The following is a 56,325-nucleotide window of genomic DNA, read 5'->3' on the forward strand; positions in this document are numbered from 1 at the left end:
TGCTCGACCCACTGGCACTTGACCTTCATTTCTTCACACAGGGCATTGCCGATGTCGTAGTCGAAACCAACGATGCTGCCATCCGGCGCTTTCGAAGCGAACGGAGGGTACGCCGCTTCGATACCGATCTTCAGAGGTTTTTCATCAGCGAAGGAATTCAGCGACAGCACGGACAGTGCCAGGGCGCCAAGCAGCACAAGTTTCTTCATCTTGGGACTCCATCGGTAAAGGGCAAAAACGGCAGAGTGAGCGACAGCCCAATATGCGAATGGGTGAATCGGGAAAGCGGCGCAGCATCGGTGGGAAATTTCCCATTGAAACCCTCGGAGGTTTCAACGTCAGCCACGATGAGCGAGTGATCGGCATTCTAACGACAGGCCCGAAGCCGATATTTCTTCAATGCGACAACTAATTACAGATGCACAGAGAAACCCGCTTGAGCGCATTGACAGCCTTGCAAATTCATGCAAGAGCGAAAGACAGTGAACCGATCTATGCTGCAAATTGCGGGCCTATTATTCGCAAACCCTTCTAATCCGGCAAGCGCAGCGTTGTGTCTTATTTTTCACCGGGGGGTTTAAGGCTCTAAAACGGGGCATTGCGTTTCCCTTCGCCCCGCGGCGGGGCGGGCGGTTACACATTTGGTTACTCGGACGGGGATGGGTAACAGCGGGAAGGGGCTTACGCAGGAAATCGATAATTATTGGTTGGGTGGGTTTTCATTCCGACAGCGAAGTACACCGGTGTCTGACAGATGGCTATCGCGAGCAGGCTCACTCCTACAGTGATCGCGCTCCAATCAACTGTAGGAGTGAGCCTGCTCGCGATGAGGCCAGCAAAACCACCACAAACCCACCAGACACAAAAAAGCCCCACCCGGCATCACCGGACAGGGCTTTTCAATGCATCAGACAGGCTTAAGCCACATTCATCGTCTTGTGCGTATCGATCAAATGCTGCACCACACCCGGATCCGCCAGGGTCGAGATATCGCCCAACCCATCGTACTCAGCCGTAGCAATCTTGCGCAGAATCCGCCGCATGATCTTGCCCGAACGCGTCTTCGGCAGCCCCGGCGCCCACTGGATCACGTCCGGCGAAGCAATCGGGCCGATCTCTTTGCGCACCCAGTTCTTCAGTTCCAGACGCAGTTGCTCGCTCGGCTCTTCGCCATTCTTCAAGGTGACGTAGACATAAATCCCCTGCCCCTTGATGTCGTGCGGTACACCGACCACCGCCGCTTCGGCGACTTTCGGGTGCGCAACCATGGCGCTTTCGATCTCGGCCGTACCCATACGGTGGCCGGAGACGTTGAGCACGTCGTCGACACGCCCGGTGATCCAGTAGTAACCATCAGCGTCACGCCGCGCACCGTCACCGGTGAAGTACATGCCACGAAAGGTCTTGAAGTAGGTGTCGACGAAGCGGTCGTGATCGCCATACAACGTGCGCGCCTGACCCGGCCACGAATCGAGAATCACCAGATTGCCCTCGGCCTCGCCCTCGATGATGTTGCCGAGGTTGTCGACCAGCGCCGGCACCACACCGAAGAACGGACGTGCCGCCGACCCCGGCTTCAGTGCATGCGCCCCCGGCAGCGGGCTCATCATGTTGCCGCCGGTCTCGGTCTGCCACCAGGTATCAACGATCGGGCAACGCGACTTGCCGACATTCTTGTAGTACCAGTCCCAGGCTTCCGGGTTGATCGGCTCGCCCACCGAACCGAGCAGACGCAGGCTGCTGCCGTCAGCGCCTTCAACGGCGGCGGTGCCGGAGGCCATCATCGCGCGGATCGCGGTCGGCGCGGTGTAGAGGATGTTGACCTTGTGCTTGTCGACGATCTTCGCCACCCGGGTGATGTCCGGGTAGTTCGGCACGCCTTCGAACAGCAGCGTGGTCGCGCCATTGGCCAGCGGGCCGTAGACGATGTAACTGTGACCGGTGACCCAGCCGACGTCGGCGGTGCACCAGTAGATTTCGCCCGGACGGTAGTCGAACACGCGCTCGTGGGTCATCGCCGCGTACAGCAAATAACCGCCGGTGGTGTGCTGCACGCCCTTCGGCTTGCCGGTCGAGCCGGAGGTATAAAGGATGAACAGCGCTTCTTCAGCGCCCATCTCTTTCGGCGCGCAGACGGTGCCCGCCACTTTCATCAGGTCTTCGTACCAGATGTCGCGGTGCTGGTTCCACTTGATGTCGCCACCGGTGCGCTTACACACGATGACTTTCTGGATGCTGCTGGTTTCCGGGTTGGTCAGCGCGTCGTCGACGTTGGCTTTCAGCGAGATCTTCTTGCCGGCACGGATGCCTTCGTCAGCAGTGATCACCACTTTCGAGCGGCAGTCGATGATCCGCCCCGCCAGCGCTTCCGGCGAGAAACCACCGAACACCACCGAATGAATCGCGCCGATCCGGGTACAGGCCAGCATGGCGACCACGGCTTCGGGGATCATCGGCATATAGATAGTCACCACGTCGCCGCGATGCACGTCCTGACCACGCAGGGCGTTGGCCAGTTTGCAGACTTGTTCGTGGAGTTCGCGGTAGGTGATGTTGCGGCTTTCGGAAGGATCGTCGCCTTCCCAGATGATTGCGACTTGATCGCCGCGCTCGGCCAGATGACGGTCGAGGCAGTTGTAGGAAACGTTCAGGGTGCCGTCGGCGAACCATTTGATGTCGACATGGTGATCGTCGAAGGAAGTCTGCTTCACCGTGGTGAAAGGCTTGATCCAGTCGAGGCGCTTGGCTTGCTCGCGCCAGAAACCGTCAGGGTTGACGACCGACTGCTGGTACATGGCTTTGTAGGTCGCCTCGTCAGTCAGCGTATTGGCCAGAACCTCGGGACGAACGGGATACAGAGAAGCCGCACTCATCTTTCTTACCTCGGTGGAATAGTTGTTTTTGTATGACCCCGTTGTAGCCGGGCCGGGCCCATAGAACCATTCGACGATGGTAGTAACAAGCCCCTACAAAACATGGCGATACCCAGACAGCAAGCCCGACGCACTACCCTCAAACACCCCAACCCCCTTGTAGGAGCTTGCCTGCAAGCGATCCAGACAACTCGGTTCCCCAGACAAATTGCATCGCCAGAAAACGCTCTTCCCCCCCCTAACGACCGATTGTTACCAAAACCGCGAAAAGTGTTTATCAAAACCCCACCTGTTTACCCCCACCCCACCTCCCTAAAATCCGCATCGCCGACAAGGCAAACGCGATTAACAACGTTACAGCCCCCACGAAGGCCGTTAATCCAGCTCTCAAGTAATAACTGCAAATGATGAAGTTCCACACGCAACCCTAAAAAGGTTGCGTGACCCCACTCGACCTCAAAAAGGTAAATCTGAAATGAAAGCTTTATTGGTTCTGGCCCTCAGCAGTCTGTGCGCAACCGCCATGGCAGACGAGGTCCCGACTGATGTCGCACAGCAACAACCGGTGATCGAGGAATACACTTACTCCACTCACCTGGACATCGCCAAAGTTGTATCGATGAGCGAAGTGCCGAATGTCTGCGAAGTGGTACCGGCCAAAATGGAGTACGACGACTCCAAGGGTCAGCGCCACATCCTGCGTTACAGCGTCATGGGCAACGGCTGCACCAATTGATGATTGAGACTGCACCGAATCGGACCACTCAGCGCCTCATTTGAGGGTCGATTCCAGCCCGGCTTCGGTCGGGCTCAGTTGTGTCTGGAGTCGCTCAAAAGGCTTGCAAAACACAAGATATAGTGAAAAACCCGGTTTTTTGCTCATTTCTTGAGCAACCGAAGCCTCGCAAAAAAATTAATGAAAAAAAATTCTCGCCGGCCAATCCCAGCGAAAGCCCTGTAAACCCTCGCTCCGATCGAAATCACCCGGCCAATCGAACGCCCTGCGGTGTTTCGCCCTCCCCCACGCCCGCGTTTTTTTCCCTATAATGCCGCCCTAATCGGGTCAGCAATATTCCCTTACAGGGAGCAAAAGCCATTCTGAAGCCCCGCAGCAGCGTCAACGCTGATCTGCGCCCGTCAGAGGCTCTCGGAAACCCGTACAAAATTCTGTTTTATTGCCTGCCTTGGCTGCCGCAAAAAACGATTCCTTAAGATCCAACGCGGTCTGTACGACCGTGTGAAAAACCAACCAATCAGGTTTCACACGGGGCGACAGGCCCTCACGCAGGAGACGACACGTCATGCTGAGCTGGGACGAATTCGACAAAGAAGACAGTGAAGTAGCAACCGTGAAAGGCGCCAACGCCGGCCACGCTACTGAAGCCAACATGGACCGCCTCGACAGCGCCGGCGGTGCCGCAGCGCTGGAAGCCCGCGCCGTGACCGCCGACGACTCGGCCGCCGTGGCCCGCGCCAAGGCCGCACTGGATTCCCTCGACGTCGCCGAAGGCCTCGCCGAACTCGAAGGCGCCTCCGCCCGTGTCGCCGTTGACGAAAAGCGCATGATCAACTGCCGCGCCGACCTCAACCAACTCGTACCCTTCAAGTACGACTGGGCCTGGCAAAAGTACCTGGACGGCTGCGCAAACCACTGGATGCCGCAAGAAGTCAACATGACCGCCGACATCGCCCTCTGGAAAAACCCGGAAGGCCTGACCGACGACGAGCGCCGCATCGTGATGCGCAACCTCGGCTTCTTCTCCACCGCCGACTCCCTGGTTGCCAACAACCTGGTCCTGGCCGTGTACCGCCTGATCACCAACCCGGAATGCCGCCAGTACATCCTGCGCCAAGCGTTCGAAGAGGCGATCCACACCCACGCCTACCAGTACTGCATCGAATCGCTGGCCATGGATGAAGGCGAGATCTTCAACATGTACCACGAGATCCCGTCGGTCGCCAAAAAGGCAGCCTGGGGCCTGAAATACACCCGTTCGATCTCCGATCCGAAGTTCGAAACCGGCACCCCGGACACCGACAAAGAACTACTGCGCAACCTGATCGCCTACTACTGCGTTCTGGAAGGCATCTTCTTCTACTGCGGCTTCACCCAAATCCTCTCCATGGGCCGCCGCAACAAAATGACCGGCGTCGCCGAGCAGTTCCAGTACATCCTGCGCGACGAATCCATGCACCTGAACTTCGGCATCGACGTGATCAACCAGATCAAAATCGAAAACCCACACCTGTGGGACGCCGAGATGAAGGAAGAAGCGACCCAGATGATCCTGCAGGGTACGCAGCTAGAGATCGAATACGCCCGCGACACCATGCCTCGCGGCGTACTGGGCATGAACGCGGCGATGATGGAGGACTACCTGAAGTTCATCGCTAACCGTCGTTTGTCGCAGATCGGTTTGAAAGAAGAGTACCCAGGGACGACTAACCCGTTCCCTTGGATGAGCGAGATTATGGACTTGAAGAAAGAGAAGAATTTCTTTGAAACTCGGGTTATTGAGTATCAGACTGGTGGTGCGTTGAGCTGGGACTAATGGTCTCGCTCGTGATATGCAAAAAGAAGGCCGCTTATGCGGCCTTCTTTGTATGTAGCATCGCACTACAGATGAGAAAAAACAGGCTTAGAAAAAGCCACCAGTGCTGGGCCTATTGCAGGGTCTTATAACACCAAATCAAATCGCGCCGAAGTGTACTCATACACTGAAAAAGCTAAAAAGGCTCTCATGTTTTATTAATACGGCCAAGTTCTCTCGCCAACTCACTACACCTTTTTAGACCATTACATAATACTCGTCTCGCATCCCAAAAAACTCCACAGTGAAAACATTCTCACCACCAGTACTTGATGGTGACGCCAATGCCTCTCTAAGAGTGTTCTTTCCAAGGAAAGACGTAAAGAGCCAAATCGTGGGTACAAAGATCATCTAGGTAAGTATCTAGATAGACCAACTTACCCAAGCCACTAACAAGAGCGGGCTCTTGCTTTTTAACACTAAATTCAACACTTGACGCCTGCTCGAAAATGGCTAGTACGGCAGCAGCATTTTTTGGAGTTTCCTGCCCATCACAAGCCGCACGAAGCTCTCTACAAAACCACTGCTTGAACTCAGAAGTAAAAACTATCTTACGGTCATTCAGTTTATTACCTGCAACACGAACAGCAGAAACAAATGCATCAGAAGGAGCAAGTAATATTTTGAAGTTTTTTCCAAGCTTAAACCTAAACGCAGCACCCAACGGAATAGAAAAAGAGGGATCCACGGGCACACCTACACGCCCAAGAATCCTTAATGCTTCTTCTTTTAATTCGTGGCAGAACAACTCATTCATTCTTGCCCGCTTCCCAAACAAGCCCTTGTTGCGAATGTTCGCGATTGGAACAGTGACTATGTCCTTAGGCGTCCAGTTTATCAGTGCGTAACCGGCATGCCCCCCTGACTGAACACGCATCAAATGTTTGTTCTCTCCAAATACATAGCCCTGATCGAATAAGTCCGCTAGCCGGGGAGTGGAGTGCTCAATGAAACCTCTGACACACGTAACCTGATAGTTGTTAGAGGGGCACCGGATAAGATCACATGCAGGAGAGATCACCAAAAGCACCTGATCGGTGTTAGGTTGTGCTTTAGCAGTAACAAGCTCATTTTTCTCATCGCGACGATGGACATCACTCCAATTGCGAACATCAGTTTTTTTTGTCTTTACCCTATTAGCAATGTCCGACTTCTTTAGATTCCGAATTAATTTTTTCGGATAATAAACATCACCAAAGTGCACCTGCCTCTCCCCTGCATCTTCTTCCAAGTAGGTAAAGGCGATTTCCGAATACAAATTAAATAGTAGCGAACGAGGCTCTAACATACCTGAGAAAGGTGTGAGCCTGATATCGTTAATATCTCTAGCAGATCCAATCAGCGCATTGGAGTTTCTAATTTTAGCTGACAACGCCTCAGAGAACAGCCAGCCCAAATACTCCGCATAGCTCTCCTGTTCTTTATATAGGCGCATGCTATTTAAAATAGACAAATCATGCAATTCTAAAGCGGAAATATCGTTAAGCAGACTTTTAGAAGAAGAAGTGATCGCCTCAGCAAACGCCTCTAAAAAAGTTTCAACTTTCACCACATCCTTGTATCTATCAACTCTAGACGCTAATTCGGCTTGAATCCACTCGGGCTTTAGCAGGTCTTTCTCCACGGGACTGAAGAGTGCTGCCCTCAAATTAGTGATACGCCTGAAGCGCTCCAAAATTGAATTATGCGGAAGCTGAGTAGACATCAAATAAACAAAACGTAAACTGTCATCTCCCTCCACCTTACTAGACAATAATTCTTTGTGTTTCTCGATATTCTGCAACATCTCCTCTGCAGAGCCCGCGGACAAGTAGAAGTCTAAAAAAACCAAGCGACAGCTCTTGATTTCACTCGCAGCCGCCTCAACACTACTAAAACGCTTTACCTGAAGCCCTAAGTTTTTTTCTAAAAAACTAACCAATGGCTTTAGAGGGGCAATTTTAACACCCACTGTAGCTAATAACTGACGAAATACAATATCGAGGCAAGGATGATTATTATTCGAGGAACCGTGATAAAAGCCCCATGCAGCACGAATCGCATCTTCATGGCCAATCAAATCTTCCGGATCTAAATCTGGAAAATCTGGAAACGCATCTCGCTTTAATTGCCCCCATCGATCATCAATTATTACGTATTCATAAAACTCTTGAAAGTCTTCACCATCGATCATGGACAAATCAATGTCTTTGTAACCATCGTCGACAATGACCGCTTTCGTTGTAAAGCCACGCAACAACTCCATGACATCCATCATCCCTTTCCTTGCTTAAACTTCACAACAAAAGAATTATACTTACCGTTTATTTTTTCACCCAAAACCAACTCCGCATCATTATATGATGCTAGCCGACGAGAAATAAACAATCCTAAACCGCGCCCCTCACCCGAAGGCTTAGAGGTGACAAAAGGATCGAATCTATTGTCAGATATGCTTTCAGGTATTCCAGGGCCATTGTCGGTAAAGGTCAAACTTTTGCTTTCATAATCAATCAAGATCGATATTGCTGGGGGCGTATCACGTTTAAATCGATGTTTAAGCCAATAAAATGAATTAACAAACAAGTTATCAAGAACCTGGAGAATCTGACCTCTCTCAGCCTTCACCTTGAGCGGCATAGCATTTTTAACTTCAACTTCAAAAACAATGCCATGCCGCTTTATTTTCCCCTCATGCATCTCGTACAACAGACTGCTTATTTCTTCCAAATCGACCCAAGTCTTAGTCTGGCGACCTGGAATACTCAACATATCCAGAACACGCACACGCTTGTTAAGCGTTTTTAATTGCGCGTGCAAAAACTGTTTTGTCGCTTCATTATTAATATCCCCTTTCTTAGAAAGAATATCGAGGGTATCTCCTGTTACACGAGCAAGCTCATGAGAGATAATCTCCACTTGCAGACCAATACCTGCTAAGTGAACATACTGCTCCATATCAGCATCGTGATTTTTGATCGTGATCTTTGCCCGCTCCCACGCATCCTGTATATCCGCGAGCTGAAATCTGATTTTTTCAATTGCTTCACTTTCTTGAGGCACTCGATTTTGTAGATCACTTAGGCCTTTCAGAGCATTTTTCTGGGAGTCGGTCAATCGCTCTTCAAGCTCCTCAACCGCATCCACATCATCATTCTTCTGCTGCTTATCGACCGTTTCTAAATAACGTCGGCACTCAGTGATGAATACATGACGCAACAGGCGACGAAGGGTTTCCTTCTCGGGGGTGTCACGAAAGCCCTCCCGATTTGTCTGATCATGGAGCTGAGGATTGCTTTCTTTGCCAATCTTCAAATAACCAACAATTTGTGCTCTATTAAGTTTGTATTGCGAGGCTGAGAGAGCATTACGATCCAAATCAAGCCAATCATCAGCTGGCCCACCGTAAGGATAGACTCGAAAACCGTCCCGATAAACCAATAGTCCTCCGCTCCAAGAGCGAACAAACTTCTCTAAGCCACCACTCCACAGATCACTATTCTCTTTTCTGATCCGTCCTCGGTTAAACCACCAAAATTTCGCTTCGAACGGTCCAAGAGTTTTTAGTGCATTCACAACAACATCGTTAGATGCTATAGGACTATTTGCTTTAACCCTTACGAGATTCTCTCTGACACATCCAGCCAAATGTTCCCCCGAAAAAGTGTGAACTCGCTGAGCACCATATCTTTTATATTCAACAAGGACACTCAGCTCCCACGAATCTAGCGGGTTCTCACTAACAACACCTTCCAGCGCTTTAAAACTGGCGGTACAGACAGCATCAGCATGATTCAGCTTCAACTTCTCAAAAAATGCGAGCTTAAGCTTTTGCCCCTGATAATTGAATTTAAAATACTTATTAAAAAAATTAGAATCGAACGGATTGGCTAATTTAGCCATTTCCGAATTTATCAATCCGTTTATCTTTTCCTGACTCCAGTCCGACTGGAGCTCTCTAATAATTAACTTCGTACCGCTGTACTCTGACTCGGGCTTATCTCCCCCCGATTCAGGCTCATAGTCCAAAGCATCAGCATCTAAGTTAGGATCAGCGAATATCTTCCTCCAATCCATCCGAAGAATTTTCCAATCCGACTCATCCTTAACTGCCGTTTTAAGATAGACATAATGCCCTAAACGCATCGCGGATAAACGACCGATACCTTTTTCACCCAAAATTGGTTTCATTTCCGCCGGTGACGATTTACCGTTCTTTCTTGCCTCTCGCTCATTTACACGCATAGGCGTGCCTACAGTGAGATAACATTTTCGCAACGCTTCCATGGTCATACCATGACCGCAATCACTTATGACGATTTTATTAGATTTAAAATACGCTTGCGCAAGCTTGGATTTGGCTTCATCAATATTATTTGGTGTTCCTAGACAGGTATAAAAGGTATCCAGAGCATCCTTAGGGGCATCCTCTTCCACCAAGCGATCGACACTTTCCATGAACAATGTCAACTTTTCTTGATAACCCTTATCGCTATCCAGAATGCTATTGAGCTCATCAAACGCAGAGCGCTGCAGCGCAATCGTAATAGATATATCGACATCTGGTGAGCCCGCATCAATCGCATTCTTTACCAGCTCATATAGAGCAACGGCATCGGAACTGATGAGCTCTGCGCCTAGTTCAAGTAAAACCCTGGCTTTGAATACAATAGCCACTTATATTATTCCTTTAATTATAGCTGGCATACCAAGCAGCCTTGATCATCGTCATCATCCGGCGATTCAGTAGAATCGTGATCCGAGAATACGGCAATCAATGTTGAGTTATCTTTCCTTTGCGCCATTCGCTCCACACGCAACGTGTGATCGCGCTTAATCTGAGCCATACGGTCAGGCATTTCAAGTTCGGCAAGACTTTCCCCTTGACTCCAAGTGAAAAAATTACCCGTTTTTTCAAACGGCACTTCGTACTCTTTAGCCTTCTCGTATAAATCGGGATGCGTTTCTTTCAATTTTACCCATTCTATTTTTTGCTGATAGAAGCAAAAATAACATCCGGAACGAGTTCTTCCCCACTTAGTATAAGGAGGCATCCCTACACCGGATACACGAAGAATTTCCTCAATATCGCGTAGGATCAACCCATCTTCTTGGAACGGATAAACAGCCTCGATATTTGTCTTATGACTGATGTACCCCGTGCGATTTTCATCTGCACGGAGCCCAACATAATTGATTATCGGTTGGTCACCGCAAAAATCCTCAAAAGGCTTAAGCTTGAGCATCTTCGTGCACCAACGACGATGATTGGAGGGAATCATCCCCCCATACATGTCATACCAGTGATCGAAACCTAGGTCAGCATTCAATCGATGCAACGGCTTCCCGAGGTAGTTTTCCAGACGCTGCAAATAATCATAAGTCTCTGGTAGCTCTTTACCAGTATCGCTGAAGATGTATTCCATTTCTGGCACACGATCTCGCATGTAAATCGCTAGCGCTGCGCTGTCCTTGCCCCCTGAGAGGCTAAGGATGTGTCTAACCTGCGGTTCGTTGCTCATCGCTCAGCTCATTCTCATCGTGTTCGGTGGAGCCCTGCTGCAATTGCAGCAACGCTTGAGCAAGGGCTGAAGCGGCCAAGTTCAAATTGCCGCCCACTTGCTTAGTGAGAGTCTTTAGCAGGCCATTGGCCATGATCTTAGTCTCGTGATCAGAGGTCAACAGCATCGCCGCTTCTTCGCCACTAGGGAGAGTTAAAGTTACACCGACGAAGCGTTGAGCTTGACGCTCAAATTCGCCTTTACGCATAGCAACCCTAAGCCAGCGCTTGTAGCGGCCGCATAGCTCAAGTACTGACTCCGCAAATACCGGAGCATCACTGTCTTTCCAGATATCTAAGGGTTTATGAACGACAACACTCGCAATGGAATCCATCCACTTGTCGTCAGTCAGAGTTATGTCAGAACAGCGCATGATGAAGGCTTTAAGATCAACCTCGGCTAGGGACTGTGCAGTATCAGCGCACTCCTCCTGGAGCTGAGATCGAAGGGCCTTCAGAGGGCCTGTGATCTCAAAAGCCTGCGCCATGGAAAAGCTAACCTCATCCTGCAACCGTCGGTATGCCATACCAAGCTCTGTAAGGCTTTTAGCCAGCATATCGGGGAAGCTACTACCGTCCTTCCCTTTCCCAGCCATCACCACGCGTGGCATATCAACGGCAAGCAACGAAACCGGGTCGGTTGCTCTTTTGATAACGTCGCGAAGGGCTTTGGTTTGGTTTGTAAGTCGCAGTGTCTCTTGCGAATATTGCGGGAGACGCCCGTACCAGCGGATTAGCTCCCGCGCAGCATCCAGGTAAGATGCGTTCAACCCCAGCTGCACACCTACCGCTCCAAATGCCTTTGCATAATCTTTGATCAAGTCTTTGCGCTCTGCCGTAATGTCGAAGCGGCGGAAGCTGAAGGTGTGAGGGCTCCTGAACATCCGTTGCTGATGATCGGACGTCAACTCCAGGATCAGACTTCCTCGTTCGAAAATCGCGCACGATTCTTTGTTAACAAGAAGGTAGACCATGAACCACACGCTGGCCGGGCCACTTCGGACTCCTAGGGGCGGTAGTGCCAGACTGGAAATGACCTCAGCAAAGGTGACCTGCCCATCGATCATCAGTTGCTTATCAAGCTCTGCCCAAACTTTACGTATGCCGGCAGGAGAATCGCCGTCCGGTGCCTTTAACAACCAGCGGTCGCCAGCCCCTTTACGATGCAGCCCAGTGGATTGAAGCAGAGAGCTATAGAGCAATCGTTCAGGTGGGAAGTCGATGATACCGAGCAGTTCTGAGTCAACGGCTTTATCCAGCAGATCAAATAGACGCTGACGAGCCGCATTGATAGCAGACGACGGCTTATCTTTGTTGATCAACTCGTTAATGATCACCGGAGCCGCTTTGTAAACCTTATCGAACAACCAAGAGGCTGCTTGGCTAAGGTTCATGGCGCCACTTTCGACAATCACTTTTCCTTTATGCCAATACTCCATACCGGACGACCCTTTGGCTTGCCGGTTCAGCAATGCCAAAACCAGTCGACTAACACACTCACGTGCCGTGCTGAACCTCAACTCGACATAGCGCTCAGTCCAAGGATCCAAATGGCGACGTTTGACCTGGTCATGAACCATCAGCCAGCGGGAGTATTCAATTAGAGCATTACGCTCATCCGGACCGACTTTGACAATTGCAGTGAGCGATAAAACGTCCTTGGTAGAGCGAGCCACCTCTTCAGCAGCATCGACCAAAGCAGAAGACTCGGCGTCTACAAATATCAGCCCCACACTGCCATCATGGCGACCATGAGTGCCGATGGACTGCGCAATTTTATCCGCCGTGCCCGCAGTCACTCTTACCGAGCGGATAGTTCCCGTCTGCTGATAGTGACGACTTGCAATAACGCTTCTTTCAGATAGGGCTTGTGAAACGCCATTGAACATCAGTTCATCAGCCGAGCGCTGCATAGTTTGATCGTACAAAGCCTCGACGTTGATAGCGTGACTAACGGCAAAACCATAATCATCACTCGCATGGCGATGTACAAGGATTGCTTTCGCAGTTAGCTCACTCAAAGCTTCGGAGATATCTTTAAGGTCCCCTCCCATAACAAATCTGAGGAGTTCAACGGTCAACGCGACATGGAGGACTTGAGCAACCAGTTCAATGACGGCAATCGACTTGAGCAAGTCAAGCTGTAATGCCGTCATCTCCACGTCATTTCGCTCTACGACAGAGCGAGCGAAGTCCCAGCGTCGCTCAGCCTCAAGATCACGAAAGCGAAGCCCTACCCCGGTCGTGAGGTAATCAAAAAGCTCGCTCATTCCATACCAAGAAGAATGATCGACAACATTGTGCTCTGCGAAGTCTCTAAGTGCTCCGGACTCATATCCACGCATGAATGCGTGGAATGAACGCTCACTCTGACCAAATCGCTTAGAGATGACCGCTAAGCAAGCCAGCGCTGCTGGGTGCAATGGGTACAAGCGCTCGGCCTGAGAGAACAGCTCACTCTCACCAGTCCCACGGAAAAAATTGAAATCAATTGCTTGCTTGTAGATGCACCGGGCATCTTTTTTCAGGGCAACTGATTCAGTAATGGTTGCATCCGCGCCTAGGGCATGAAGAGCGAAATGGGCATACCGCTCGACCGGCTCATCGAAAGGCACTTCATCGAAGCGTGCAGAGACCTTATGCCACTCATCGGAGAGGGCGCGACCGACACCTTTAGCATAAGCATCAAAATGCTGGTGCAGCATTGATATGACTAGGAGACCATCGTCCGTAGGGTGAGATGCGACCTCAGCGATTTGCTGCAAAGACATCAAATCACCGGCTTCCGGAGTTAGAGCTGCGTGCTCGATGAATTTGCCAAGCTCGTCAATCAGCAATAGGACACCGCAACAGCCAGCACCTTTGGTGATTAAAACAAAGTCATTCAGCAACTTACTAGTCGCTGCGTTAAGGGGCACATCACGATAGGTCTGAGCTTTCGTATCCAACTGGCGCTTCAACTCAGTAGCCAGCTTGCTTTTTGGCAGGTGCTCAAGTGCTTCAAGAATAGACTGTGCTAACGCGTCACCCAACGATACGCGCGAACCGCTTATTGCCAGCGCAAAGCGGTTTTGCTCTTGGGGGAAAAGCTCAACGACTTCTGTGGAGGCCTCAACGAGCTGTTTGTAAATTGCATGAGAGCTCTTTTGCCCTTCTAACAAACGGGCGAGCAGCAACCCTAATGCCGACTTACCACTGCCATAGGGCCCAATGAGTTTCCAGGCACGTTGTGCGCTACCCGACTTCAACGCGCCGCCAATCTGGCGAAGCACTGCCAAGACAGCAGGTGTGATCAGATAACTATCGAGCGAATCTTGTGACCGCAAATCCCTAGCCAGCGAAATGGAGCGCAGGAATTTGGAATCCAGCTCAAGGTGATCTATCAGTCGATCAGACATTCAATTCTTCTCCCACACCCAGCAAGCAATCAGCCCAAGCGGGCGCTAGAGTTCTATCCAGAATAATTTGCTGGGTATCAGCCGTATCAATAAATCGCACAACGCCACCAAACTCTTTTTCTACACCTTCTATCAAGCTACTCACTTGAAAATTATCCAACCTAAAAACACTACCGGGGCTGAATTCACCATACACAATCTGGCTAAGACTGAGAGAGCTGGCATTCTGACGTTCGAAGTAATCAATCAAGGAAAAAAGGAAAACTCTTGGAGACAGACCTAAGGGCGCATTTCTACCCACCAGGTAAACAGTTTTACCGTCGTCGGCCGTGACCTCTTCAAAAAGTCCCAAATCTTGCAGTGGGCACCACGAGGTATCATCCCCAGCTGACTCTTCACGCTTATACGAATGCAGGAAAATGCTCGAATGCTGTTCAAGGGTGGAAACCGCTAGCTTTTTGTTACTGGCTAATGCCTGACGCTCGAGACCCGCGATGAGTGTCTTTCGATCAAAACGTGAATACGTTGCGCTCCCGAAGACCAAATTCCAAACTGCAATCTCCGCGTGGGACGAAATCCACCAGTGAAGCAGCCAAAGCGACTCAGGCTGTTCGAGGAAAGGATCCCAACCATCTTTCGAAAGCAGCAAGAGTCCAATAGGACCAGATTGCAGGCCAGAAGAATCGCGACCGTCGACTATCCCGAAAGCTTCACCCCAAAACTGAATCGACTTGACCATGTTGCGGCCGATGCCCAACGTAATCGTCGCCTGAGCTTCATCTTTCAGGGCTAGGGGATTGCTGACAATTGCTTGGTGTAGCTTTGGCAACCATCCGTATCGGCAAACGAAGGACTCATGACCTGAGAAGCGCTCATCTCGTCGTTGCATGCTCAACATCACCCCTTCCTCCCTGAAGCTAATTTCTCCGCAGCCGCTTGTTCTTCGTTGCTCTGAGCTGCAGGCTCGATAATGATTCGTTTCGTTGCGGCGTCGAAGTAGATATCTACCTGATCGCCTTCATGCAGGCCGGCATTCCTCAGCAATTGCTCGCTGAGCGAAACTCGCCCCAGCTTTTGGATCCTACGCGTGTCAAACAAAACCTTCATCCTACGTACTCCAAGCCTCGTGGCAGGCTTCATCAATACTCGTAGAATACTTTATTGAGAGACCTAACGCAGGGTTCGGGCCTTCCAAAGATATTCATTTTTTCAATATTTCAGTCAGTTGGCCTAATCTCGACCTAAGGCCGGGGTAGTGGTCCCGGACTGCCTTGACCCGGCAGCAGGCCTTGCTGGCCACGCTCCATCCAAACCTGATTGCGGCGCCGGCACGGATTCAAGCTAGACTGAGACACGCCATAACAGGACAGACCACACCGTTTATGAACGACCTAGATTTCGAAGCAATCAAGCATGAAAACGCCAAAGAGCTTGAGCACATAAAATGGCAGTTCAAAAAGGAAGAACTCAGCTACATTGAAGCAGGCCAGCATCTGAGGTCGCTCAATCAACAGCTATGGCAAGTCCCTAGCATGGTCATCGCGATCACTGGCGGCATCTGGTATGGCGCTGCGTCCATCAGTGGTGATTTACCAAAAATATTGGCGCTGTTTTTTGCGGCGACGGTCAACATTCTGACCATCCCCATAATTGTTCGACTTAGGCAATTAATAAAAAAACATATAAATCTTCAGCTGGCCTTTAACGAGCAAAAGGACAGCAAAGGAAACTACACTGTAATCACGTGCTGGATTCTACTTCTGCTGACAGCGGCATCTTTGAGCATCGCTGGCGCGAGCAATACCGAAAAGATCAGCACCGAAACTAAAAAAAATGAAATTCAAACCACAAACAACTACATCTACCCTCAAAAAATAGAAGTACTCAATAAATGATATCGAAAAATAGCACGACATGGGCGAGCTATGACTCCGAGAGCTCCAAATACTTTGACGACTACAACAAGCTGTTTTTTTCCAATGTCCACAGACAGTTTATAAAATTTCTGCCAGAGAATACCGACGCAAAAATTTTAGATCTAGGGTCTGGTTCTGGGCGTGACGCCCTATCACTTGCACGGCGCGGATATCAGGTAACAGCTATTGAGCCTAGCGTTAATATGCTCGCCCTTGCACGAAAAAAAAACAGCCATAAAAACATTCGCTGGGTCAATGACTGCCTTCCGAATCTTTTCTCATTAAATCAAAACACTTTTGACTTTGTGCTACTAAGCGCTGTATGGATGCATATAAAACCTGATGAAAGAGAGATAGCACTAAAAAGGATCAGCGACCTCCTAAAAGATGGCGGCCGCTTAGCCATCACACTAAGAATCGGCCCCCCCGATACCACCAGAATGATGTACCCGGTATCCGAAGCTGAAATTTTTGAGAAATCAAAAAAAACAAACCTTGGACCAATTTTCACTAGCAGAGTAACAAAGGACTCTTTAAATAGAGACGAAATAACCTGGAGAAAAATCGTACTTCAAAAAAAAATCCAAAAAATCTAAAACATCAGAATTCGACAAATGATAAGCCGCCCCCAAACTCCCCCCCCTCACACCGCACAATTTAGTTGCGATTTTCACTCTACTTAGTAGAGCGCAGGCTACATTCGACGACCTATAGCACCTTGGGGGTGCCCCAGATTCCGTTAGGTCTATGTTGATTCACGCCAGCGAACATCTCTGAAAATTTTTTTAGAAAGAGGATGGAAAAAGGTTTCCTTCTTTCACACCTACGCCACAGCGCTAAATCTCCTACAGTATTTACAGCCGCTTCCCATTGAAGCCTGCTACGAGCACCACTAAGCTCATCGCAGGTGCCTAAGAAACGCCCAACGTAGAAAGCTTCGTCAGTGACACAGACGCGTAATTCGTCGGTGGCAACTGCTCAGCTCGTTGGGATTTCTTAAGTCCGCTCTACGTTGGGGTCAGGCCCTCCCAAAATCTAACGTAGAGGTCATAGATATGTCTGATCCGCTCCCGGTAATAGTGTTCTCTCGCCACAAGCTTTCTCTCCATGCCCTTCTACTCGAAAACCAGCCATGGTTTTCAGCCCGCGATGTCGGCCGTTTGATGGGTTTCCATCTCAATGATCGGGTGGTCAACAAGCTAGATAGCGATCAACGCCGCGTCATATGGATTGAGTACTTTCGAGAACCAGCACAGCATCTGATGCTCAGTGAATCCGGGGTGTACGCGCTGTTGGTCTATCACTACGTTCCGGGTAATCGGTTGTTGCGGGAATGGCTGACCAATGAGGTGGTGCCGACATTACGCGATGCTGCAGATTCGGGAGATTCAAATCGGCCAATGTTGAGCTTATTGGATTGGCCGGAGATGTCATTGAGTCTGCTGCATTGGCAGGATGAGGGCTGGATTCGGCTTCGGGATATGCCTTACCTGTTGAGCGATCAAAATCCACAACGAGCTTCTTTAGAGAAACCCTGGTGGCGAAGAGTTACGCAGGTGTTTCAGTCCTCGAAGCACTCGATGGGCTAGGCATGGGCTTGTAGGATCGCGCGGGATCCGTCGCTGTTTTCTGTAGGAATTTTCGTAGACAGCAGTGATGGCCAATCAGTATCGTCCGAGGGTTTTCAACCCTCGGCGATTGTATGGACACGGAAAAAAGTAATAACGATTGGAGTGACGTAGAGATTCAGGCGGCGGTCGACGCCTATCTCAAAATGCTGGCACGCGAGCAGAGCGGCCAGAACTTCGTCAAGACTGAGGAAAATCGCATTCTGCGTGAAGGCCCACTCGCCGGCCGGACGAAGGGTTCTGTCGAATTTCGGATGCAGAACATCTCTACCGTGCTGGTAGAAATGGGTCGAACGCGTATTGAAGGCTACAAACCCGCCAAGAATGTTGGCGCAAATGTAGCGCGCAGCATCCGTAAGGCACTTGATGCTTCTACTGTTCTGACACTTGAAGATTCTGATCCAACGGCGGACGAAGCATTGCTCGAGCAACGCGCGGCTAAATTTGAGCGAAAGCAATTTGATTACGTCCCCAAAGGGATAAAAACACCAATCCAAACGACTTCCACTAGAAAGGTTTACTTTCGCGATCCTGAATTGAGGGGCTGGGTTCGTCAGCAAGCCAATGGAAAGTGCGAAGGTTGTGGCAAAGCAGCGCCATTTGAAAAGGATGGGAAACCGTTTTTAGAAGTACATCACGTCAAGCACATGTCGCAAAAGGGTTCGGACCTTGAGACTAATGTTGTGGCGTTGTGTCCCAACTGTCACCAACGTTGCCACCATTCGGATGACAGAGAGGCTTTCACTGCTTGGCTGTATGACAACGTTGGAAGGCTTGAAAAGGAATAATCGCGGTTTATCTGACTAACCGTATTGGCTGATTTTGGGGCTGCTTCGCAGCCCAGCGGGAGCAAGCTCCCTCGCCACAGGGGTGATGTACTGCCTGCAGTGGCGGGGTGAGGATTGAGATCTGGTTGATGCCTGGAATCGTCAGCAGGATGGCTCCCACAGATTCCGCATCATCTTGAAAACAATCAGTGCAACCCGCCGCGCCTCCCGCTATTAATACCCCTCCCCCACTCAAGGATCCGAGCCCCGCCATGAAATTCGATCTCGCCTACTGCCTCAGCCTCGACGACAAGTTGTCGATCTATGACGTTCGCGATCTCAATTTTGATGAGACGGTGGCGTTCGATTCTGCGAAGGAGCATTTCCAGTGCCCCAACGACGCCTGTCGTGCGGCGTTCGATGCGTCCAATGAGTTGGGCACGTTCAACGCCAAGAATGTGAATTACGTGCGTACACCGCACTTTAAGAACTTGCCCGGTACGCAGCATGTAGCGGGTTGTCCGTATGTGAGTTTGAAGGCGTCGGCATCTGGCGTTGAGTCGGCGGATGGCGAGGTGGATGACGGGCGGGAGGAGTATTTTCCGTCGGAGTTGTTGCTGACGCGGCGTGAATATGTGCGCAAGCCTGCTGCGCCGGCGGGGGCGGCGGATGTGTTGCGGGATGATCCGGTGCGGGTGGCGCAGGTGAGTTCCAAGGAGTCGCCGGGGCGTGAGACGGCGCCGGACAAGACCAGTGTGTTTGCGCATCCGGTGGAGTGTTTTGTGTCGAACTTCGCCGACAAGGAGTTGCTCAAGCGCATGCCGTTGAAGATCGGCGAGCACACGGCGCCTTATGGCTCGTTCTTCAAGAAGATCGAGTATCTGACGGACAACAAGGGACTGATTTACTGGGGCAAGATCAAGGAGATCAAGGATTACACCCAGAGTTTTCGCATCGATTTCGAGCAGAAAGTCTGGTTCAAGCAGGCGGATGAGGCGAAGAAGAAGCCGTATTCGGTGAACGTGTACTTGAGCAAGAAGTTGATCGACAACTACCGCAAGCGCAAGGCGTTTCTGGAAGAGATCAAGCATGCGATCGACAGCGACAAGGAGTTGTTCTGTTTCTTCTATGGCGTGACGCCGGAGTTGAAGCAGGTGCCGAGCAAGAAGAACCCCGAACAGACGTTCGGGGTGTTCAGTGCCAACATCGAGAACCTGGATCACTTCATTGTGCGGGAAGCGCCGGGGTTGGCGTGATGGTTAGCCTTTGGGCAACTGTATTTTGGCAGCGCCACGGTGCTGGTTGACCAGCGAGTACGGCAGCACTGACCAATCAGGGTTGTCGCAGTTACGTTGGTAACGGGCGAAGTAAGCGCCCAGGTAAATCCCCTTCGGTGTGAAGTGCCAGTTGGAATAGCCCCAGACACTTTCATCGGTGTAATCGCAACTGCCGTCATCTTCGGCGGGCTTCTTCATCTCTTCGGGATAGAGCGTGGTGAACTGTTTGACCAGCCACGGTGCCATGACTTTCATCTGATCATATTCGGTGGCCGCGCTGTTGGGTTCACCAATCCACAGTACATCTTTGAGTTTCAACAATTCGCCGGTGTGGACGTCGAGGTTGATTGGCGAACTGCCGAAATCCGGGTGGGCACCGCCGCAGCTGTAACCGGTGGAAATGTCCAGGCTGACCACATCCGGCGAGAGAAACTCCGGGGCAGCTCCTTGATCAAACTGGCGTATTCCCCGCCATCCATCATGCAACGGTGATAGTCGATAACTTCAGTCCATAGCCGTCCGAGCAAGTGGTTGTTAATCCGCTCCTGCTCTTCTTTCGTATAGCCAGATTCAACACTGAACAACGAAACCTTCGACTCAGGCTCCGTCCACCACTGCAGCTCGTAGCCCATGAAGTTTTCTTTCTTCTCCGGCTTGAGCTTGAGCCCCTGAAGCGCAAATACTCGTAAGGATCGTCCTTCGGCAACGTGGCAATAAAGGGCAGCGTGGTAGCAGTTGGCGCAGGAAGCTTGGCTTCGGTCAGTTGCACCGGGAGCTTCTTGCCCTTGGGGTTTTGCCATTCGCCCTGCCAACCGTTGGCGGTGGTTTTCAGCTTCAAGGTTGGCAACGGTTTGTCGTCGCCATAGCGGTTGTTGCCTTCAACCAGGTTCAACGTGCTGTCCTGCAGCGAGCCACTGAGCTCCAGGTCGCGGTGATACTTCTCATAGAAGTAGCGGCCGGTAACTTCGTCCTGCTGCGTGGTGTTGAGCTCCACCACAATCGGCATCTCGCCCAGCGTACCGGTGAACACGCGTCGGCCATCTTCGGCATGGGCGGTGGAAATCAGTGTGAACAGCGCCGCAGCGTACTGCGCTAGGCGCAGCAGTCCCTTGAGCATGGATCGATCCCTGAATGAATGAGGCTGCGCAGTAGCCCAGGAATGCGCGCAGGAATCGAGGCTCTACTTGAGCAGCATGCCCAGCATGACGACGATCAGCAGTGCGATGTACACCCACGCATGCACCCGGTCCGGTATCCGCCCGATCCACGGCGTGGCCATTCGAATCCCGACCAACGAGCCCAGTGTCAGCACCACAAACGCCAGCAATATCCACATACCCGACAAACCACGTGCCCGAGCATCCGTCGCGCTGAATCCGGCCAGTGCCATGTAGGTCAGCGTCCCGGCCACTGCCACCGGCACGCTCAACCGATTGGCCATGGACGTGGCCTGGGACATGCTCAACCCGCAGCGGCGCAGCAGCGGCACGGTCATGACGCTTCCTCCTACACCGAGGAACGTGGCGATGGCGCCGATGCCTACACCGCCGGCGGACGTTTCTGTACTGCTGAGTCGGCGCGGGATGATGCCTTCGCTGCGGGTGAGGAAGCCGCGTCTGAGCAGGCAGTCGATGATGGTCACGCCGAGGTAGGCGATGAAGGCGTAGCGAATGATTTCGCCGCTGACCCACACCGCCGCGACCGCCCCGAGGATCGCGCCCAGGGCGATGAAGCCGCCGAGCGGCCACAGGTAATGGCGGATCAGGTTGCCGGCGCGGCGGTGTTTGTCGGTGGCGATCAGCGCGTTGACGATCATCACGCAGGTCGAGGTGGCGACGGCGATGTGCATCGCCGATTGGCCGATGGGGTCGTCGGCGCCGTGGCTGGCGGTGAGCATGCGGTAGAGCAGCGGCACGACGACGAAGCCGCCGCCGAAGCCGAACAGGACGGCGGTGATGCCGGTCAGGCAGCCGAAGAGAGTCAGCAGGAGGTAAAACATGGCGCGTCTTCCGGTGGTGGCGAGCGGTCGACGATAGAACGACGCGGCTTGGCCTGCTTCAGCAACTCAGCCAATAATGTTTGCGTTTACGCCAATCACCGGGACGCCCTCGATGCGCAATATTTCGATCAGTCAGTTGGATGACACGCCGCGCCCGGTGGTGGCGATCGGTACGGATTATTCCCACGGCCATCTGTTGCCATTTCATATGCATCGGCGGGCGCAATTGCTGTACGGCGCGACTGGGGTGATGCAGGTTCGTACTCATGACGGCAACTGGGTAGTGCCGCCGCAACGGGCGGTGTGGATTCCGCCGGGAGTGGCGCATGAGGTGCTGATGCTCGGCGTGAGTACGCGCAGTCTGTACATCGAGCCGGGGGCGGTGGACTTGGGCCAGCGCTGCCAGGTGATCAGCGTTTCGGCGTTGATGCGGCACTTGCTGATGGAGGCTGTGGAGGCACCGCTGACCTATGACCTCGACGGTCGAGACGGTGTGTTGATCGAGCTGTTGCTGCATGAACTGGCGCGGAGTGCGCCCCTGCCCTTGCACATTCCGTTGCCGACTGACGGAAAGCTCCTGGCTTTGTGTCAGACCTTTCTGCATCAACCCAACGCTCATCAGTCGCCGCAACACTGGGCCGAGCAGTTGCACATAAGCTTGCGCACCTTCAACAGACTGTTTCGGCAGCAGACCGGGTTGAGCTTCAGCCAATGGCGGCAACAGGCCTGCGTGGTGCTGGCGCTGGCGCGGCTGGCGGCCGGTGAAGCGGTGACGCGGATCGCCCTGGACTTCGGTTATGAGAGCCCGGCGGCGTTCTCGACGATGTTCCGGCGCATCCTCGGACAGGCACCGTCCGTCTGGTTGGAGGCGGCGAACTAGGGCAAATCAAAAAATGCGTTTGATCCCGGCCGAAAACAACTGTACAAAAACACAGTACATTTTCAATCAGCACTCTTGAGCCCGGAGCACACCATGGCCTCTCTTGCGATGAACCACATCCTCGAACGCATTGCCCTTTTCCAGTTCACCCCGACGCACTGCGTCCAGGCCCGAGCGATGCTGGGCTGGAGCGTGGAACAACTGTCGCGCGAGGCGGAGGTTGCGGTGGATGATATCCAGCGGTTTGAAGCGCAGCAGGACGTGGCGGATGCGACGCGGCTGGCGTTGGCTTATCGGTTTGAGGCACAAGGGTTGGTGTTCTTTCCCGGGTTTGCGCCGGGTCGCAAATTGAATCCCCAGGCCATGCAGCAGAACGTTGCAGAGCGTGGGGATTTTGCTTAGGTGGAATGATTACTTGAACGCAGGGTGCCGCAGCTCGGCCGAGGCTTGTTCATAGCTGTAGGCCATGGCGAACAATTGCGGCTCGCTCCATGCTTTGCCGAAAAAGAACACGGACGTGGGTATACCGTTAGCGCTCATGCCCGATGGCAGGGTTACCGCCGGATAACCAGCCACTGCGGCAGAAAATTGCGAGTAACCATCCGCTTCGGCAACCATTGCGTCGAGGTTGTGTTCGCGTAGTTGCTCGTCAATGGCGTCCTTGAAGTTTTTGCTGATGCTCAAGATCAATCCGCTGGCCTGTTCGTGAGTCATGTCCAGCGCATTCATCGCTTCGAGCGTGGCCTGCCCATAGCCCTCTTTGCCGGGATTGAGCTGATTGAAGTCGATCAGGTCCTGCAACGACTGGATCGGCAGACCGGAACGGCTGACGAGATATTCAGCCAATTCGTATTTCATCGCGCCCATCAGACCGGGTACGAAATTATCGATATCAGGTAAACGAACGGTCACTGGCACGAGCGTCGCACCTTGTTTCTCGAGCGTGATTATTGCCTTCTGAAACTCCACTCCAGGGGTCAGCGTCACACCGCCCGTTCCTTCGTATGCGACGGGATAACCGATACGCTTGCCTTGCAGGGCATCGTTTGCCAGCAGCGCCGTGTAGTCGATTCCTGTCGGGGCGATCGATGTCGCGGAGTCTGCCGCATCCGTGCCTTGCAACACGTTGAACATCATCGCCGCGTCACGCACAGTCCGTGTCAAAGTGCCTGGGGTGTCTTGCAGACGGGTGATTGGCACCACCCCGGTGCGACTGAACAGACCCAAGGTGGGTTTGACGCCGATTACGCCATTGGCCGATGCCGGGCAAGTGATCGAACCGTTGGTTTCCGTGCCCAAGGAGATCGGCGCGAAACCGGCAGCCACGGCAGCGGCCGATCCAGAACTGGAACCGCAGATCTCCTCGCTCAGTGCATGTGGGTTTTTCCCTTGCCCACCACGTCCGCTCCAACCATGGGGCAAACCCATTTCCCGCACATAAGCCCATTCACTCATGTTGGCTTTACCCAGAATAATCGCGCCGGCATCCCGCAGCTGTTTAACCACAAAGGCATCGTTGGCTGCCGGCTGGCCGACCATGGCCAAGGAGCCGGCGCCGGTTTGCAGGCTGTCGGCGGTATCAAAATTGTCTTTGAGCAGTACCGGAATACCATGCAACGGACCACGCGACAGCCCCTCGTTACGCTCGTTATCCAGCGCGGTAGCTATTTCGATGGCTTGTGAATTCAGTTCGACGATGGCGTGGATAGCAGGGCCTTGCCTGTCCAGGTCGGCAATTCGCTGATGGAAGTGTTCAACCAGTTCAACAGCAGTGAGCTCATTGTCGGCCATCATTTTGCTGAGTTCACTGACGCTGGCGTAATGAAGATCAGTGGCCGAATGGGCACTGGCAGCGACTCCTGTCGCTGCCAGTGCGACCAATATGGATTTCGTCAGCGTATTCACGCGACGTTTGAAGAAATGCGTCATGTCTATCGTCCTTGTTTAGGCTAATCACGAGTGATTCATTCACTCGCGACCAAGCCTACCGAGGACATAGGAAAGAGCTGTCAGCCAGCTGGACTACCGACAGTAGGAAAAGTCATCCCGACTTGTAGCCGCTACCAGCAATTGGGGCGTTTTCCGACACATCCTGCTCCATATTCAGCCACCACGTGTGCCCCCGCTGCGGCTGCATCAAATTAAACGCCTCGCCCATTCGCGGCGTGGTAATCGAAACACTACGCTCCCAGGCCAGCGCCAGAATCCGGTCAAACGGTTCATGCCAGGCGTGCATCGCCAAGTCGAAGGTGCCGTTGTGGATCGGAAACAGCCAACGGCCCTTGAGGTCGAGGTGCGCCTGCAGGGTTTCCTCGGGTTGCATGTGCACGTGCGGCCATTCGACGTTGTAGGCGCCGGTTTCCATCAGGGTCAGGTCGAACGGGCCGTACTGTTCGCCGATGCGTTTGAAGCCGTCGAAATAGCCGCTGTCGCCACTGAAGAAGATTCGCGTATCGCCGTCGATCATCACCCACGAGGCCCACAGGGTGCTGTTGCTGTCGAACAGGCTGCGGCCGGAGAAGTGCTGCGAGGGAGTGGCAACGAAGCGGATGCCGGCGATTTCGGTGCCCTGCCACCAGTCGTACTGGCGAACTTTACTGGCGTCGATGCCCCATTTGATCAGGGTGTCGCCGACGCCAAGCGGGGTCAGGAAATAGTTGGTTTTGGCTGCCAGTTTCAGCACCGCCTGGTAATCGAGGTGGTCGTAATGGTTGTGCGACAGGATCACCGCTTCGATCGGCGGCAACTGGTCGATGCTGATCGGCGGCTGGTGAAAACGTTTCGGGCCGGCCCATTGCACGGGCGAGGCACGCTCGGCGAAGACCGGGTCAGTGATCCAGAATTTGTCGCGCATTTTCAGCAGCAGGGTCGAGTGGCCGAGGCGGTAAACGCTGTGATTCGGTGCTGCCAGCAGGTCTTCACGGGTCAGCGGTTGCACCGGGATCGCGGCGGCGGGACGGGTATTGCGGGGCTTGTTGAAAATCATGTTCCACATGATCCGCAGCATCTTGCGCCCACCTTCGCGTTGCACCGGCGCATGGTTACGGAACAGCCCTTGATCCTGGCGAGAGGCTTCAGGCGTGGAAGTTTGATCCGCAGAAAAATCTGGATTGGCCATGACTGAGAGACTCCAGAAAAACCGCGCAATTCACGGTTTTTCACGGTGGGACGATAAATGGCCAAGGCACGCACGCATCAGCCGAACTGTCTGTTTTTAGGTTGCGCGGATTAACGCAACATTACACTGGGCGGTGTAGTTTCTAGGTTGCATGAAACGTGATGACAAGTAAACTGCCAAGTGTAATTCCACCCCTTCTCTGCCGAAGCGTACTTATGACAGTTCCACAACGCCTCACCGACCGCAAACGCGAAGCCATCATCCAGGCGGCAATTGCCGAATTCCGTGCCAACGGGTTCGAGGTCACCAGCATGGACAAAATCGCGGCCACCGCCGGGGTGTCGAAGCGCACGGTGTACAACCACTTTCCCAGCAAGGAAGAGCTGTTCGCCGAAATTCTCAACCAACTCTGGGCACGGATTACCGACGAGCAAACCGTGGCCTATCGCGCGGATCAGCCGCTGCGCGAGCAACTGCTGCCCATGTTGCTGGCTAAACTGCAGATGATGGCCGATGACAACTTTCTCGGGCTGGCACGGGTGGCGATTGCCGCCACCATCCATTCCCCGGAGCGCGCGCAGGACATGGTGGCGCGCATGGGCGAGCGCGAAGAAGGTCTGACGGTGTGGATTCGCGCGGCACTGGCGGATGGTCGACTGAAAACCGTGAACGCAGAATTCGCCGCGCAGCAGGTGCAAGGGCTGTTGAAGTCGTTCGGTTTCTGGCCGCAGATTTCCATGGGCCTGCCGCCGCTGGATGCAGACACGCAAAAAGCCGTGGCCGAGTCGGCCATGGAGATGTTTCTGGCCAGATACCAGCTCTAAACCGGCCCTCTCCTGCGCCCCGCTACGATTAAATGGCTCGGAAGGACACTGATTATTCCCGTTGGAATAAATGACAATGTCCGACAATTGACCGACGAACGGTCAACCTGAAAAAACACTTCAAAGTATTTCAGGATGAATCTGGCGCAGGACATCATGGAAAATCAACGCGGCAAAGGCTTGTCATTCGCCAGACGCATTTATCTGCCCAGGATCATCGGTCTGGGTGTCGGCTTTTTCAGCGTCGCGGCCGCGCTGTATCCGTTGCACATGCCGACCTGGCTCTGGGCGCTGCTGGTGTTCAACGGTTTTATCTGGCCGCATCTGGCCTATCAGGTTTCGACCCGCTCGACCTTCCCCTACCATGCCGAACGCCGCAACCTGTTGTACGACTCGTTGTGCGGGGGCTTCTGGACCGCGTGCTTTCAGTTCAATCCGCTGACCACCGTGACCATCCTGTCGATGATGACCATGAACAATGTCGCCGCCGGTGGACGACGTCTGTTCCTGCTCGGTGCCCTGGCCCAAGTGGCCGGCGTACTGCTGGGCTGTTTACTGTTCGGCTTCAAGTTCAGCCTGACGATGACGCAAATCGAGGTTTGGGCCTGCCTGCCGATGCTGACCTTGTACCCCTTGGCCCTGGGCATGGTCAGTTACCAACTGGCGATCAAACTTGCACAACACAAACGTGCACTCAGAGACCTGAGCCGCACCGACAGCCTCACCGGGCTGCTCAATCACGGCGCCTGGAAGGATCTGCTCCATACGCGTTTCACCCGGTGCCGAGATAACAACACCCAGGACATTCTGGCGCTGATCGACATCGATCATTTCAAGACCATCAACGACAACTATGGGCACATCGTTGGCGACGCCGTGCTGCGCGAGTTGAGCCAGGCACTCAAAGGGCTGCTTGCCGAAGGTGAACGGGCCGGTCGTTATGGCGGCGACGAGTTTTGCCTGATCCTGCCCGACCAGCCACTCAATAAAGCCGAGGCGCAAATGGAACGATTGCGTCAGGCGCTGGATCAATATCGGCACCCGGATGTGCCAGAGCTGCACGTCAGCCTGAGTATCGGTCTGGCCCGGTTTCAGCCGTCGTACAGCGACGCGGTTGCCTGGCTGGATGACGCCGACAAAGCGCTGTACACCGCCAAGCACACGGGACGTAACACCATCAGCGTGGCGCTGAGCAGTCCGGGCTAAGAAGACGCCCGCGCCCTCAGCCTTGAAAAAACTGATTTGCAATTTCTTGTACAACTCAAAGCAGTTTGTATAAGATCGGCTCGTCAGCCTGGATGCTGGCACTTTGCAGTCAATGGCAAATGCTCATCCAGCATTTGCTCTGCCAGCGCGGAAACAGGGACACAAACCTCGTCTTTCCCTACTTCCAGGTACTGCCCCTATGTTTTTCAAACGCCACCAGTCCGAACTCAACGACCTTCAACACACCATCACCGAACAGAACGGCCTGCTTGAAGCGATCAATCGCTCCATGGCGGTGATCGAGTTCGACCTTGAAGGCGTAGTGTTAAAGGCCAATGACAACTTCCTCAAAACCATGGGTTACCGCGCCGAACAGGTGATCGGCCAGCCGCATCGCTTGTTCTGCACCGCGGAGTTTGGCCGCAGCGCGCAATACACCGAACTGTGGTCGCGCCTGAAAAACGGCCAGTTCCAGTCCGGTACCTTCGAGCGGATCAACAGCCAGGGCCAGCCGGTCTGGCTGGAAGCCAATTACAACCCGATCAAGGATGCGTCGGGACGCGTGGTCAAAGTGGTCAAGTTCGCCATGGACGTGACGACCAAGGTTCAGCAGGAAAGCGAGGCCAATGCCAAGCTGCAGGCGATCGACCGGGCAATGGCGGTGATCGAATTCGACCTCAACGGCGGCATTCTCACCGCCAACCAGAATTTTCTGACGCGCATGGGTTACACGCTCGCTGAACTGAAGGGTAAACATCACCGCTTGTTCTGCCGCGCGGAGCTGGTCAACAGCAGCGCCTACGAGGATTTCTGGCGGCGGTTGAATCAGGGTGAGCTGTTTCAGGGTCAGTTCGAACGCGTCGACAAGCGCGGCCAGAGTGTGTGGCTGGAGGCCAACTACAACCCGGTATACGACGCTGCCGGGCGGTTGTGCAAAGTGGTGAAATTCGCCACGGACGTCACCGCCCGCGTCGAGCAGCACGAGCACGATGCGCGCAGCGCCAGCGCTGCTTATCACATCTCGGTGGAAACCCGGAAAGTCGCCGAGCAAGGCACTCAGGTGATCCAGCAGGCGGCCAGTGAGATGCGCGAAATCGCTGACGATATCGCGCAGTCATCAACGCTGATCGCGCAACTTGGCGAACGCTCGGAGCAGATCACGGCGATCGTCAACACTATCCGCGCGATTGCCGACCAGACCAATCTACTGGCGCTCAACGCGGCGATTGAAGCGGCGCGCGCCGGGGACCAGGGGCGCGGGTTCGCGGTGGTGGCGGACGAAGTGCGGCAACTGGCGGCGCGTACCAGCGGCTCGACGGCGGAGATTTCCAACATGATCGGCCTGATCCAAAGCGAAACCCGTCAGGCGATCAAGAGCATGGAAGGCACTCGCGGGCGGGCGGCGCAAGGCGTTGAACTGGCGGATCAGGCCGGCAGCGTGATTCTGCAGATCCGCGATGGCGCCAGTGAAGCGGTGCAGGCGGTGAGCATGTTTGCCAATGAGCGGGCGCCGGGCTGAGAGACTTGCCAGGGTGAAAGACCGCGTCGTCTCTTTCGCGAGCAAGCTCGCTCCCACAGGTTCTGGGTTGATCACAAGTTAAGTGATCGACTCAATCCCTGTAGGAGCGGGCTTGCTCGCGAAAGGGCTATAAGCCTCGATGCAGGACTATAGTGACCTTCAGTCCCAAGTCCTGCCGAGCCCATCATGACCACAGAAAAACCCGAAACGCCCACCACCGCCCCCGTCGACCACCTGCGCTTCCACCGCCCCCACGCCCACCTCAACACCACCTTCGGCAACGACACGTTCGCCTTGCGCGCTGAGGCCTTCGCGCGATTCTTCGGCACGCCGCTGTTCCTCGGTGCGCAAACCGTGATCGTCGCGGTGTGGATCGGTCTCAACGTGTTGGGCGTGACGCAGTTCGACGTCTACCCGTTCATCCTGCTCAACCTGGCGTTCAGCCTGCAAGCCGCCTACGCCGCGCCGTTGATCCTGCTGGCACAAACCCGGCAAGCCGCGCGGGACAAGGCGCAATCGGACGCCGACGCGCAACACCGTGAAGCGCTGGCCGTGGCCAACAGTGAGCGCCAGGCTCAGGCTGCGCAGACCACCGCGCAACTGCTCGAACTGCTGGAGCAGAACACCCGCCTCACCGAAATGACCAAGAGCCTGACCGAGCGCATCGAAGGCCTGACCCGCGAACTGCATGCGCACATCTGCCAGAACCCGCAACGCTGATCACGGCAACCGCAGTGCCCGCCCCAGTTCATCGAACAGCGTGACCACCGAGCGCAACGCCCGGCAGTCCGGGCGGGTCAGCAGCCACAGCGCGGTGTCGTAACCGTGCAACGGTTCGCTGAGAGCCTGTAAACCTTCGGTAATGAGAAAGTCCGGCAACGCCGCCACACCGAGTCCGCCGCGCACCAGTTCAGTCACCGAGAGCATGCTGTTGCAGCGATAAGCCGGGGTCACGCCGGGCAACTGCTGACGGCGCCAGGCGACGGTCGGGTGATCCGGCAGAAACTCGTCCGGGGCGATCCATGTCAGCGCCGCCAGATCCGTCGCATCGACGTTTTGCAGATAACGCGCACTGGCGCAGACCCGGTAGGAAATCTTCGCCAGTTGCCGTCCGACCAGATGCTCTGGCGGCGTACGCGTCAGGCGCAGGGCGATGTCGGCATCGCGGCGGTTGAGGTTGGCGAAATCGTTGGAGGTGCTCAGCTCGAGAGTCAACGCCGGATAGTTCGGCATGAACTGCGCCAGCGCCGGCAACAACAGCCCTTGCAGCACCGAATCGGTACACGTCAGGCGCACCGTGCCGCTGACCACTTCACCGCCCTGCTCGACACCAATCCGCGCCGCTTCCAGTGCCTGTTCGGCGCGCTCGGCCTGCTCGGCCAGAGTCTGCGCGAGGGTGGTTGGCAGGTAACCGGCTCGGCTCTTTTCGAACAATTGTTGACCCAGCGCTGACTCCAGACGACGTACCGCGCGAAACACCGTCGACACATCTACCCTGAGCAGCTGCGACGCCCGGGCCAGAGAGCCGCCGCGCACCAACGCAAGGATCAGCGCCAGATCCGGGTAATCGAGTCGATAGTGCGTCGCTGCATTGATCACTTGGGGAAACGCCAATATTGAGTGCGTGAACGCCAATCTATAGTGAGCCCCGGTGATCGACAACTGCACACCCTCACCACAGAGGTTCATCACTCACTCAAATCAAGGAAATCCCATGGACGCCATTTCCATCGCCCTGATCGGCGATCACGATCCGCAAGTCACCGCCCACCAGGCGATCCCCGTTGCCCTTGGCCTGATCGCCGAACAGAGCGGCCGCGATGTGCAATTCGCATGGCTGCCCACCGAGCAGATACACGCCGACACTGCGCTGTATCACTTCGACGGGTTCTGGTGCGTCCCGGCCAGCCCCTACAAAAGTGAGGCCGGTGCACTCAGGGCCATCCGTTTTGCCCGCGAACAACAGCGCCCTTTCCTCGGCACCTGCGGTGGTTTTCAGCATGCGCTGCTGGAGTTTTCCCGCAATGTGCTGGGCTGGGCCGATGCCGAGCATGGCGAAACATCACCGGATTCACCGCGAGCCGTGCTCACACCGCTGACCTGTGCGTTGGTGGAGGCGGTGGACAGCATTCATCTGGTCGCCGGTTCGTTGATCGCCAAGGCGTACGAAACGTCCGAAATTTTTGAAGGCTATCGCTGCCGATTCGGGGTGAATCCGCGGTTCGAACGAGAGTTGCTGACCCATCGGCTACACGCTGTCGGCCATGATTCGGCGGGCGACTTGCGCGCGATCGAATTGACTGACCATGTGTTTTTTGTCGCCACATTGTTTCAACCAGAACGTGCGGCGCTCAAGGGCCTGGTTCCGCCACTGGTGCGGGCGTTTGTCGAAGCATGTGCGGAGCAACATCCATGAAGCCGAACGAGCCTTGCTTTGCGGTGATTTTCACCTCCACCCGCACCGAGGGTGACAACGGTTATGCCGCGGCCTCCGAGCGCATGATGGAGTTGGTCAGCGAGCAACCGGGATTTCTCGGCATTGATTCGATTCGTGGAGAAGACGGGGTCGGGATCACCATTTCGTACTGGCAGAGCGAGGCGGCGATTCTGGCCTGGCGCGAGCATCCCGAGCACCGGGTGATTCAGGCGCGCGGCCGGGCGCAGTGGTATTCGAAGTTTCAGACCCGGGTGTGTCGGGTGGAGCGCGAGTATCGGTTTGGGCAGTGACTTTGACGGCGCGCTGACTGGCCTCTTCGCGAGCAAGCTCGCTCCCACAGGTACCGCGCTTGGGCTTTGAATTGGGTGGTGTTCTCACCGGCCTCATCGCTGGCAAGCCAGCTCCCACAGGTACAGCGTGATCTTCAGAACAACTCAAAACCTGTGGGAGCGTGGCTTGCCCGCGAAGAGGCCAGTACCGTCAATACAAAAACTTCAACCCTTCACCAGACTGCGCACCGCCACAATCTCCGGCACCTCAACCTTGCTCATGTACACCCGCAACGGCTCACTGATGTTGATCCGGTCATCGATGTTCTGGTCCAGCAACAACTGAATCAGCTCTCGCTTCAAGGTCATGGTCGTCTCAGAGGCCGGCGCCCAGACGAATTCATTCACAGGAATGATGCCGTCATCGGCGACGTCCATGCCGAACGAATCTTCGCTGAAACGCACGATGTACTGGCCGGTCTTGCGGTTGAGACCGACGAAACCTTTGAGGTCATCGGCGGCCTGACAGATGAGTTGGGAAGTGATGCGCATGGTAAACCTCACGAAAAATCATCGATGGTTTACACGCAGGGCAACGAAATCGGCGCGCCCTCTGCCGGGGCGTCTGCCGAGGGCAAGCGTACTGCAAACCGCGCCACAAAAGTGCAGGAAAAATCGCTTTTAATACGTTTATGTCGGTCTGGCGATAGCACCCAATCGATTCAGTTGTTAAAAGGTACGTCTTTGAAAATGCCCTGCGAAAGGAACTCGAACATGCCCGCCACTTTCACCAAAAGCGCCCTCATGCTGAGCCTGATGCTCGGTCTCGGCCAGGCCCACGCCGCCCAGACTGACGTCAACGCGCTTGCCGCCGCCCATGGCATCCCGCATCCAGCCGTGATCGCTCACCGTGGCGCGTCCTTTGATGCACCGGAGTCCACCGCCGCCTCCTACAAACTGGCCCGCGACCTCGGTGCCGACTACCTGGAAATGGATTTGCAGCGCAGCAAGGACGGCGTGCTGTTCGCCCTGCACGACAACAACCTGCAACGCACCACCGACGTCGCGACCAAATTCCCGGAGCGTAAAGACAGCCCGGCCACCGCCTTCACCATGGCCGAACTGAAAACCCTCGACGCCGGCAGCTGGTACAACAAGGCTTACCCGGATCGCGCGCGTCCGTCCTACGCCGGGCTGAAAATCCTCACCCTCGATGAAATCATCGACATCGCCCAGGCCAACCCGAAACACAAGCCGGGTCTTTACATTGAAACCAAGGAGCCGCAGCTGTTTCCGGGCATCGAGCATGACCTCAAAGAGAAGCTGCAAGATCGCGGCTGGCTGAGCCCGGCCGGTTCGAAACTGGCGAAAAGCGAGTTGGCCGTCGGCCAGGGCAAAGGCAAGGTGAGCCTGCAGACTTTCGAGAAGAACAGCCTCGAACTGCTGCAAAAGGAAATGCCGCAAGTGCCGAAAATCCTGCTGCTGTGGGTCGGCGAAGGCAGCATCGAGCCGAAATCGAAGGTGACCTTTGCCGAGTCCGGCGAGAAGGACAAGAACGTGTTCTACGGCAAGCAGGAGCCGAAGTCCGAAGCCGAATTCAAGCAATGGGTTGATTTCGCCAAGTCGCAGGGCGCCATCGGCACCGGCCCTTCGGCCAGGCTGACCAAGGGCGGCGACCAGAGCTATTCGGATCTGGTGCAACCGTGGATGAGCCAGTACACCCACGATCAGGGCATGCTGGTGCACGTCTACACCGTCGATGAGCCGGTGGATTTCGAGAAAGTCATGGCGGCGGGCGTTGATGGCATCTTCACCAACCGCGCCAGCGAACTGTTGAAGTTCTACAAGCGCCCGGCCAGTGCCAGTGTTGATCAGGTGTTGAAGAACAACGGGTTCTGATCAGCAGACCGGGTTGTCCGCATCGCGAGCAGGCTCGCTCCCACAAGAGCGCTGCACGCGATGTGGGGTTTTAAGGGTGAATTAAGTTGCGGTGGTTAACCTGAGCCCACTTCAACGAACAACCCAAGGAATGACCCGATGAAAACATTGACTGCCCTGTTTACCGCCGCTGCCCTGACCCTGACTGCTGGCCTGGCCCAAGCCGATGTGCGTGTCGACCAGATCCCTGAGTTGGTCAAATCCGGCAAGATCAAGTCGCTGGAGTCGATGAACGCCGAAGCGCTGAAACTGCACCCGGGTGCGACCATCACCGACACCGATCTGGATAACCACTTCAACGGTTACGAGTACGAAGTCGAGCTGAAAACCGCCGATGGCAAAGAGTTCGACGTCGACTTCGACGCCACCACCGGCAAAGTGCTGAGCAACAAGCAAGACACCTGATACACCGCCAAAGCAAAGCCGCACGATCAGCGATCGTGCGGCTTTTTTGCGTCCGTTGCCCGGCGAATCACGCGGATGCAGCCTGAAGGGATGCCAAAACCGCCATCAGACCGCTAGTATGGCGAGCATCAGATAAACGATTGCAGCCGAGAGCGATGGGCATGGGGCAGACAGCGGCAGCAGACATCGCGACAATCGGACGGATCAGCGCGGTTCCGGCGATCCTTCAAGTGATCCGCGAACTGACCGGCCTGCGCTTTGCCGCCGTGGCGCGGGTTACCGAGGATTCGTGGACAGCCTGCGCCGTCCTCGATCAGCTGGATTTCGGCCTGCAGGTTGGTGGCGAGCTGGATGTGGTCACCACGCTGTGCCACGAAATCCGTGCTGCGCACACCTCGGTGGTGATCGACAAGGCCAGCGAAGACCCGCTCTACCGCGATCATCACACCCCGCGCCTGTACAAATTCGAGAGTTATATCTCGGTGCCGGTGTTCCGCACTGACGGACGGTTTTTCGGCACGATCTGCGCGCTCGATCCGAACCCCGCGCAACTCAAGTCCAGCAGCATCCAGAGCACCATGGAGTCGTTCGCGCGGATGCTCGCGTTGCAGATCGAAGCCGAGGAAAACGCGCAGCGCACCGAAACCGCGTTGTTGCAGGAGCGCGAAACCGCCGAGTTGCGCGAACAATTCATCGCCGTTCTCGGCCACGACTTGCGCAACCCGTTGTTCGCCATCAGCGCTGGCGCCGAAATGCTTCTGCGCAAGCATCCGGATCCGGCCATCGAGGTGCGGATACGCAATATCCTTGGCAGTGCGCAAAGGGCGACACGGTTGGTGGATGACGTGCTCGACTTTGCTCGCGGACGGTTGGGCAAGGGTATTCCGGTGGATATCCAGCCCTGCGCGGATTTGACCGAAGCCGTGCAACAAGTGGTGACGGAGATTCGCAACGTGCATCCGCAGCGCACGATTCGTGCGTCCATCGGCGACTTGCAGGGCTTGCCCTGTGACCGCGCGAGAATTGCTCAACTGCTGTCGAACCTGTTGGCCAATGCCGTGGCCCATGGCGACCCGGAGGGCGACATTGAGGTCATCGCGCAAGTCGAGCACGGTGCGCTGATGCTGGGGGTGAAGAATCAGGGGCATATTCCCGAGGCGATCCTGCCGCACCTGTTCCAGCCTTACTCGCGCCCGACCGGCAGCGCGCCCCAGGCCGGGCTCGGTCTGGGGCTGTACATCGCCAGCCAGATCGCCCAGTCCCACGGCGGGCATTTGCATGTGGCGTCCACCGCACAGAGCGGCACGCTGTTCACCTTCAGCCTGCCCACAATCTGAGACACACCACAAATCCCCTGTGGGAGCGGGCTTGCTCGCGAAGGCGTCGTGTCAGTCAATATTTTCGGTGACTGAAACACCGCATTCGCGAGCAAGCCCGCTCCCACAAAAGTATTGCGGTGATGCTTAAGCCGAAGTGCTGACCAACGACCCCGAGCTGCTCGACCCGGAATCCTGCAACGCCTGCAACAACGCCGCCGTGGCCGTCTGCAACGAAGCCGAAGTGCTGGAGATTTGCGACTCGGCGGACGCCACGTCGGCAGCCTTGGCATCCGCGTCTTCCTGCTTGGCCTGAGCCGCTTGCAGCGCTTGCTGTTGCTCCTGCAATTGCTTTTGCAGCTCGGCGATCTGCTTGCGCAATTCTTTCACCGAATCCGACTCACCGCTGCTGTCGGAACTGCTGTCGCCCGCCGGAGCCGCGCCCCCGCCAGCCGCCACTTTGCTGGTATCGGCGCTGACGCCCGCGCTGCTGGTTGCAGGGGTCGAGGTGTCGTCACTCGCGTCGCTGATCCTGGTCTTGCTGGTGGCGGTGCTGACGGTCTGATTGATCGAAACAGAGGTGATGCTGACCATGGGAGGGCTCCAATGCCGGTTATAGATAACCGGCCATCGGCGGCACTCGCACGGATTTGAGATCGACTGTGTACCGACTCGGTAACCGAACCGGTACACGTCGGCGGACGTCAGGCGCTCAGGCGCGCGGTGACTTCATTGAGTTGCCCGGACAGGCCATGCAGGTTCTGGCTGGCGCTTTCGGTGCGCTGCACGCTGTTGAGGTTGGTGCTGGCGATGGACGTGATCTCGGTCAGGTTGCGCGAGATGTCTTCGGCCACCGAGGTCTGCTCTTCGGCGGCGGTGGCGATCTGGCGGTTCATGTCGCGGATCGCTTCCACGGCGTGGGTGATGCGCTCCAGCATCGCACCGGCCTGAGTCACTTGCTCGACGCTTTCGTCGCTGCGCGCCTGACCGCTTTCGATCGCTTGCGCAGCGTCCACGGCACCGGTCTGCACGTTTTGAATGATCTGGTTGATCTCGATGATCGACTCGGCCGTACGCTGCGCCAGATTGCGCACCTCGTCAGCGACCACCGCAAAACCGCGTCCGGCTTCACCGGCCCGCGCCGCTTCAATCGCCGCGTTAAGCGCCAGCAGGTTGGTCTGCTCGGCGATGCCGCGAATCACTTCCAGCACCTTGCCGATGCGGCCGCTGTCGCTTTCCAGACGACGAATCACTTCAGCGGTGTTGGCAATTTCGCCACGCATCTTAGTGATGGTGTGGATGGTGCCCTGCATGACCTTTTCACCCTGCTGGGCAGACTGGTCGGCATCGTCGGCGGCGCGCGCCGCATCCGCCGCGTGACGGGCGACTTCCTGGGCAGTGGCAGACATTTCGTTCATCGCCGTGGCCACCTGATCGGTGCGGTTGAACTGCTCGTTGGTGCCCCCGGCCATGGTCGTGGCGATCGCATTCAGTTCGCCGCTGGCGCTGTCCAGATCACTGGCGCTGCGTTGCAGATGAGTGAAGGTTTCGGCGAGGAAATCACGCAGGGTATTGGCCGCGGCGGCAAGGTTGCCCAACTCGTCCTGACGGTCGTTGGCAACGCGTTCGGCGAGGCGCCCACGGCTCAACTGGGTAACGTAATCGATCAGCTTGCGGATCGGCTCGATCAGGTTGCGGTTGACCAGCCACAGGCTCAGCAAGCCGATCAGCAGACCCGAGCCGAGCATCACCAGTATCCCCAGCAGCACGGTGCTGTCAGCACTAGCGCTGATCTGCGCCGACTGTTCGGTGCCCTGCTTGCGCAACTCGGCGACCAGTTCGCTCATCTGATCGCTGGTGGCGCGGTCCACGCCTTTGACGGCGCTGTCGCCAGCCGTTGGATCGGCACCGGCAGCGACGTAGGCATCGCGGCCCTTCTGGTAAGCGCTGCCGAGTTGGCGGTGCTCATCACGCAAGCGTTCGATGCGGGATTTCAGCGCCGGCTCAAGGCCTTTCTGCCCGGCCAGTTCACCGAGAATATTCTGCACATCGCGCTGACGATCTTCGAACTGGCTCCAGTACTTGGCCAGGTCCGCCGGTTGCTTGCCGCGCAGCAAGACGTTTTTCCACTCCTGCACCTGCACTTTGAATTGCAGGTTGGCCTCGTCAATCAATTGTGAGGTGTGCAAGGGGCCGGCGATCAACTGGCTGTAGTTCTGCACGCCGTTGGACAGGAAATGAAAGCAGGCCAGTGCGATCAACAGCATCGCCAGCAGGCTGCCGCCCAGTAGGGCGAGAATTTGTGCTCTCAAGGATTTTTGCAGCATCGCGAGATACTCAGGACAGGGATGAGGCACGCCCGGTAAGGCGTGGAATTTTGCCGGACATCCGTGTCGGCGAGCCTTGGCTCATGGCCAAGCGCGCGCAACGCAACCCAAGCGTGATCGGCGTACCAGAGCGCTTCTTGAAGAAAATCCGACCATTGGTAGGTGAATTAAGAGACTGTGATCGACCATGGCCCAGGGGTGGGAGCGGGCTTGCTCGCGAAAGCGGCGTGTCATCCACATCATCACTCAATGATCATCCGCATTCGGGAGCAAGCCCCCTCCCACAGGATTGCCGGTAATGATCACGATCACTGTCATTTTGCAGTCACACAAGCGTCATGTGTGATTGCGATGATGCGGCTCAGTGAACCTGCCATTCCGCGACCGACGCGCCCTCCTCGCAGCGAGCCTCCATGAACCACAGCCTCGACCTCAGTCATCGCGATCCTGATTTGTTCGGTCTGCTTTACGGCTTCCGTTTTCGTCCCGGTGAACGTGGCCGCGAAGTCGATTCGGCGACCGCCCTGCGTTGTCTGCAAGACGACAGCGACAGTGATGAATTCCTCTGGCTGCACCTGAACCTGGCGCACGCCGCGTGCGAGCGCTGGATGAAGAGTCATCTGCAATTGCCCGAAGAGTTTTTCGAGGCGCTGCACGAAGGTTCGCGCTCGACGCGCATCGAACACGTTGACTCGGCGTTGCTGGCAGTGGTCAACGACGTGGTGTTCAACCTCAGCAGCATGGTTTCCTCAGACGTGTCGACGCTGTGGGTCTGCGTGCGCAGCAAACTGATCGTCAGCGCACGCCTGCAACCGCTGCACTCGGTGGACAAATTGCGTTCGTCGGTGAAGGCCGGCGAATGCTTTCGCTCGCCGTCGGAACTGCTGGTGCACTTGCTGCGTGATCAGGGCGAAGTGCTGACGCAGATCGTGCGCAAGACCAGCATGAGCGTCGATCAGGTCGAGGACGAATTGCTCTCCTCACGGCTGTCGACCAACCGCGCCGAACTCGGCGCCAATCGCCGGGTACTGGTGCGCCTGCAACGGCTGCTGGCGCTGGAGCCGGGTTCGCTGCTGCGCCTGCTCAACCGTCCGCCGCCGTGGCTGCAGAAGGAGGACGTCAAGGAGCTGCGCAAATCCACCGAGGAGTTCGCGCTGATCATCAACGACCTCACCGCCCTCGGCGAGCGGATCAAACTGCTTCAGGAAGAGATCGCCGCCAACCTCAACGAACAGAGCAACCGCACGCTGTTCACCCTGACCGTGGTCACGGTGCTGGCGCTGCCGATCAACATCATCGCCGGTTTCTTCGGCATGAACGTCGGCGGCGTGCCGCTGGCGACGGATCCGGAGGGGTTCTGGATATTGGTGGCGCTGGTGGCGACGTTTACCGTGATTGCCGGGCGCTGGGCTTTTCGCAAGCGTGGGGATTACTGACCCTTGCCCACCACAGATCCATTGTGGTGACAGAGGTCCTGTGGCGAGGGGATTTATCCCCGATCGGCTGCGTAGCAGTCGTATATCCGATGGACGCGTTTTAGCTGATAAACCGAGATGAATGGTTTTTGGGGCTGCTTCGCAACCCATCGGGGATAAATCCCCTCACCACAAACAGCTCACCTTAAATCAACTTCCCCTCCTGCACTCAGGAATGGGCTCAACAGATCAGCGGTGAGCTAATCCGCCAAACACTGACCTGCCGCAGTCTCTCTGTAATATTTAGCAACGATCATGACCGACACTCCTTCCCTCGCTCAGGATTGTCCGCTCATGGCTACTCCCTCCCTGACCGCCGCCCGCCCCACGTCCGCCCACGGCGGCCGGCCGGCACTTGATAAAAAACCCGGCCCGTTCACTTACGTGGTGTTCTTCGCGGTGCTCGCCATGGGGATGCTGTTCACCGCTTACAGCCTGATGCACGACATGCATGAACTGGGCACCACCGTCACCACCTGGACCCCGTTCCTGCTGCTCGGCGTAGCGCTGCTGATTGCGCTGGGCTTTGAGTTCGTCAACGGTTTCCACGACACCGCCAACGCGGTCGCGACGGTGATCTACACCCACTCGCTGCCGCCAAATGTGGCGGTGGTCTGGTCGGGGTTCTTCAATTTCCTCGGGGTGCTGCTGTCCAGCGGCGCCGTGGCGTTCGGCATCATCGCCCTGCTGCCGGTGGAGCTGATTCTGCAGGTCGGTTCGTCCGCCGGTTTCGCGATGATCTTCGCCCTGCTGATCGCGGCGATCCTGTGGAACCTCGGTACCTGGTGGCTGGGCCTGCCGGCCTCCTCTTCCCACACCCTGATCGGCTCGATCATCGGCGTCGGCGTCGCCAATGCCTTGATGCACGGGCGCGACGGTACCAGCGGCGTGGACTGGGCACAGGCGACCAAGATCGGTTACGCCCTGCTGCTGTCGCCGCTGGTGGGCTTCGGCTGCGCGGCGCTGTTGCTGCTGGCCATGCGCGCCTTCATCAAGAATCGCGCGCTGTACAAGGCGCCGGAAGGCAACAACCCGCCACCGTGGTGGATTCGCGGTTTGCTGATCGCCACCTGCACCGGCGTGTCTTTCGCCCACGGCTCCAACGACGGGCAGAAAGGCATGGGCCTGATCATGCTGATTCTGGTTGGCACCTTGCCGATGGCTTACGCCTTGAACCGCACCATGCCCGCCGATCAGGCGCTGCAGTTCGCTGCCGTCGCCGAAGTCACCCAGCAAGCGCTGGTGAAAAACACCCCGCTGCCAGCCCCGGTGGATCCGCGTCCGGTACTGTCCGATTACGTGCGCAGCAAGCAAGCCACGCCGCAACTGATCCCCGCCCTCGCCGCTCTCACCGGACACATTGGCGAAGAGGTCAAAGGCTATGGCTCGCTGTCGAAAGTCCCGGCCGAGGCCATGGGCAACGTGCGTAACGACATGTACCTGGCCAGCGAAAGCATTCGCCTGATGGACAAAAACAAGGTCGGCAATTTCGACGCCGACACCACTGACAAACTGCAACTGTTCAAACAGCAGATCGACAACGCCACACGCTTTATCCCGCTGTGGGTGAAGATCGCCGTGGCCATCGCCCTGGGCCTCGGCACCATGGTTGGCTGGAAACGAATTGTGGTGACGGTCGGTGAAAAAATCGGCAAGACCCACCTGACCTATGCCCAGGGCGCCTCGGCGGAAACCGTGGCGATGCTGACCATCGGCGCGGCGGACATGTTCGGTTTGCCGGTGTCGACCACTCACGTGCTGTCATCGGGCGTGGCCGGGACCATGGTCGCCAATGGCGGTGGTTTGCAGATGAAGACCATCCGCAATCTGCTGATGGCGTGGGTGCTGACCTTGCCGGCGGCGATTCTGCTGTCGGGCAGCCTGTACTGGCTGTTCACCCAGATCTTCTGATCGACTTAGATCCCTGTGGGAGCGGGCTTGCTCGCGAAAGCGTCAGGTCAGTCAACAATGATGCTGAATGGGCCGGCCTCTTCGTGAGCAAGCCCACTCCCACCCTGGATCGCGACCAGCCCCGAATACTTCACCCACCGCCCCCCCCTGTGGGAGCGGGCTTGCTCGCGAAAGCGTCAGGTCAGTCAACAATGATGCTGAATGGGCCGGCCTCTTCGTGAGCAAGCCCACTCCCACCCTGGATCGCGACCAGCCCCGAATACTTCACCCACCGCCCCCCCCTGTGGGAGCGGGCTTGCTCGCGAAGGCGTCAGATCAGTCAACATCGATGCTGAATGGGCCGGCCTCTTCGTGAGCAAGCCCACTCCCACCCTGGATCGCGACCAGCCCCGAATACTTCACCCACCGTCCACCCCTGTGGGAGCGGGCTTGCTCGCGAAGGCGTCAGATCAGTCAACATCGATGCTGAATGGGCCGGCCTCTTCGTGGGCAAGCCCACTGCCACCCTGGATCGCGACCAGCCCCGAATACTTCACCCACCGCCCCCCCCCTGTGGGAGCGGGCTTGCTCGCGAAGGCGTCAGATCAGTCAACATCGATGCTGAATGGGCCGGCCTCTTCGTGGGCAAGCCCACTCCCACAGTTTGATTTGTGTCAGGCATTAGAGAGTGGAACGGATGACATCGCCCAACCACTCCATGAACACTCGCACCCGCAGCGGCAAGTGCCGTTGCCGTGCATACAGGATTGAAATCGCCATCGCCGGCGCGGTGAACTGCGGCAGCACAGTCAGCAGCTCACCGGTGTCCAGATGCGGCTGCATGCCGGTGCGCGGCACCTGGATCAGGCCGAAGCCGCCCAGGCACGCCGACTCGTAAGCATCAGTGCTGTTGACCGTGACGCTGCCAGCCATCGGCAGGCGCCGCACCTGTCCGTCCTGTTCATACACAAACCCTTCCGAGCGCGAACCGAGCACCCCGACGTAGTGCACCAGCCGATGCTGCGCCAGATCCTCCAGCGTCTGCGGCACGCCGTAGCGCTCAAGGTACGCCGGGCTGGCGCAGTTGATCATCGGGAAGTCGCCCAAGTGCCGCGCCACCACCGATTGATCCGGCTGCGCGCCGATGCGCACCACGCAATCGAAACCCTCGCTGAGCAGATCGACACGGCGGTCGGTGCTGCTGATTTCCAGTTCCAGATTCGGGTGCCGCGCCATGAACTCCGGCAGCAACGGCATGATCAGGCGCCGCGCGAGGATGTTCGGCATGTCGACACGAATCCGCCCGCTCAGCGACGCCGGATCCTGCCGAAACAGACCCTCGATCTCGTCCATGTGCGACAGCAGATCCTTGCTGCGTTCGTACAGCACCAGGCCGTCCTGAGTCGCCTGCACCTTGCGCGTGGTGCGTTGCAGCAGGCGGGTGCCGAGCAGGGTTTCCAGGGCCTGCACATGTTCGGAAACCGTCGAGCGCGGCAACCCGAGACTCTCGCCGGCCAGGGTGAAACTCGACAGTTCGCTGACCCGGACGAAGGTGCGCAGCAGTTCCAGTTTGTTCATGAGGACACCCGTTGATTGTTCGGCTGAGTCGATCAGTGATTCCGGTTTCAGTCTGTTTATCATCCCATGGCGGATAAATAAACTTCGCTCATCACCACTCACCGCAATCGAGGATTTCACATGAGCCGCAAAATCGCATTGATCACCGGTGCCAGCCGTGGCCTGGGCAAGAACGCCGCCCTGCACCTCGCCGCCGAAGGCGTGGACATCATCGGCACCTACAACAGCCGCGCCGATGAAGCCCAGGCGCTGGTGGCTGAACTGGAACAACGCGGTGCCAAAGCCGTGATGCTGCAACTGGACGTCGGTCGCAGCGAAACCTTTGCCGATTTCGCCAAACGAGTTGAACAAGCGTTGCAGCAACTGGACCGTCCGCGTTTCGACTTCCTGATCAACAACGCCGGGATCGGTGTGCACGCGGCGTTCGCCGAGACCACCCCGGAACAGTTCGACCTGCTGATGAATATCCAGCTCAAAGGGCCGTTCTTCCTGACTCAGCAACTGCTGCCGCTGATCAATGACGGCGGGCGCATCATCAACATCTCCAGCGGCCTGACCCGCTTCAGCCTGCCGGGTTATGCCGCTTACGCGGCGATGAAAGGCGCGATGGAAGTGCTGACCCGCTATCAGGCCAAGGAGCTGGGTGCGCGGCAGATCGGCGTGAATATTCTGGCGCCGGGCGCGATCGAGACTGATTTTGGTGGCGGTGCGGTGCGCGACAACGCGGCGTTGAACGCGATGGTCGCGAGCAATACCGCACTGGGTCGCGCCGGGCAGCCGGATGATATTGGTGGCGCGCTGTCGATGCTGCTGGCGCCGGGTGCGCAGTGGATCAACGGGCAGCGGGTCGAGGCATCGGGAGGAATGTTCCTCTAACCCCCCCATTCACTAAAAACTTTCTTGGTGAGAGCCTCTGTGGCGAGGGGATTTATCCCCGATGGACTGCGCAGCAGGCCCTTCTTTTCTGGATAAAAAGAGGGGCCGCTACGCGCCCCATCGGGGATAAATCCCCTCGCCACAGGTTTTGCATTCGCCACAGGTTGTGCTTATCCCGCGCATACCCGGCGGGTCACGAGGCGCTCGCGCACCACGTCATACCCCCAGTGATACACATAGGTGTACGGCAGGAAAAACAGCAGAACGCCGATGTCGAGCAAGAACGCCTGCCACAGGCTGACCGACAACCACCAGGCAATCAGCGGCACGCCCATCACGATCAATCCGCCCTCAAACAGCAGCGCGTGGACCACCCGCGTCCAGGCGTTGTGCGCGACGTTCAGGCGCTTGAGCATGCGGTCGAAAAAGCCGTTGAACAGCACGTTCCACGCCAGCGCCAGCAGAGCGATCAGCACGGTCACCGCGCCCATGTCCAGCAGCGGTTTGTCCATGATCCACGCCAGTAACGGGGTACAGATCAGGATCGCCAGACACTCGAAACCGATGGCCTGGAAGATACGTTCAGTGATGGATTTGTTGGCAGTCATGGCCTGACTCCTTGAGTGAAGAGGGTTGCCATAATCTGCCCTCATACCGATACTTCATAACCAATAACCATCGATCAAGGCGATAGTTCATGGCTTCGCAAGAAGTGCTGTTGGCGTTCGTGCAAGCGGCCACTCAGGGTTCGTTTTCGGCAGCGGCGCGCAAGCTGGGGCGCAGTCAGTCGACCATCAGTGCGGCAGTGGCCAGCCTGGAGATCGATCTGGACCTGATTCTGTTCGACCGCAGCAGCCGCAAACCGACCCTGACACCGGCCGGGCACGTGATGCTGCAACGGGCCGAGGCGATTCTGGCGGCCACCAGTCGTATGGAAATGAGCGCCCGGCAACTGGCCCAAGGCGTGGAGCCGAAGCTGACGGTGGCGATTTCCGACACCTATCAATCGGCGCGCTTCGAAGCGGCACTGGTCGGCTTCGAGCAGCGTTATCCGGACCTGGAACTGGAATGCTTGATCGCCGAGTGTGACGACCTGATCGAGTTGGTCCAGCGTGGCCGCGCACACTTGGCGTTTGCCGAAATGCAGGACACCTATCCACCGGATCTGGTGACCTCGACCGTCGCCGAGCGCACTGACCTGGCGCTGTTCGTCAAAGATGATCATGTGCTGACCCGTGTCGAACGGGTCGACCAGCAGGTGCTGGAGCAGCATCGCGAGTTGCGCCTGGCGACCATCGTCAATCCCTACGACAGCCGGGCAAAGGGCCGGGTGTGGTCGGCGCCGAGTTACCTGATGCTGATGGAAATGGCGGAGATGGGCTTTGGCTGGGCGGCGCTGCCGCGCTGGCTGGTGGCGCGTTTCGGTAATGGCTCGCTGGTGGAACTGACGGTGCGCGGCTGGCCGCGGCCGGTGTATGTCGATGCGTTGTGGTCGCGGCTGTATCCGCCGGGGCCGGCGGGGAGCTGGTTGCTGAGCAAGATGCTGGAATAGCGGCGCGCCCATTCGCCGAGCAAGCTCGCTCCCACAGTTGGAATGCGATCGCCTGTGGGAGCGGGCTTGCTCGCGAAGGGGCCGGCACTGCCAATGAATTCCTGGGATCAATCCAGTTCGCTCAGCCGCCCCTCGATAAACCGCCGCTCCGGCTCTTGCCGGGTCAGTTCCAGTGCTCGCCGATACGCCGCCCGCGCCTGCTCCACCCGGCCCAACTGCCGACAAAACTCCGCCCGCGCCGAATGCGCCAGGTGGTAATCCTGCAACTCACCGCGATCCAGAATCCCCTCGATCAGCGTCAGCCCGGCCAGCGCCCCATCGCGCTTGGCCACTGCCACCGCGCGGTTCAACTCGATCACCGGCGACGGCACCGCCCGCAACAGCACGTCATACAGCCCGACGATCTGCTGCCAATCGGTTTCTGCCGCTGACGGCGCTTCGGCATGCACCGCGGCGATCGCCGCTTGCAGGCAATACGGCCCGAACCTTCGGGTGGTCAGCGCCCGCTCCACCAGCGCACAACCTTCAGCAATCAACCCGGCATCCCAGCGCGAGCGATCCTGGTCATCCAGCAGCACCAGTTCACCACTGGGCGAAGTGCGCGCCGGCCGACGTGATTCGTGCAACAGCATCAACGCCAGCAGGCCCATGACCTCCGGTTCCGGCAGCAACTCCATCAGCAACCGCCCAAGCCGAATCGCCTCGCGGGTCAGATCCTCACGGGTCAGCTCGGCGCCCATCGATGCCGAATAGCCTTCGTTGAACACCAGATAAATCACCCGCAACACGCTGTCGAGGCGCTCGGGCAGTTCGCTCAGGCTGGGGACTTGATAAGGGATTTTTGCATCGCGAATCTTCGCTTTGGCACGGACGATGCGCTGGGCAATCGCCGCCGGTGCCGAGAGAAACGCGCGGGCGATTTCCTCGGTGGTCAGGTCGCAGACTTCACGCAGGGTCAGCGGCACTTGCGCATCCGCCGCCAGCGCCGGGTGACAGCAGGTGAAGATCAGCCGCAGGCGGTCGTCTTCCACGTCTTCGCCACTCCAGTCGGCCTGTTCCAATTCTTCGAGCTGCGCCAGCAACAGCGGCTGCGAGGCCTTGAAGCGGGCGCGGCGGCGCAATACATCGATGGCCTTGAAGCGCCCGGTGGACACCAGCCAGGTACGCGGATTGTCCGGCACACCGTCGCGCTGCCAGCGCTCGACCGCGACGAAGAACGCCTCGTGCAAGGCTTCTTCGGCGAGGTCGAAATCGCCGAGCAGACGAATCAGGGTCGCCAGAATCCGCCGCGAGTCTTCGCGATAGACCTGCTCGACCCGCGCCCGGACTTCAGACATTCAACTGCCGCACCGGACGCACTTCAACGCTGCCGACCCGGGCCGCCGGAATATTGCCGGCGACCTGAATCGCTTCGTTGAGATCCTTGGCATCGATCAGGTAGAAACCGGCCAGTTGCTCCTTGGTTTCAGCGAACGGGCCGTCGGTGATCGACAGCTTGCCGTTGCGCATCCGGACGGTGGTTGCGGCCTGCACCGACTCCAGCGCTTCGGCCGCAACCATCCGCCCGCTGCCCTGAATCGACTCGGCATACGCCCAGCACTCGGCGTCTTCCGGGCTGTCGGGCGAGTTGTGCAGCAGGCGCTCATCGCTGTAGACCAGGCATAAATACTTCATGGTTTTCTCCTGATTCGAACGGATCAACTATGGCTGAAGATCAGGGTTGCACATCGAACAGCGTGCTGCCGCTCATCGGATCGAACGGTGCCGACCAGTGCTCGTGAGCGATCTTCCACGTCCCGCCGACCTGCCGATAGCACGCGGTGGCGCGCATCCAGCAGCTCTGGGTTTCGCCCTTGTCGTTGGTGCCGCCGCAATGCGTTACCCAATGGGCGAAGGCGAGGTTGTCGGCGGTCTCGATGGCGATCTCGTGAAACTCGAAAACGTGCGGGCCGGAACACATTTCCATGCAGGCTTCCCAATGTGCACGGTAGGCCGCTTTGCCCTTGAATTGCAGGGCCTTGATCGCATCGAAGGAGACGATGTCGTCGGTGTACAACGTCATGACCTTGTCGACGTTCTTGGTCATTACCGCGTCGCGGTAGGTATTGATCAGGGTCTGGATTTCAGTCTGTGCGCTCATGGTGTTCTCCGTGGTTTTTGTGCTGAAGACACCCTTAGTCGTTCGGCTATCGGGCGGATCGACAGACGAAACAAAAAATTTCCGCCGAACACAAAATCGCTAGAATCCGAGGCTCATCTTTGTAGGAAAAAGGAAATTCCCGTGTCAGCCCAACTCGTGCCGTACGACAGCCTGAACGCCTTGCAGCGTCAGCAGGTCGAGGCGATTGAAATCCATCCCGAGCAGATCAAATTTTCCGGCGACATTCACGGCGCGTTGCACACGCTGCTGTCCAGACCCGGCCCCGGCGTCAAAGGTTTCGCGCTGCTGGCCGATCAGGTGCCGGTGGCTTTTCTGCTGCTCAAGCGCCCACCGGTGTTGCCGGACTGGGCCGATGAACACAGCGCCACCCTGCACGCCTTGCAGGTCGATCACCGGGCGCAGGGCAAAGGTTACGGCAAGGCTTGCCTGCAGGCGCTGCCCGAGGTGGCGCGTGAAGCATGGCCGGAGATCAAGGGGCTGGAACTGTCGGTGGATGCCGATAACGATGCCGCCATCGCGCTGTACGCCAAACACGGTTTCGTCGACAGCGGCGAAGCGTACAAGGGCCGGGTCGGTTACGAGCGGCGTATGGGACTGTTTTTCTAAGTCATCGAGGGATGCACGATGATCGATTCAATCGAAGCACTGGAAGCTATTTACGGCCTGCCCCACGACCGCGCGGTGCGCAAGCAGATCGGTTTTCTCAACGAGGATTATCAGGCGATGGTGCGCCTGTCGCCGCTGGTGATCGTCAGCTCGGTGGGCGCCGACGGTCTCGACAATTCGCCACGCGGTGACAAAGCCGGGTTCGTGCGGATCATTGACCAAAACACCCTGGCCCTGCCGGACCGCCCGGGCAACAACCGCATCGATACCCTGCGCAATGTGCTGCACGATCCACGGGTGTCGCTGCTGTTCATCATTCCGGGGATCGGCGAGACCTTGCGGGTCAATGGCACCGCGACCATCAGCGCCGATCCTGAGCTGCTGGAAAGCTTTGCGGTGAACGGCAAACCGGCGAAAACGGTGTTGCTGGTGACGGTAGAGGCGGCGTTTTTCCACTGCTCGAAAGCCTTTGTGCGTTCAGATGCGTGGAACCCGGAAACCCACCTGCCGCGCTCGGCCCTGCCCTCTGCCGGCGCCTTCCACAAGCGCCTGAATGACGGGCAGTTTGACGCCGAGACTTACGACCGCGAAGCACCGAAAAGAGTAAGCGACACTCTCTACTGACACCTATCAACGAGTCACCACTGCTCCCCTGTGGGAGCGGGCTTGCCCGCGAAGGCGTCGTTTCAGATAAATCATTGGCAACTGACACACCGCCTTCGCGAGCAAGCCCGCTCCCACATTTGGGCTTGCAGCGATTTTCAGAGGGTCAGAATCATCTCGTGCCACGCCATCCCGCCATGGTCGGACTCCGACGGTTTGATGTAGGCAAAGCCGAACCCGGCATACAGCGCAATGTGCTTCTCCTTGCACATCAGATGAATCGTCGCCTTGTCCATCCCGCGCATGCGCTCGATGAACTCGGCCATCAAGCGCTTGGCCAGGCCCTGCCCCTGATAGTCCGGGTGCACCACCACCGACATGATCACCACGTTCGGCCCTTGCGGGTCGTGACCGATCAGCTCCTTGAACGCCTCGTCGGACATTTGCACATCAAACGCCGCACCCGAGTTGATGAACCCGGCGACCACCCCATCCACCTCGGCGACGATGAAACCCTCAGGCCAGGTGGCGATGCGCGTGGCGATCTTCTCGCGAGTGGCGGCTTCATCGCCTTCGTAGGCAACGGTTTCGATGGCGTAGCAGCGATCCAGGTCGGCGGCGGTGACGTTGCGGATGACGGTGTTCATGGCAGCTCGAAAATCAGCGGAGAAAAGTGCGCAAAGCATAAAGGAATAAGGTGTTCATATCGATCCGCGCGGGGGGCGTAAAGCCTGCGTATAAGCGCTTTTCTTCGTGCCGCTGACGGGCTATTCCTGCGCTGTGTCTCTGATCACCCTTGGGGGTAACCGCTTATGAGCAGCGTTGAAATCGGCTTGTTGATGGTGTTGGGCATCAGTACGTTCGGCTTTATCACCTTGGGTATCGACCTGTTGCGGGCGCGACGGCTGGGCAAGGGCAAGCGCGGTTGAACAACATGAGGCGGATCAGTGATCCGCCTCATCGTCATGGACTCAGGTTTTGCTGTCGACCGGCACGCAGATTTCCAGTTTGCCGGTGTGCAGTCGCGGATTGAAATCGGCGCTGTAGCGTTCCAGTTCCGGGGCATTCAGTTCCACGTAGTGAGAGGTCGGCAGCCAGGTCTTGTAGATGTATTGCAGGGTTTGCGGCAACTGGTCGAGCGGTCCCTTGTGCTCGAACACCGCGTACTGCCGGGGCAGCACTTCGACCCACTGGTAGACCTTCTGGTCGAGGTCATCGAGCTTGCTGATTTCTACCCCGGCGATGTAATCGAAGCCACCCTTGCCGTCGAAATTGCTGCAGACGCCGTAGGTCACTTCGTTTTTTTGTCCCTGTATCTTTCCCAGGTGCGGCAAGAACTTTTCCCACAGCGCGGGGATGTCCTTGGCCGTGTCCTGGGTAAATCGACCACGAAATCCCGCGATCAGCAGGAAGTGTCCATGTTCGAAGCGAGGTTCCGCCACTTCGACGCGTTTTTGCTCATCCATGACTCGACTCCTGGAACAAAATTAGGGGTTCGGCTGCTGAGTATAGAAGCCAAACCCGATTCGCAATGTCACAAGGCGTGCAACTGGTCGGCAGCGCCGGAGCCAACGAACTCGTTATAACCGGATACGATCACGTAAACCGCGAAATAGCAGAAGATCGCCGCCGATGCCATGTAGGAGTAGCGCAACAGCTTGTCGCCGAGCAACTTGCCGCCGTGGCTTGCGGCAAAGCACAGACCGGCCGACCACAGCAGGCCGGCGCAGAGAAAACCGCCGAGAAACAGCGCCGAGCTGAGCGGGCCGCCGCCACCGGAGCGGGCGATCAGGGTGCCGCCAACCGCGGCGAACCACAGGATCGCGCTGGGCGAGGACATGGCGAGGAAGATCCCTCGGAAGAACTCCTTGCGATGCGAGTTCTGCCCGACCTCCGCGGTCGCTGCCAACTGCGCTTCGTGATGGATCGCCGAATAGATCATCTTCGCCGCGAAGTAGATCAGCAGCACCGACCCGCCGATCCACAGCACCCAGCGCACGCTTTCGTACTGCAGCAGCACGGTCATCCCGGCCAGCGCCAGCACTGCGTAGATCAGGTCGCCGACGCAAGTGCCGAGGCCCAGCGCGAAGCCCTGAAAGTAACCGCGCTGCATCGCCAGGGTGATCATTGCGATGTTGGCTACGCCGATGTCCAGGCACAGCGAAAGGCTCAGCAAGAAGCCGCTGGTGAATTCCATTAAGCATTTCCTTGGAAAAAATTATTGTCGTGCACGCTGGACAGTCTGCCACCGCTGCCCTTATCTTCCGCCACAGGTCACCGCAGTGACCAGCGTCGCTCGGACGGTTCCGGGCGCTTACGTTATCCGAGGCAACAATGGCTGAACAAGGTTCGCCGCGCCGCTTTGCGCGCATAGATCGACTCCCCCCTTACGTTTTCAACATCACCGCCGAGCTGAAGATGGCCGCGCGGCGTCGTGGTGAAGACATCATCGACTTGAGCATGGGCAACCCCGACGGGGCCACACCGCCGCACATCGTCGAAAAACTCGTACAAGTTGCCCAACGTGAAGACACCCACGGTTACTCCACGTCCAAGGGCATTCCGCGCCTGCGTCGGGCGATTTCCAACTGGTACAAGCAACGCTACGCGGTCGACATCGACCCGGAAAGCGAAGCCATCGTCACCATCGGTTCCAAGGAAGGCCTGGCGCATTTGATGCTGGCGACCCTGGATCAGGGCGACACGGTGCTGGTGCCGAACCCGAGCTACCCGATTCACATCTACGGCGCAGTGATTGCCGGCGCCCAGGTGCGTTCGGTACCGCTGGTGCCGGGTGTGGACTTCTTCGATGAACTGGAGCGGGCGATTCGCGGTTCGATCCCCAAGCCGAAGATGATGATCCTCGGTTTCCCGTCCAACCCCACCGCGCAGTGCGTGGAGCTGGATTTCTTCGAACGGGTGATCGCCCTCGCCAAGCAGTACGACGTGCTGGTGATTCACGACCTGGCGTACGCCGATATCGCCTACGACGGCTGGAAAGCCCCGTCGATCATGCAGGTGCCCGGCGCCAAGGACATCGCGGTGGAGTTTTTCACCCTGTCCAAGAGCTACAACATGGCTGGCTGGCGCATCGGTTTCATGGTCGGCAACCCGGAGCTGGTCAACGCCCTGGCGCGGATCAAGAGCTACCACGACTACGGCACCTTCACTCCGCTGCAAGTGGCGGCGATTGCCGCGCTGGAAGGCGATCAGCAATGCGTGCGCGACATCGCCGAGCAGTATCGCCAGCGCCGCAACGTGCTGGTCAAAGGCCTGCATGAACTGGGCTGGATGGTCGAGAATCCGAAAGCGTCGATGTACGTCTGGGCGAAGATTCCCGAGGCTTATGCGCACCTCGGTTCGCTGGAATTCGCCAAGAAGCTGCTGGCCGAGGCCAAGGTCTGCGTCTCGCCGGGGGTGGGTTTTGGTGAGTATGGCGATGATCACGTGCGCTTCGCGCTGATCGAGAACCAGGACCGGATTCGTCAGGCGGTGCGCGGGATTCGCGGGATGTTCCGGGCGGATGGCCTGGCCCCGAAAACCACTGCCTGACACCTCCCCCCCTGTGGGAGCGGGCTTGCTCGCGAAGGCGTCGTGTCAGTCAACATTTTCAGCGACTGATACACCGCTTTCGCGAGCAAGCCCGCTCCCACAGGGGTAATGCATTCATCCTGATATCGTCGCCCACAAAAAAACCGCATCGCTGCGGTTTTTTTGTGTCTGTGTGATCGCTTACACGAACAGCGACAACAGCAGGATAAAGCCCAGGCCCACCACCGACAGGATGGTTTCCATCGCGGTCCAGGTCTTGAAGGTTTCGGCCACGGTCATGTTGAAGTACTGCTTCACCAGCCAGAAACCGGCGTCGTTCACGTGGGACAGAATCAACGAACCAGCACCGGTGGCCAGCACCAGCAGCTCACGGTTGACGCCCGGGATCATCCCCACCACCGGCACCACGATGCCCGCGCCAGTGATAGTCGCCACGGTGGCCGAACCGGTAGCAATACGAATCACCGCCGCCACCAGCCACGCCAGCAGGATCGGCGAGATCTGCGCGCTGACTGCCATGTGGCCGATCACGTCGCCCACACCACTGGTCACCAGCATCTGCTTGAAGCCACCACCGGCACCGATGATCAGGATGATCGCGGCGGTCGGCGCCAGGCTCGCGTCCAGCCACTTGAGCATCTGCTGCGAACCGATGCCCTGCTTGTGACCGAAGGTGTACAGCGACAGCAGCAACGCCAGCAGCAGCGCCGAGATCGGGTGACCGATCATGTCCATCCAGGTGCGGAAGAAGTGACCGTCCGGCAGCGCCACGTCAGCGAAGGTTTTCAGCAGCATCAGGAACACCGGCAGCAGCACGGTGATCAGGGTGATGCTGAAGCTCGGCAACTTGGTTGAGTCGTCGCTTTCACGGGCCAGTTGATCGACCAGCTCCTGATTCGGCGTGCCGGGAATGTGCTTGGCGATGAAGGTACCGAAGATCGGACCGGCAATGATTGCCGTCGGCAGCGCAACGATCAGACCGTAGAGGATGGTCTTGCCGATGTCGGCGCCGAACACGCCGATCGCCAGCAGCGGGCCCGGGTGTGGCGGCACCAGACCGTGTACCGCGGACAGACCGGCGAGCAGCGGGATACCGATCTTGATGATCGACACACCGGTGCGGCGGGCAACGATGAACACCAGCGGAATCAGCAGCACGAAGCCGATTTCGAAGAACAGCGGGATACCGACGAGGAACGCGGCGAACATCATTGCCCACTGCACTTTGTCCTTGCCGAAGGCGCGGATCAGGGTCTGCGCGATCTGATCGGCACCACCGGATTCGGCCATCATTTTGCCGAGCATGGTGCCCAGCGCGAGGATGATGCCGACGAAACCGAGCACGCCACCGAAGCCGTCCTGGAACGCCTTGATGATGGTGCCGATCGGCATGCCGGACGTCAGGCCGAGGAACGCGGCCGCGATGGTCAGCGAGATAAAGGGGTGAATCTTGAATTTGGTGATCAGGATAATCAGGCCGATTACCGTGACCACTGCATCGAGCAGCAGGTAGGCGTCGTGGGACATGCCAAACATTGGGGGTGTCTCCTGGCTTGTTGTTGTTATTAAAGCGGGTTAAACAGAATTCGTGAGGACAGCGCTAGCTCTTTCAACACACTCATACCGCCTGTTTCAAACCGTGGGCCTGCCACCAGACGTGCGCCTGGGCCGCCAGTTCTTCAACGCTGTGGATCGAAGCATTCAGCGCCAGGGTCAACGGCTCACCTACCGGCGATTCGAGGGTGGCGAACTGGCTTTCGATCAACGTTGCCGGCATAAAGTGGCCCGGACGATGGGACACACGGTCGGCGGCGACTTCAGGGGTCAGCTCAAGAAACACGAAGCCCAGGCCCGGCAAGGCACTGCGTAGCACTTCGCGATAACTGTGTTTAAGGGCAGAGCAGGTCAGCACCGGGCGTTTACCCGATGCATCGACGCGACGCAGTTCATCGCACAGGCTGTCGAGCCAGCCGGCACGGTCGTCGTCGTTCAGGGGGATCCCCGCGCTCATCTTTTCGATGTTGGCGGCCGGATGAAAAGTATCGCCTTCAATGGCAGTGGCGCCGCTCAATTGGCACAGGGCCTCGCTGACGCACGTCTTGCCGCAACCGGCAACGCCCATGATGACCAGGGCGGTGATGGGATGACTCATATAACACCTCAGCGCGCAGACAGCGCTACCTTTGCTAGCTATGACTCTAGTGCACAGGCAGAAGTTGCCGACGCCTTCTTGTCGTTTTTTTGGGTTGCAGCAGGTTTGCGCCCCAACGCCAAAAAGCGAGATCAGGCAGGACCTCGCTTACGCATTTGCAGCTGCATCAGGACAGCGCTACCTTAGTGCCTTGATTTTTGTTTGGCAAGCCGCCCGATGACCACCCCTAAAAACGATAAAAACACTCGCACCACCGGCCGTCCCACCCTTAATGAAGTTGCCCGCCTCGCCGGCGTGAGCCCGATTACCGCCTCCCGTGCCCTGCGCGGGGTCAGCACCGTGGCCACCGAACTGGTGGAAAAAGTGCAGAAAGCCGCGCTCGAACTCAACTACGTGGTCAACCCTGCCGCCCGCGCATTGGCCTCGGCGCAGAGCCATTCGGTGGTGGTCCTGGTGCCGTCGCTGTCCAACCTGTTGTTCATCGATACGCTGGAAGCCATTCATCGGGTACTCACGCCCAAGGGCTTCGAAGTACTGATCGGCAACTTCCACTACTCACGCGATGAAGAAGAAAACCTGCTGCGCAACTACATGGCTTATCAGCCGCGTGGTTTGCTGCTGACCGGGTTTGATCGCACGGAAAGTTCGCGGCGGATAATCGAGGCCAGCAATATTCCCTGCGTGTACATGATGGAACTGGACAGCGCTGCCGGCGTGAATTGTGTGGGTTTCTCGCAGCTCAATGCCGGCGAAACCGCTGCCGAACATTTGCTCTCGCGCGGTCGCAAGCGTCTGGCCTACATCGGTGCGCAACTCGATCAGCGCACCTTGTTGCGCGGTGAAGGTTTCCGCAAAGCCCTGCAAAAGGCCGGGCGCTACGACCCGGATCTGGAAGTGCTGACCCCGCGCTCCTCGTCCGTGGGCCTGGGCGGTGAACTGTTCCTGCAACTGCTGGCGGCGCATCCGGATGTGGATGCGATCTTCTTTGGTAACGACGACCTGGCGCAGGGTGCGCTGCTGGAGGCGCTGCGCAACGGGATCAAGATCCCCGAGCAGGTGGCGATTCTCGGCTTCAACGACTTGCCGATGTCCGAACACATGGTGCCGCGCCTGAGCAGCATCAACACCCCACGCGAGGCGATCGGCCGGCGTGCGGCGGAGCAGATGTTGACGTTGATGGCGGGCAACAGCGTGGCGCGACCGGTTGAGGATATGGGTTTTGAATTGAAGATTCGCGAGAGTACCTGAAACCTCCTACAAGGATCGCCTGCACACTGCAAAATCCTGTGGGAGCGGGCTTGCTCGCGAAAGCGGTGGATCAGTCAGCACATACTTTTCTGACACACCGCCTTCGCGAGCAAGCCCGCTCCCACAGGAGATCTGTGTTGGGCTCAGTGGCTGAGCAGTTCGACGAGCGCCAGCGCGCCCTTCTGCAGCGGCTGGCTCTTGAGCCACACCGCGTGCACCGGCAGTACCAGGCCGTTTTCGATGTTGCGAAAATTCAGTCGCTTCAAGCGCCCGCTGTCCAGCCACGGCTGCACCACCGACAACGGGAAATTGCCCCAGCCCAGCCCTGCCTCGACCATCTCCAGCGCAGTCTCCAGGGTGTCGGTGCGCCAATGCGATTCGGCCACCAGCGGCCGGGTTTCGCTG

General features: G+C 57.0%; 51 protein-coding genes and 4 pseudogenes (2 of these 55 running past the window's edge). 27 read left to right on the forward strand and 28 right to left on the reverse strand.

All coding sequences use genetic code 11. The features are described 5' to 3' along the window. Nucleotides 1-209 carry the 5' portion of an ABC transporter substrate-binding protein gene (locus ACOYXI_RS12140; protein WP_027612633.1) on the reverse strand. Its footprint begins 565 nt before the window's first position, so 209 of the gene's 774 nt are visible here — the first part of the coding sequence; its start codon is at nt 207-209; the stop codon falls past the left edge of the window. 708 nt (nt 210-917) lie between these two features. Next, on the reverse strand, nt 918-2,873 hold the full coding sequence (gene acs / locus ACOYXI_RS12145) for an acetate--CoA ligase (RefSeq protein ID WP_096795023.1): 1,956 nt from the start codon (nt 2,871-2,873) through the stop codon (nt 918-920). Nucleotides 2,874-3,348: 475 nt separating this feature from the next. Here acs and ACOYXI_RS12150 point away from each other — a divergent pair, with 475 nt between their 5' ends. Both ACOYXI_RS12150 and ACOYXI_RS12155 read left to right on the forward strand, forming a co-directional pair. Further along, entirely contained in the window at nt 3,349-3,609 is a 261-nt protein-coding gene (locus ACOYXI_RS12150) for a DUF2790 domain-containing protein (RefSeq protein WP_027612631.1), read from the forward strand. A gap of 565 nt (nt 3,610-4,174) precedes the next feature. Beyond that, nucleotides 4,175-5,425, forward strand: coding sequence for a ribonucleotide-diphosphate reductase subunit beta (locus ACOYXI_RS12155; RefSeq protein WP_003227292.1), 1,251 nt, complete (start codon nt 4,175-4,177; stop codon nt 5,423-5,425). Nucleotides 5,426-5,756: 331 nt separating this feature from the next. On the opposite strand, the gene ACOYXI_RS12160 is transcribed toward ACOYXI_RS12155, so the two are convergent. From ACOYXI_RS12160 to ACOYXI_RS12185, 6 genes are read right to left on the reverse strand one after another with little or no spacing between them, the layout of a single operon-like run. Then, nucleotides 5,757-7,718 carry a hypothetical protein gene (locus ACOYXI_RS12160; RefSeq protein ID WP_461674878.1) on the reverse strand — a complete coding sequence of 654 codons (1,962 nt, stop codon included), beginning with the start codon at nt 7,716-7,718 and terminating at the stop codon, nt 5,757-5,759. Continuing rightward, complete coding sequence (locus tag ACOYXI_RS12165) at nt 7,718-10,120, reverse strand: ATP-binding protein (protein ID WP_461674879.1); 2,403 nt, start codon at nt 10,118-10,120, stop codon at nt 7,718-7,720. The genes ACOYXI_RS12160 and ACOYXI_RS12165 overlap by 1 nt, the downstream gene beginning before the upstream one ends. A 17-nt stretch (nt 10,121-10,137) precedes the next feature. After that, on the reverse strand, nt 10,138-10,965 hold the full coding sequence (locus ACOYXI_RS12170) for a phosphoadenosine phosphosulfate reductase family protein (RefSeq protein ID WP_461674880.1): 828 nt from the start codon (nt 10,963-10,965) through the stop codon (nt 10,138-10,140). After that, a complete protein-coding gene (locus ACOYXI_RS12175) occupies nt 10,943-14,401 on the reverse strand; it encodes a hypothetical protein (protein WP_461674881.1) in 3,459 nt (1,152 codons plus the stop codon). Before ACOYXI_RS12175 ends, ACOYXI_RS12170 begins: the two co-directional genes overlap by 23 nt. Then, the gene (locus ACOYXI_RS12180; protein WP_461674882.1) at nt 14,394-15,299 is read right to left on the reverse strand and encodes a DUF4007 family protein; all 906 of its coding nucleotides are present in this window, start codon (nt 15,297-15,299) and stop codon (nt 14,394-14,396) included. Before ACOYXI_RS12180 ends, ACOYXI_RS12175 begins: the two co-directional genes overlap by 8 nt. After that, on the reverse strand, nt 15,299-15,508 hold the full coding sequence (locus ACOYXI_RS12185; protein WP_461674883.1) for a hypothetical protein: 210 nt from the start codon (nt 15,506-15,508) through the stop codon (nt 15,299-15,301). Before ACOYXI_RS12185 ends, ACOYXI_RS12180 begins: the two co-directional genes overlap by 1 nt. Nucleotides 15,509-15,672: 164 nt before the next feature. On the opposite strand from ACOYXI_RS12185, the gene ACOYXI_RS12190 reads away from it, so the two are divergent. From ACOYXI_RS12190 to ACOYXI_RS12210, 5 genes are all read left to right on the forward strand, one after another. Next, a complete protein-coding gene (locus ACOYXI_RS12190; RefSeq protein ID WP_461674884.1) occupies nt 15,673-16,296 on the forward strand; it encodes a hypothetical protein in 624 nt (207 codons plus the stop codon). Beyond that, nucleotides 16,293-16,913 carry a class I SAM-dependent methyltransferase gene (locus ACOYXI_RS12195; RefSeq protein WP_461674885.1) on the forward strand — a complete coding sequence of 207 codons (621 nt, stop codon included), beginning with the start codon at nt 16,293-16,295 and terminating at the stop codon, nt 16,911-16,913. The genes ACOYXI_RS12190 and ACOYXI_RS12195 overlap by 4 nt, the downstream gene beginning before the upstream one ends. Before the next feature lie 459 nt (nt 16,914-17,372). Then, nucleotides 17,373-17,906, forward strand: a complete 534-nt coding sequence (locus ACOYXI_RS12200) for a BRO-N domain-containing protein (protein ID WP_461674886.1) — start codon at nt 17,373-17,375, stop codon at nt 17,904-17,906. A gap of 113 nt (nt 17,907-18,019) precedes the next feature. Next, entirely contained in the window at nt 18,020-18,733 is a 714-nt protein-coding gene (locus tag ACOYXI_RS12205) for an HNH endonuclease (protein ID WP_461674887.1), read from the forward strand. Nucleotides 18,734-18,984: 251 nt separating this feature from the next. After that, complete coding sequence (locus ACOYXI_RS12210) at nt 18,985-19,968, forward strand: hypothetical protein (RefSeq protein ID WP_461674888.1); 984 nt, start codon at nt 18,985-18,987, stop codon at nt 19,966-19,968. Nucleotides 19,969-19,971: 3 nt separating this feature from the next. Here the strand turns inward: ACOYXI_RS12210 and ACOYXI_RS12215 are convergent. Together ACOYXI_RS12215 and ACOYXI_RS12220 are read right to left on the reverse strand one after the other, a co-directional pair. Then, nucleotides 19,972-21,106 (reverse strand): annotated as a pseudogene (locus ACOYXI_RS12215) (hypothetical protein). Nucleotides 21,107-21,169: 63 nt separating this feature from the next. Next, complete coding sequence (locus ACOYXI_RS12220; RefSeq protein WP_461674889.1) at nt 21,170-21,988, reverse strand: sulfite exporter TauE/SafE family protein; 819 nt, start codon at nt 21,986-21,988, stop codon at nt 21,170-21,172. Nucleotides 21,989-22,100: 112 nt separating this feature from the next. Here ACOYXI_RS12220 and ACOYXI_RS12225 point away from each other — a divergent pair, with 112 nt between their 5' ends. Both ACOYXI_RS12225 and ACOYXI_RS12230 read left to right on the forward strand, forming a co-directional pair. Continuing rightward, entirely contained in the window at nt 22,101-22,868 is a 768-nt protein-coding gene (locus ACOYXI_RS12225) for an AraC family transcriptional regulator (RefSeq protein ID WP_282412781.1), read from the forward strand. A gap of 93 nt (nt 22,869-22,961) precedes the next feature. Beyond that, entirely contained in the window at nt 22,962-23,270 is a 309-nt protein-coding gene (locus ACOYXI_RS12230) for a helix-turn-helix domain-containing protein (protein ID WP_027612618.1), read from the forward strand. Between the two features lie 9 nt (nt 23,271-23,279). Here the strand turns inward: ACOYXI_RS12230 and ACOYXI_RS12235 are convergent, their stop codons facing one another. Then, nucleotides 23,280-24,797, reverse strand: coding sequence for an amidase family protein (locus tag ACOYXI_RS12235; protein ID WP_461674890.1), 1,518 nt, complete (start codon nt 24,795-24,797; stop codon nt 23,280-23,282). Between the two features lie 112 nt (nt 24,798-24,909). Further along, nucleotides 24,910-25,986 carry an MBL fold metallo-hydrolase gene (locus tag ACOYXI_RS12240; protein WP_461674891.1) on the reverse strand — a complete coding sequence of 359 codons (1,077 nt, stop codon included), beginning with the start codon at nt 25,984-25,986 and terminating at the stop codon, nt 24,910-24,912. 215 nt (nt 25,987-26,201) lie between these two features. Here ACOYXI_RS12240 and ACOYXI_RS12245 point away from each other — a divergent pair, with 215 nt between their 5' ends. From ACOYXI_RS12245 to ACOYXI_RS12265, 5 genes and pseudogenes are all read left to right on the forward strand, one after another. After that, nucleotides 26,202-26,810 (forward strand): TetR/AcrR family transcriptional regulator, encoded by a 609-nt coding sequence (locus tag ACOYXI_RS12245; RefSeq protein WP_282412778.1) that lies wholly within the window; start codon nt 26,202-26,204, stop codon nt 26,808-26,810. Between the two features lie 156 nt (nt 26,811-26,966). Beyond that, nucleotides 26,967-28,016 (forward strand): diguanylate cyclase, encoded by a 1,050-nt coding sequence (locus ACOYXI_RS12250; protein ID WP_461675564.1) that lies wholly within the window; start codon nt 26,967-26,969, stop codon nt 28,014-28,016. A 289-nt stretch (nt 28,017-28,305) separates the two neighbouring features. Continuing rightward, a pseudogene (locus tag ACOYXI_RS12255) lies at nt 28,306-28,989 on the forward strand (PAS domain-containing protein); the annotation flags it as partial. 108 nt (nt 28,990-29,097) lie between these two features. Continuing rightward, nucleotides 29,098-29,535: pseudogene (locus ACOYXI_RS12260) on the forward strand (methyl-accepting chemotaxis protein); the annotation flags it as partial. Between the two features lie 186 nt (nt 29,536-29,721). Further along, on the forward strand, nt 29,722-30,255 hold the full coding sequence (locus ACOYXI_RS12265) for a DUF1003 domain-containing protein (RefSeq protein ID WP_135296379.1): 534 nt from the start codon (nt 29,722-29,724) through the stop codon (nt 30,253-30,255). On the opposite strand, the gene ACOYXI_RS12270 is transcribed toward ACOYXI_RS12265, so the two are convergent. Beyond that, nucleotides 30,256-31,197, reverse strand: coding sequence for a LysR family transcriptional regulator (locus ACOYXI_RS12270; protein ID WP_027612611.1), 942 nt, complete (start codon nt 31,195-31,197; stop codon nt 30,256-30,258). Nucleotides 31,198-31,249: 52 nt separating this feature from the next. On the opposite strand from ACOYXI_RS12270, the gene ACOYXI_RS12275 reads away from it, so the two are divergent. Both ACOYXI_RS12275 and ACOYXI_RS12280 read left to right on the forward strand, forming a co-directional pair. Then, nucleotides 31,250-31,951, forward strand: coding sequence for a CTP synthase C-terminal region-related (seleno)protein (locus tag ACOYXI_RS12275; RefSeq protein WP_461674892.1), 702 nt, complete (start codon nt 31,250-31,252; stop codon nt 31,949-31,951). After that, nucleotides 31,948-32,262: an antibiotic biosynthesis monooxygenase family protein gene (locus ACOYXI_RS12280; protein ID WP_134787146.1), complete on the forward strand. Its 315-nt coding sequence runs from the start codon at nt 31,948-31,950 to the stop codon at nt 32,260-32,262. The genes ACOYXI_RS12275 and ACOYXI_RS12280 overlap by 4 nt, the downstream gene beginning before the upstream one ends. Nucleotides 32,263-32,466: 204 nt before the next feature. Here the strand turns inward: ACOYXI_RS12280 and ACOYXI_RS12285 are convergent, their stop codons facing one another. Continuing rightward, entirely contained in the window at nt 32,467-32,793 is a 327-nt protein-coding gene (locus ACOYXI_RS12285) for a DUF2025 family protein (RefSeq protein ID WP_095137098.1), read from the reverse strand. A 222-nt stretch (nt 32,794-33,015) separates the two neighbouring features. Here ACOYXI_RS12285 and ACOYXI_RS12290 point away from each other — a divergent pair, with 222 nt between their 5' ends. The 3 genes from ACOYXI_RS12290 to ACOYXI_RS12300 all read left to right on the forward strand — a co-directional run bounded on the left by ACOYXI_RS12290 (nt 33,016) and on the right by ACOYXI_RS12300 (nt 35,921). After that, a complete protein-coding gene (locus ACOYXI_RS12290; protein ID WP_461674893.1) occupies nt 33,016-34,140 on the forward strand; it encodes a glycerophosphodiester phosphodiesterase in 1,125 nt (374 codons plus the stop codon). 138 nt (nt 34,141-34,278) lie between these two features. Next, entirely contained in the window at nt 34,279-34,584 is a 306-nt protein-coding gene (locus ACOYXI_RS12295) for a PepSY domain-containing protein (protein ID WP_007917758.1), read from the forward strand. Between the two features lie 161 nt (nt 34,585-34,745). Continuing rightward, nucleotides 34,746-35,921 carry a GAF domain-containing sensor histidine kinase gene (locus tag ACOYXI_RS12300; RefSeq protein WP_210558849.1) on the forward strand — a complete coding sequence of 392 codons (1,176 nt, stop codon included), beginning with the start codon at nt 34,746-34,748 and terminating at the stop codon, nt 35,919-35,921. A gap of 126 nt (nt 35,922-36,047) precedes the next feature. On the opposite strand, the gene ACOYXI_RS12305 is transcribed toward ACOYXI_RS12300, so the two are convergent. From ACOYXI_RS12305 to ACOYXI_RS12315, 3 genes and pseudogenes are all read right to left on the reverse strand, one after another. Further along, complete coding sequence (locus tag ACOYXI_RS12305; RefSeq protein WP_096795042.1) at nt 36,048-36,494, reverse strand: hypothetical protein; 447 nt, start codon at nt 36,492-36,494, stop codon at nt 36,048-36,050. A 110-nt stretch (nt 36,495-36,604) separates the two neighbouring features. After that, nucleotides 36,605-37,372, reverse strand: coding sequence for a methyl-accepting chemotaxis protein (locus ACOYXI_RS12310; RefSeq protein WP_371921119.1), 768 nt, complete (start codon nt 37,370-37,372; stop codon nt 36,605-36,607). 165 nt (nt 37,373-37,537) lie between these two features. Beyond that, a pseudogene (locus tag ACOYXI_RS12315) lies at nt 37,538-38,227 on the reverse strand (methyl-accepting chemotaxis protein); the annotation flags it as partial. A gap of 413 nt (nt 38,228-38,640) precedes the next feature. On the opposite strand from ACOYXI_RS12315, the gene ACOYXI_RS12320 reads away from it, so the two are divergent. Then, nucleotides 38,641-39,663, forward strand: a complete 1,023-nt coding sequence (locus ACOYXI_RS12320; protein ID WP_183784307.1) for a transporter — start codon at nt 38,641-38,643, stop codon at nt 39,661-39,663. A 333-nt stretch (nt 39,664-39,996) separates the two neighbouring features. Further along, on the forward strand, nt 39,997-41,613 hold the full coding sequence (locus ACOYXI_RS12325; RefSeq protein ID WP_115989069.1) for an inorganic phosphate transporter: 1,617 nt from the start codon (nt 39,997-39,999) through the stop codon (nt 41,611-41,613). A 660-nt stretch (nt 41,614-42,273) separates the two neighbouring features. Here ACOYXI_RS12325 and ACOYXI_RS12330 read toward each other — a convergent pair. Then, nucleotides 42,274-43,170, reverse strand: coding sequence for a LysR family transcriptional regulator (locus ACOYXI_RS12330; RefSeq protein WP_134787151.1), 897 nt, complete (start codon nt 43,168-43,170; stop codon nt 42,274-42,276). 120 nt (nt 43,171-43,290) lie between these two features. On the opposite strand from ACOYXI_RS12330, the gene ACOYXI_RS12335 reads away from it, so the two are divergent. Beyond that, nucleotides 43,291-44,046 carry an SDR family NAD(P)-dependent oxidoreductase gene (locus tag ACOYXI_RS12335; RefSeq protein ID WP_123588718.1) on the forward strand — a complete coding sequence of 252 codons (756 nt, stop codon included), beginning with the start codon at nt 43,291-43,293 and terminating at the stop codon, nt 44,044-44,046. A gap of 170 nt (nt 44,047-44,216) precedes the next feature. Here ACOYXI_RS12335 and ACOYXI_RS12340 read toward each other — a convergent pair whose 3' ends face one another. Next, the gene (locus ACOYXI_RS12340) at nt 44,217-44,654 is read right to left on the reverse strand and encodes a multidrug/biocide efflux PACE transporter (protein ID WP_098965205.1); all 438 of its coding nucleotides are present in this window, start codon (nt 44,652-44,654) and stop codon (nt 44,217-44,219) included. An 89-nt stretch (nt 44,655-44,743) separates the two neighbouring features. Here ACOYXI_RS12340 and ACOYXI_RS12345 point away from each other — a divergent pair, with 89 nt between their 5' ends. Then, the gene (locus ACOYXI_RS12345) at nt 44,744-45,598 is read left to right on the forward strand and encodes a LysR family transcriptional regulator (RefSeq protein WP_134787152.1); all 855 of its coding nucleotides are present in this window, start codon (nt 44,744-44,746) and stop codon (nt 45,596-45,598) included. A 107-nt stretch (nt 45,599-45,705) separates the two neighbouring features. On the opposite strand, the gene ACOYXI_RS12350 is transcribed toward ACOYXI_RS12345, so the two are convergent. From ACOYXI_RS12350 to ACOYXI_RS12360, 3 genes are read right to left on the reverse strand one after another with little or no spacing between them, the layout of a single operon-like run. After that, nucleotides 45,706-46,935, reverse strand: a complete 1,230-nt coding sequence (locus ACOYXI_RS12350; protein ID WP_134787153.1) for an RNA polymerase sigma factor — start codon at nt 46,933-46,935, stop codon at nt 45,706-45,708. Next, nucleotides 46,928-47,272, reverse strand: coding sequence for a YciI family protein (locus ACOYXI_RS12355; protein WP_461674894.1), 345 nt, complete (start codon nt 47,270-47,272; stop codon nt 46,928-46,930). The genes ACOYXI_RS12350 and ACOYXI_RS12355 overlap by 8 nt, the downstream gene beginning before the upstream one ends. A gap of 40 nt (nt 47,273-47,312) precedes the next feature. Next, entirely contained in the window at nt 47,313-47,738 is a 426-nt protein-coding gene (locus ACOYXI_RS12360) for a YybH family protein (RefSeq protein ID WP_027612596.1), read from the reverse strand. 141 nt (nt 47,739-47,879) lie between these two features. Here ACOYXI_RS12360 and ACOYXI_RS12365 point away from each other — a divergent pair, with 141 nt between their 5' ends. Beyond that, the gene (locus ACOYXI_RS12365; protein ID WP_098965211.1) at nt 47,880-48,365 is read left to right on the forward strand and encodes a GNAT family N-acetyltransferase; all 486 of its coding nucleotides are present in this window, start codon (nt 47,880-47,882) and stop codon (nt 48,363-48,365) included. An 18-nt stretch (nt 48,366-48,383) separates the two neighbouring features. Further along, nucleotides 48,384-48,989: a pyridoxamine 5'-phosphate oxidase family protein gene (locus tag ACOYXI_RS12370; protein WP_095137084.1), complete on the forward strand. Its 606-nt coding sequence runs from the start codon at nt 48,384-48,386 to the stop codon at nt 48,987-48,989. A gap of 137 nt (nt 48,990-49,126) precedes the next feature. Here the strand turns inward: ACOYXI_RS12370 and ACOYXI_RS12375 are convergent, their stop codons facing one another. From ACOYXI_RS12375 to ACOYXI_RS12385, 3 genes are all read right to left on the reverse strand, one after another. Further along, nucleotides 49,127-49,615: a GNAT family N-acetyltransferase gene (locus ACOYXI_RS12375; RefSeq protein ID WP_098965213.1), complete on the reverse strand. Its 489-nt coding sequence runs from the start codon at nt 49,613-49,615 to the stop codon at nt 49,127-49,129. 324 nt (nt 49,616-49,939) lie between these two features. Beyond that, a complete protein-coding gene (locus ACOYXI_RS12380; RefSeq protein WP_134787157.1) occupies nt 49,940-50,434 on the reverse strand; it encodes a GyrI-like domain-containing protein in 495 nt (164 codons plus the stop codon). Between the two features lie 68 nt (nt 50,435-50,502). After that, nucleotides 50,503-51,165 (reverse strand): LysE family translocator, encoded by a 663-nt coding sequence (locus tag ACOYXI_RS12385; RefSeq protein ID WP_210558846.1) that lies wholly within the window; start codon nt 51,163-51,165, stop codon nt 50,503-50,505. Nucleotides 51,166-51,302: 137 nt separating this feature from the next. On the opposite strand from ACOYXI_RS12385, the gene alaC reads away from it, so the two are divergent. Next, nucleotides 51,303-52,520, forward strand: a complete 1,218-nt coding sequence (gene alaC / locus ACOYXI_RS12390; protein ID WP_461674895.1) for an alanine transaminase — start codon at nt 51,303-51,305, stop codon at nt 52,518-52,520. A gap of 180 nt (nt 52,521-52,700) precedes the next feature. On the opposite strand, the gene ACOYXI_RS12395 is transcribed toward alaC, so the two are convergent. Next, a complete protein-coding gene (locus ACOYXI_RS12395; protein WP_097085886.1) occupies nt 52,701-54,056 on the reverse strand; it encodes a GntP family permease in 1,356 nt (451 codons plus the stop codon). Between the two features lie 82 nt (nt 54,057-54,138). Beyond that, complete coding sequence (locus tag ACOYXI_RS12400; RefSeq protein ID WP_027612589.1) at nt 54,139-54,672, reverse strand: gluconokinase; 534 nt, start codon at nt 54,670-54,672, stop codon at nt 54,139-54,141. 216 nt (nt 54,673-54,888) lie between these two features. On the opposite strand from ACOYXI_RS12400, the gene gntR reads away from it, so the two are divergent. Beyond that, nucleotides 54,889-55,920 (forward strand): HTH-type transcriptional regulator GntR, encoded by a 1,032-nt coding sequence (gene gntR / locus ACOYXI_RS12405; protein ID WP_461674896.1) that lies wholly within the window; start codon nt 54,889-54,891, stop codon nt 55,918-55,920. Between the two features lie 143 nt (nt 55,921-56,063). Here the strand turns inward: gntR and ACOYXI_RS12410 are convergent, their stop codons facing one another. Then, nucleotides 56,064-56,325: the end of a LysR family transcriptional regulator gene (locus tag ACOYXI_RS12410; RefSeq protein WP_134787159.1), read on the reverse strand. 611 nt of this gene lie beyond the right edge of the window; the window shows 262 of its 873 coding nt (coding positions 612-873); its start codon lies off the right edge, out of view — the gene reads right to left on this strand; it ends in the stop codon at nt 56,064-56,066.

The organism is Pseudomonas sp. G3-19, from assembly GCF_054855875.1.

Bases quoted from the DNA above. Each gene is read 5' to 3' on its own strand.
- acs (WP_096795023.1), bottom strand. From the start codon at position 2,873: ATGAGTGCGGCTTCTCTGTATCCCGTTCGTCCCGAGGTTCTGGCCAAT.
- ACOYXI_RS12150 (WP_027612631.1), top strand. From the start codon at position 3,349: ATGAAAGCTTTATTGGTTCTGGCCCTCAGCAGTCTGTGCGCAACCGCC.
- ACOYXI_RS12155 (WP_003227292.1), top strand. From the start codon at position 4,175: ATGCTGAGCTGGGACGAATTCGACAAAGAAGACAGTGAAGTAGCAACC.
- ACOYXI_RS12160 (WP_461674878.1), bottom strand. From the start codon at position 7,718: ATGGATGTCATGGAGTTGTTGCGTGGCTTTACAACGAAAGCGGTCATT.
- ACOYXI_RS12170 (WP_461674880.1), bottom strand. From the start codon at position 10,965: ATGAGCAACGAACCGCAGGTTAGACACATCCTTAGCCTCTCAGGGGGC.
- ACOYXI_RS12175 (WP_461674881.1), bottom strand. From the start codon at position 14,401: ATGTCTGATCGACTGATAGATCACCTTGAGCTGGATTCCAAATTCCTG.
- ACOYXI_RS12180 (WP_461674882.1), bottom strand. From the start codon at position 15,299: ATGTTGAGCATGCAACGACGAGATGAGCGCTTCTCAGGTCATGAGTCC.
- ACOYXI_RS12185 (WP_461674883.1), bottom strand. From the start codon at position 15,508: ATGAAGGTTTTGTTTGACACGCGTAGGATCCAAAAGCTGGGGCGAGTT.
- ACOYXI_RS12195 (WP_461674885.1), top strand. From the start codon at position 16,293: ATGATATCGAAAAATAGCACGACATGGGCGAGCTATGACTCCGAGAGC.
- ACOYXI_RS12200 (WP_461674886.1), top strand. From the start codon at position 17,373: ATGTCTGATCCGCTCCCGGTAATAGTGTTCTCTCGCCACAAGCTTTCT.
- ACOYXI_RS12205 (WP_461674887.1), top strand. From the start codon at position 18,020: ATGGACACGGAAAAAAGTAATAACGATTGGAGTGACGTAGAGATTCAG.
- ACOYXI_RS12210 (WP_461674888.1), top strand. From the start codon at position 18,985: ATGAAATTCGATCTCGCCTACTGCCTCAGCCTCGACGACAAGTTGTCG.
- ACOYXI_RS12220 (WP_461674889.1), bottom strand. From the start codon at position 21,988: ATGTTTTACCTCCTGCTGACTCTCTTCGGCTGCCTGACCGGCATCACC.
- ACOYXI_RS12225 (WP_282412781.1), top strand. From the start codon at position 22,101: ATGCGCAATATTTCGATCAGTCAGTTGGATGACACGCCGCGCCCGGTG.
- ACOYXI_RS12230 (WP_027612618.1), top strand. From the start codon at position 22,962: ATGGCCTCTCTTGCGATGAACCACATCCTCGAACGCATTGCCCTTTTC.
- ACOYXI_RS12235 (WP_461674890.1), bottom strand. From the start codon at position 24,797: ATGACGCATTTCTTCAAACGTCGCGTGAATACGCTGACGAAATCCATA.
- ACOYXI_RS12240 (WP_461674891.1), bottom strand. From the start codon at position 25,986: ATGGCCAATCCAGATTTTTCTGCGGATCAAACTTCCACGCCTGAAGCC.
- ACOYXI_RS12245 (WP_282412778.1), top strand. From the start codon at position 26,202: ATGACAGTTCCACAACGCCTCACCGACCGCAAACGCGAAGCCATCATC.
- ACOYXI_RS12250 (WP_461675564.1), top strand. From the start codon at position 26,967: ATGGAAAATCAACGCGGCAAAGGCTTGTCATTCGCCAGACGCATTTAT.
- ACOYXI_RS12265 (WP_135296379.1), top strand. From the start codon at position 29,722: ATGACCACAGAAAAACCCGAAACGCCCACCACCGCCCCCGTCGACCAC.
- ACOYXI_RS12275 (WP_461674892.1), top strand. From the start codon at position 31,250: ATGGACGCCATTTCCATCGCCCTGATCGGCGATCACGATCCGCAAGTC.
- ACOYXI_RS12280 (WP_134787146.1), top strand. From the start codon at position 31,948: ATGAAGCCGAACGAGCCTTGCTTTGCGGTGATTTTCACCTCCACCCGC.
- ACOYXI_RS12285 (WP_095137098.1), bottom strand. From the start codon at position 32,793: ATGCGCATCACTTCCCAACTCATCTGTCAGGCCGCCGATGACCTCAAA.
- ACOYXI_RS12290 (WP_461674893.1), top strand. From the start codon at position 33,016: ATGCCCGCCACTTTCACCAAAAGCGCCCTCATGCTGAGCCTGATGCTC.
- ACOYXI_RS12295 (WP_007917758.1), top strand. From the start codon at position 34,279: ATGAAAACATTGACTGCCCTGTTTACCGCCGCTGCCCTGACCCTGACT.
- ACOYXI_RS12300 (WP_210558849.1), top strand. From the start codon at position 34,746: ATGGGGCAGACAGCGGCAGCAGACATCGCGACAATCGGACGGATCAGC.
- ACOYXI_RS12305 (WP_096795042.1), bottom strand. From the start codon at position 36,494: ATGGTCAGCATCACCTCTGTTTCGATCAATCAGACCGTCAGCACCGCC.
- ACOYXI_RS12310 (WP_371921119.1), bottom strand. From the start codon at position 37,372: ATGGCCGGGGGCACCAACGAGCAGTTCAACCGCACCGATCAGGTGGCC.
- ACOYXI_RS12320 (WP_183784307.1), top strand. From the start codon at position 38,641: ATGAACCACAGCCTCGACCTCAGTCATCGCGATCCTGATTTGTTCGGT.
- ACOYXI_RS12325 (WP_115989069.1), top strand. From the start codon at position 39,997: ATGGCTACTCCCTCCCTGACCGCCGCCCGCCCCACGTCCGCCCACGGC.
- ACOYXI_RS12330 (WP_134787151.1), bottom strand. From the start codon at position 43,170: ATGAACAAACTGGAACTGCTGCGCACCTTCGTCCGGGTCAGCGAACTG.
- ACOYXI_RS12335 (WP_123588718.1), top strand. From the start codon at position 43,291: ATGAGCCGCAAAATCGCATTGATCACCGGTGCCAGCCGTGGCCTGGGC.
- ACOYXI_RS12340 (WP_098965205.1), bottom strand. From the start codon at position 44,654: ATGACTGCCAACAAATCCATCACTGAACGTATCTTCCAGGCCATCGGT.
- ACOYXI_RS12345 (WP_134787152.1), top strand. From the start codon at position 44,744: ATGGCTTCGCAAGAAGTGCTGTTGGCGTTCGTGCAAGCGGCCACTCAG.
- ACOYXI_RS12350 (WP_134787153.1), bottom strand. From the start codon at position 46,935: ATGTCTGAAGTCCGGGCGCGGGTCGAGCAGGTCTATCGCGAAGACTCG.
- ACOYXI_RS12355 (WP_461674894.1), bottom strand. From the start codon at position 47,272: ATGAAGTATTTATGCCTGGTCTACAGCGATGAGCGCCTGCTGCACAAC.
- ACOYXI_RS12360 (WP_027612596.1), bottom strand. From the start codon at position 47,738: ATGAGCGCACAGACTGAAATCCAGACCCTGATCAATACCTACCGCGAC.
- ACOYXI_RS12370 (WP_095137084.1), top strand. From the start codon at position 48,384: ATGATCGATTCAATCGAAGCACTGGAAGCTATTTACGGCCTGCCCCAC.
- ACOYXI_RS12375 (WP_098965213.1), bottom strand. From the start codon at position 49,615: ATGAACACCGTCATCCGCAACGTCACCGCCGCCGACCTGGATCGCTGC.
- ACOYXI_RS12380 (WP_134787157.1), bottom strand. From the start codon at position 50,434: ATGGATGAGCAAAAACGCGTCGAAGTGGCGGAACCTCGCTTCGAACAT.
- ACOYXI_RS12385 (WP_210558846.1), bottom strand. From the start codon at position 51,165: ATGGAATTCACCAGCGGCTTCTTGCTGAGCCTTTCGCTGTGCCTGGAC.
- alaC (WP_461674895.1), top strand. From the start codon at position 51,303: ATGGCTGAACAAGGTTCGCCGCGCCGCTTTGCGCGCATAGATCGACTC.
- ACOYXI_RS12395 (WP_097085886.1), bottom strand. From the start codon at position 54,056: ATGTTTGGCATGTCCCACGACGCCTACCTGCTGCTCGATGCAGTGGTC.
- ACOYXI_RS12400 (WP_027612589.1), bottom strand. From the start codon at position 54,672: ATGAGTCATCCCATCACCGCCCTGGTCATCATGGGCGTTGCCGGTTGC.
- gntR (WP_461674896.1), top strand. From the start codon at position 54,889: ATGACCACCCCTAAAAACGATAAAAACACTCGCACCACCGGCCGTCCC.